Source organism: Streptomyces shenzhenensis (genome assembly GCF_003688995.1).
Lineage (GTDB): Bacteria > Actinomycetota > Actinomycetes > Streptomycetales > Streptomycetaceae > Streptomyces > Streptomyces shenzhenensis_A.
Genome location: NZ_PENI01000034.1, coordinates 57,672 through 110,399, shown reverse-complemented (window position 1 = coordinate 110,399; position 52,728 = coordinate 57,672). Strand labels below are relative to the sequence as shown.

General features: G+C 70.5%; 49 protein-coding genes and 6 pseudogenes (1 of these 55 cut by a window edge). 27 read left to right on the top strand and 28 right to left on the bottom strand.

Annotated features, from left to right (window positions below; all coding sequences use genetic code 11):
• A pseudogene (locus CTZ28_RS47865) lies at positions 1–330 on the top strand (hypothetical protein); the annotation flags it as partial.
• 18 nt (positions 331–348) lie between these two features.
• Here CTZ28_RS47865 and CTZ28_RS37055 read toward each other — a convergent pair.
• Entirely contained in the window at positions 349–771 is a 423-nt protein-coding gene (locus tag CTZ28_RS37055) for a pyridoxamine 5'-phosphate oxidase family protein (protein WP_121894131.1), read from the bottom strand.
• A 388-nt stretch (positions 772–1,159) separates the two neighbouring features.
• Between CTZ28_RS37055 and CTZ28_RS37050 the strand changes: the two genes are divergently transcribed.
• Together CTZ28_RS37050 and CTZ28_RS37045 are read left to right on the top strand one after the other, a co-directional pair.
• On the top strand, positions 1,160–2,371 hold the full coding sequence (locus CTZ28_RS37050; RefSeq protein WP_259471990.1) for an MFS transporter: 1,212 nt from the start codon (positions 1,160–1,162) through the stop codon (positions 2,369–2,371).
• A gap of 80 nt (positions 2,372–2,451) precedes the next feature.
• Entirely contained in the window at positions 2,452–2,943 is a 492-nt protein-coding gene (locus tag CTZ28_RS37045; protein WP_121894129.1) for a hemerythrin domain-containing protein, read from the top strand.
• Between the two features lie 140 nt (positions 2,944–3,083).
• Here the strand turns inward: CTZ28_RS37045 and CTZ28_RS37040 are convergent, their stop codons facing one another.
• Entirely contained in the window at positions 3,084–4,829 is a 1,746-nt protein-coding gene (locus tag CTZ28_RS37040; protein ID WP_121894142.1) for a GAF domain-containing sensor histidine kinase, read from the bottom strand.
• Between the two features lie 108 nt (positions 4,830–4,937).
• On the bottom strand, positions 4,938–5,516 hold the full coding sequence (locus tag CTZ28_RS37035; protein WP_121894128.1) for a helix-turn-helix domain-containing protein: 579 nt from the start codon (positions 5,514–5,516) through the stop codon (positions 4,938–4,940).
• Positions 5,517–5,649: 133 nt separating this feature from the next.
• Between CTZ28_RS37035 and CTZ28_RS47860 the strand changes: the two genes are divergently transcribed.
• Both CTZ28_RS47860 and CTZ28_RS47855 read left to right on the top strand, forming a co-directional pair.
• A complete protein-coding gene (locus CTZ28_RS47860) occupies positions 5,650–6,327 on the top strand; it encodes an SAM-dependent methyltransferase (protein ID WP_220795522.1) in 678 nt (225 codons plus the stop codon).
• Between the two features lie 42 nt (positions 6,328–6,369).
• Positions 6,370–6,879 carry a DinB family protein gene (locus CTZ28_RS47855; RefSeq protein ID WP_220795521.1) on the top strand — a complete coding sequence of 170 codons (510 nt, stop codon included), beginning with the start codon at positions 6,370–6,372 and terminating at the stop codon, positions 6,877–6,879.
• A gap of 64 nt (positions 6,880–6,943) precedes the next feature.
• On the opposite strand, the gene CTZ28_RS37025 is transcribed toward CTZ28_RS47855, so the two are convergent.
• The 9 genes from CTZ28_RS37025 to CTZ28_RS36985 all read right to left on the bottom strand — a co-directional run bounded on the left by CTZ28_RS37025 (position 6,944) and on the right by CTZ28_RS36985 (position 14,503).
• Positions 6,944–7,663: a cation efflux transmembrane domain-containing protein gene (locus tag CTZ28_RS37025; protein WP_121894127.1), complete on the bottom strand. Its 720-nt coding sequence runs from the start codon at positions 7,661–7,663 to the stop codon at positions 6,944–6,946.
• Positions 7,663–7,998, bottom strand: coding sequence for an ArsR/SmtB family transcription factor (locus CTZ28_RS37020; protein ID WP_121894126.1), 336 nt, complete (start codon positions 7,996–7,998; stop codon positions 7,663–7,665). The genes CTZ28_RS37025 and CTZ28_RS37020 overlap by 1 nt, the downstream gene beginning before the upstream one ends.
• Before the next feature lie 42 nt (positions 7,999–8,040).
• A complete protein-coding gene (locus tag CTZ28_RS37015) occupies positions 8,041–8,490 on the bottom strand; it encodes a hypothetical protein (RefSeq protein WP_121894125.1) in 450 nt (149 codons plus the stop codon).
• Between the two features lie 111 nt (positions 8,491–8,601).
• On the bottom strand, positions 8,602–9,300 hold the full coding sequence (locus CTZ28_RS48960; protein ID WP_398657511.1) for a GtrA family protein: 699 nt from the start codon (positions 9,298–9,300) through the stop codon (positions 8,602–8,604).
• Between the two features lie 33 nt (positions 9,301–9,333).
• Positions 9,334–10,818: an MFS transporter gene (locus CTZ28_RS37005; protein WP_121894124.1), complete on the bottom strand. Its 1,485-nt coding sequence runs from the start codon at positions 10,816–10,818 to the stop codon at positions 9,334–9,336.
• Positions 10,819–10,886: 68 nt separating this feature from the next.
• Complete coding sequence (locus CTZ28_RS37000; protein WP_121894123.1) at positions 10,887–12,107, bottom strand: sensor histidine kinase; 1,221 nt, start codon at positions 12,105–12,107, stop codon at positions 10,887–10,889.
• Positions 12,108–12,250: 143 nt separating this feature from the next.
• Positions 12,251–13,303, bottom strand: coding sequence for a zinc-dependent alcohol dehydrogenase (locus CTZ28_RS36995; protein ID WP_121894122.1), 1,053 nt, complete (start codon positions 13,301–13,303; stop codon positions 12,251–12,253).
• Positions 13,304–13,377: 74 nt separating this feature from the next.
• Positions 13,378–14,301 (bottom strand): SGNH/GDSL hydrolase family protein, encoded by a 924-nt coding sequence (locus CTZ28_RS36990; protein WP_121894121.1) that lies wholly within the window; start codon positions 14,299–14,301, stop codon positions 13,378–13,380.
• A 13-nt stretch (positions 14,302–14,314) separates the two neighbouring features.
• On the bottom strand, positions 14,315–14,503 hold the full coding sequence (locus CTZ28_RS36985; RefSeq protein ID WP_121894120.1) for a hypothetical protein: 189 nt from the start codon (positions 14,501–14,503) through the stop codon (positions 14,315–14,317).
• 226 nt (positions 14,504–14,729) lie between these two features.
• Between CTZ28_RS36985 and CTZ28_RS36980 the strand changes: the two genes are divergently transcribed.
• Positions 14,730–15,740, top strand: coding sequence for a questin oxidase family protein (locus tag CTZ28_RS36980; RefSeq protein ID WP_121894119.1), 1,011 nt, complete (start codon positions 14,730–14,732; stop codon positions 15,738–15,740).
• An 81-nt stretch (positions 15,741–15,821) separates the two neighbouring features.
• On the opposite strand, the gene CTZ28_RS36975 is transcribed toward CTZ28_RS36980, so the two are convergent.
• Both CTZ28_RS36975 and CTZ28_RS36970 read right to left on the bottom strand, forming a co-directional pair.
• Positions 15,822–16,451 carry an MBL fold metallo-hydrolase gene (locus CTZ28_RS36975; protein WP_121894118.1) on the bottom strand — a complete coding sequence of 210 codons (630 nt, stop codon included), beginning with the start codon at positions 16,449–16,451 and terminating at the stop codon, positions 15,822–15,824.
• The gene (locus tag CTZ28_RS36970) at positions 16,452–17,534 is read right to left on the bottom strand and encodes an S-(hydroxymethyl)mycothiol dehydrogenase (RefSeq protein ID WP_121894117.1); all 1,083 of its coding nucleotides are present in this window, start codon (positions 17,532–17,534) and stop codon (positions 16,452–16,454) included.
• 333 nt (positions 17,535–17,867) lie between these two features.
• Between CTZ28_RS36970 and CTZ28_RS36965 the strand changes: the two genes are divergently transcribed.
• Positions 17,868–19,172 carry a LuxR C-terminal-related transcriptional regulator gene (locus CTZ28_RS36965; RefSeq protein ID WP_121894116.1) on the top strand — a complete coding sequence of 435 codons (1,305 nt, stop codon included), beginning with the start codon at positions 17,868–17,870 and terminating at the stop codon, positions 19,170–19,172.
• A 577-nt stretch (positions 19,173–19,749) separates the two neighbouring features.
• On the opposite strand, the gene CTZ28_RS36955 is transcribed toward CTZ28_RS36965, so the two are convergent.
• The 8 genes and pseudogenes from CTZ28_RS36955 to CTZ28_RS36920 all read right to left on the bottom strand — a co-directional run bounded on the left by CTZ28_RS36955 (position 19,750) and on the right by CTZ28_RS36920 (position 27,306).
• Positions 19,750–20,448: a 2'-5' RNA ligase family protein gene (locus CTZ28_RS36955; protein ID WP_220795520.1), complete on the bottom strand. Its 699-nt coding sequence runs from the start codon at positions 20,446–20,448 to the stop codon at positions 19,750–19,752.
• The gene (locus CTZ28_RS36950) at positions 20,445–21,863 is read right to left on the bottom strand and encodes an extracellular solute-binding protein (RefSeq protein WP_121894115.1); all 1,419 of its coding nucleotides are present in this window, start codon (positions 21,861–21,863) and stop codon (positions 20,445–20,447) included. Before CTZ28_RS36950 ends, CTZ28_RS36955 begins: the two co-directional genes overlap by 4 nt.
• Before the next feature lie 50 nt (positions 21,864–21,913).
• Positions 21,914–22,735 carry a carbohydrate ABC transporter permease gene (locus tag CTZ28_RS36945; RefSeq protein ID WP_121894114.1) on the bottom strand — a complete coding sequence of 274 codons (822 nt, stop codon included), beginning with the start codon at positions 22,733–22,735 and terminating at the stop codon, positions 21,914–21,916.
• A complete protein-coding gene (locus tag CTZ28_RS36940; protein WP_183154776.1) occupies positions 22,732–23,571 on the bottom strand; it encodes a carbohydrate ABC transporter permease in 840 nt (279 codons plus the stop codon). The genes CTZ28_RS36945 and CTZ28_RS36940 overlap by 4 nt, the downstream gene beginning before the upstream one ends.
• Positions 23,572–23,719: 148 nt before the next feature.
• On the bottom strand, positions 23,720–24,733 hold the full coding sequence (locus CTZ28_RS36935; protein ID WP_121894112.1) for a LacI family DNA-binding transcriptional regulator: 1,014 nt from the start codon (positions 24,731–24,733) through the stop codon (positions 23,720–23,722).
• The gene (locus CTZ28_RS36930) at positions 24,726–25,349 is read right to left on the bottom strand and encodes an HAD-IA family hydrolase (protein WP_147481253.1); all 624 of its coding nucleotides are present in this window, start codon (positions 25,347–25,349) and stop codon (positions 24,726–24,728) included. Before CTZ28_RS36930 ends, CTZ28_RS36935 begins: the two co-directional genes overlap by 8 nt.
• 366 nt (positions 25,350–25,715) lie before the next feature.
• Positions 25,716–26,842: pseudogene (locus CTZ28_RS36925) on the bottom strand (IS110 family RNA-guided transposase).
• A gap of 272 nt (positions 26,843–27,114) precedes the next feature.
• Positions 27,115–27,306 carry a hypothetical protein gene (locus tag CTZ28_RS36920; protein WP_121894110.1) on the bottom strand — a complete coding sequence of 64 codons (192 nt, stop codon included), beginning with the start codon at positions 27,304–27,306 and terminating at the stop codon, positions 27,115–27,117.
• A 79-nt stretch (positions 27,307–27,385) separates the two neighbouring features.
• Between CTZ28_RS36920 and CTZ28_RS36915 the strand changes: the two are divergent.
• The 8 genes and pseudogenes from CTZ28_RS36915 to CTZ28_RS36885 form a co-directional block, all read left to right on the top strand.
• Positions 27,386–27,957, top strand: a pseudogene (locus CTZ28_RS36915) (transposase family protein); the annotation flags it as partial.
• A gap of 195 nt (positions 27,958–28,152) precedes the next feature.
• Positions 28,153–28,488, top strand: a pseudogene (locus CTZ28_RS48950) (tyrosine-type recombinase/integrase); the annotation flags it as partial.
• Complete coding sequence (locus tag CTZ28_RS47850; RefSeq protein ID WP_259471988.1) at positions 28,461–28,976, top strand: DUF6083 domain-containing protein; 516 nt, start codon at positions 28,461–28,463, stop codon at positions 28,974–28,976. The pseudogene CTZ28_RS48950 and the gene CTZ28_RS47850, both read left to right, overlap by 28 nt.
• A gap of 22 nt (positions 28,977–28,998) precedes the next feature.
• The gene (locus CTZ28_RS36900; RefSeq protein WP_121894109.1) at positions 28,999–29,604 is read left to right on the top strand and encodes a dihydrofolate reductase family protein; all 606 of its coding nucleotides are present in this window, start codon (positions 28,999–29,001) and stop codon (positions 29,602–29,604) included.
• A gap of 132 nt (positions 29,605–29,736) precedes the next feature.
• Positions 29,737–29,832, top strand: a complete 96-nt coding sequence (locus tag CTZ28_RS49390; protein WP_310887647.1) for a MerR family transcriptional regulator — start codon at positions 29,737–29,739, stop codon at positions 29,830–29,832.
• The gene (locus tag CTZ28_RS36895) at positions 29,829–30,116 is read left to right on the top strand and encodes a hypothetical protein (RefSeq protein ID WP_310887646.1); all 288 of its coding nucleotides are present in this window, start codon (positions 29,829–29,831) and stop codon (positions 30,114–30,116) included. The genes CTZ28_RS49390 and CTZ28_RS36895 overlap by 4 nt, the downstream gene beginning before the upstream one ends.
• 59 nt (positions 30,117–30,175) lie before the next feature.
• A complete protein-coding gene (locus CTZ28_RS36890; protein ID WP_121894108.1) occupies positions 30,176–31,108 on the top strand; it encodes an aldo/keto reductase in 933 nt (310 codons plus the stop codon).
• A 438-nt stretch (positions 31,109–31,546) separates the two neighbouring features.
• Positions 31,547–32,674 carry a lipid II:glycine glycyltransferase FemX gene (locus CTZ28_RS36885; RefSeq protein WP_121894107.1) on the top strand — a complete coding sequence of 376 codons (1,128 nt, stop codon included), beginning with the start codon at positions 31,547–31,549 and terminating at the stop codon, positions 32,672–32,674.
• Between the two features lie 137 nt (positions 32,675–32,811).
• On the opposite strand, the gene CTZ28_RS36880 is transcribed toward CTZ28_RS36885, so the two are convergent.
• Positions 32,812–33,417, bottom strand: coding sequence for an SMI1/KNR4 family protein (locus CTZ28_RS36880; protein ID WP_121894106.1), 606 nt, complete (start codon positions 33,415–33,417; stop codon positions 32,812–32,814).
• A 352-nt stretch (positions 33,418–33,769) separates the two neighbouring features.
• Between CTZ28_RS36880 and CTZ28_RS36870 the strand changes: the two genes are divergently transcribed.
• The 8 genes and pseudogenes from CTZ28_RS36870 (at position 33,770) to CTZ28_RS36835 (ending at position 41,712) form a co-directional block, all read left to right on the top strand.
• Positions 33,770–34,504, top strand: a complete 735-nt coding sequence (locus CTZ28_RS36870) for a translation initiation factor IF-2 (protein WP_121894104.1) — start codon at positions 33,770–33,772, stop codon at positions 34,502–34,504.
• A 58-nt stretch (positions 34,505–34,562) separates the two neighbouring features.
• A pseudogene (locus CTZ28_RS36865) lies at positions 34,563–35,236 on the top strand (transposase); the annotation flags it as partial.
• Between the two features lie 320 nt (positions 35,237–35,556).
• Entirely contained in the window at positions 35,557–36,594 is a 1,038-nt protein-coding gene (locus CTZ28_RS36860; RefSeq protein ID WP_183154774.1) for a LacI family DNA-binding transcriptional regulator, read from the top strand.
• A gap of 182 nt (positions 36,595–36,776) precedes the next feature.
• Complete coding sequence (locus tag CTZ28_RS36855) at positions 36,777–38,144, top strand: MFS transporter (protein ID WP_121894102.1); 1,368 nt, start codon at positions 36,777–36,779, stop codon at positions 38,142–38,144.
• Positions 38,141–38,926 (top strand): enoyl-CoA hydratase/isomerase family protein, encoded by a 786-nt coding sequence (locus tag CTZ28_RS36850; RefSeq protein WP_121894101.1) that lies wholly within the window; start codon positions 38,141–38,143, stop codon positions 38,924–38,926. Before CTZ28_RS36855 ends, CTZ28_RS36850 begins: the two co-directional genes overlap by 4 nt.
• Positions 38,923–39,705: an SDR family oxidoreductase gene (locus CTZ28_RS36845; RefSeq protein ID WP_121894100.1), complete on the top strand. Its 783-nt coding sequence runs from the start codon at positions 38,923–38,925 to the stop codon at positions 39,703–39,705. The genes CTZ28_RS36850 and CTZ28_RS36845 overlap by 4 nt, the downstream gene beginning before the upstream one ends.
• Positions 39,706–39,763: 58 nt before the next feature.
• Positions 39,764–41,395 (top strand): acyl CoA:acetate/3-ketoacid CoA transferase, encoded by a 1,632-nt coding sequence (locus tag CTZ28_RS36840; RefSeq protein ID WP_220795519.1) that lies wholly within the window; start codon positions 39,764–39,766, stop codon positions 41,393–41,395.
• Positions 41,392–41,712: a DUF993 family protein gene (locus CTZ28_RS36835; protein ID WP_183154773.1), complete on the top strand. Its 321-nt coding sequence runs from the start codon at positions 41,392–41,394 to the stop codon at positions 41,710–41,712. Before CTZ28_RS36840 ends, CTZ28_RS36835 begins: the two co-directional genes overlap by 4 nt.
• A 248-nt stretch (positions 41,713–41,960) precedes the next feature.
• On the opposite strand, the gene CTZ28_RS36825 is transcribed toward CTZ28_RS36835, so the two are convergent.
• The 5 genes from CTZ28_RS36825 to CTZ28_RS36805 form a co-directional block, all read right to left on the bottom strand.
• Positions 41,961–43,037, bottom strand: coding sequence for an alpha/beta hydrolase family protein (locus tag CTZ28_RS36825; RefSeq protein WP_147481252.1), 1,077 nt, complete (start codon positions 43,035–43,037; stop codon positions 41,961–41,963).
• Between the two features lie 29 nt (positions 43,038–43,066).
• Positions 43,067–44,869 (bottom strand): alpha/beta hydrolase, encoded by a 1,803-nt coding sequence (locus tag CTZ28_RS36820; protein WP_147481251.1) that lies wholly within the window; start codon positions 44,867–44,869, stop codon positions 43,067–43,069.
• A gap of 18 nt (positions 44,870–44,887) precedes the next feature.
• Entirely contained in the window at positions 44,888–45,259 is a 372-nt protein-coding gene (locus CTZ28_RS36815; RefSeq protein ID WP_121894096.1) for a hypothetical protein, read from the bottom strand.
• A gap of 64 nt (positions 45,260–45,323) precedes the next feature.
• A complete protein-coding gene (locus tag CTZ28_RS36810; RefSeq protein ID WP_398657518.1) occupies positions 45,324–45,809 on the bottom strand; it encodes a sigma-70 family RNA polymerase sigma factor in 486 nt (161 codons plus the stop codon).
• Positions 45,810–46,516: 707 nt separating this feature from the next.
• Positions 46,517–47,158, bottom strand: a complete 642-nt coding sequence (locus CTZ28_RS36805; protein WP_121894094.1) for a TetR/AcrR family transcriptional regulator — start codon at positions 47,156–47,158, stop codon at positions 46,517–46,519.
• Positions 47,159–47,298: 140 nt separating this feature from the next.
• Between CTZ28_RS36805 and CTZ28_RS36800 the strand changes: the two genes are divergently transcribed.
• From CTZ28_RS36800 to CTZ28_RS36765, 4 genes and pseudogenes are all read left to right on the top strand, one after another.
• A complete protein-coding gene (locus CTZ28_RS36800) occupies positions 47,299–48,261 on the top strand; it encodes a zinc-dependent alcohol dehydrogenase family protein (protein WP_121894093.1) in 963 nt (320 codons plus the stop codon).
• A gap of 119 nt (positions 48,262–48,380) precedes the next feature.
• Positions 48,381–49,372, top strand: a pseudogene (locus CTZ28_RS50040) (transposase).
• A 677-nt stretch (positions 49,373–50,049) separates the two neighbouring features.
• The gene (locus CTZ28_RS36780; protein ID WP_183154772.1) at positions 50,050–50,538 is read left to right on the top strand and encodes a GNAT family N-acetyltransferase; all 489 of its coding nucleotides are present in this window, start codon (positions 50,050–50,052) and stop codon (positions 50,536–50,538) included.
• A gap of 1,344 nt (positions 50,539–51,882) precedes the next feature.
• Positions 51,883–52,728 carry the 5' portion of a DEAD/DEAH box helicase gene (locus tag CTZ28_RS36765; protein WP_121894088.1) on the top strand. 570 nt of this gene lie beyond the right edge of the window, so 846 of the gene's 1,416 nt are visible here — the first part of the coding sequence; the start codon lies at positions 51,883–51,885; its stop codon lies off the right edge, out of view.

Sequence of the window (52,728 nt, the reverse complement as noted above, 5' to 3'; positions counted from 1 at the left end):
GTCGTGCAGCGCCGCCGCGAGGCCCGTGAAGCCGCCCGCGACTGGGCCGAGTTGGGCCACACCGGGCAAACAGCCGGGACGGTGCGTGCCCGGGCGGGTGTCGCCGTGCTGATCGGTTGCGGGCCGGCCGCCGCCGTGGTGGCTCTTGGTGTGGTCGTGGGGCCCGGGGGCGGAACGGGCCGGTGGGCGGTCGTCGTTCTGCCCGCCGCGGTGGTCGGGCTGTCTCTCGCCCTCGCCGTCGCCTACCTCCGGATGACCCGGAACACGAACCGCCGCCGGCCGCGGCCGAGTCGTTCAGGCCCGCGCGACGTCCGCGCGGCAGACACATGAGGCACGGCGGGCCACGCCTCACCGCGTGGCGCGCGTTCCCCTGAGCTCGCGTCCGGTGACCATCTCGGACTCGATCCGTACGAACACCGGGTCGCGCAGGGGCATCCAGGACGAGGGGCCGATCTGCGACAGACGCTCGTTCTCGACGGGGTCGGTCACCAGGGTGGCCCGTCCGGTGACGACGACGCTCCAGCCGGACCGGGTCGCCGCATCGAACTCGTCCGCCTCGAAAGCGACCACGACGCCGTCGATGGCACGTACGAGATCCGAGTCCGGCGAGGTGTGCAGGAGGACGGAGGCGTCCGTGTCCAGGGCGAAGTTGATGGGGAGGACCGCGGGCAGCGCCTGCCGCGTGTAGACCACGCGACCGACCGGCACCTTGGCGAGCAGGCGCAGGCACTCCTGCCGGTCGAGTGCGCGAAAGGCGTCGTTCTGGAACATCCGTCCATCGTCGCCGCGGTCGTCGTGCGGGGGTAGGGCCGACCGGCCCTACCCCCACAGCGCGCGGTACGGCCCATCGCGGCCGGTGTCCCGCAACGGACAGGCCGACAAGGCGGTTCACCGGGCCGGGACGCAGGGACTGCCGGGCCGAACTCGGGGGACCGTCCGCCCGTCGGCAGGGACCCATGGCCCATGCCTCCGGTGATCTTCGACGCGGACAGTGGTGCCGGGACGCCGTTCCGCGGGCGAGGGGCCCGCGGTGCGCATGCGGTCCCGGCGGCGCATTGCCACCGTGAACAGGAAAGGGACGGACAACATGGTCCAGTCGTTGAAGGCGAAGCGGGGCGGTCCCCCGTCGGGTGCACCGATAGCGGGCCGCGCCTGGCTGATGCTGGCCCTGGCCACGGCCGGCTTCGCCGTGAACTTCTGGGCGTGGGCGCTGCTCAGCCCGCTCGGCCCACGGTTCAAGGACAGCATCGACCTGTCGTCGTTCGAGCAGTCGCTGCTGGTGGCGGTGCCGGTCGTGGTCGGTTCCCTGGGCCGCATCCCGGTCGGCGCGCTGACCGACCGGTACGGCGGACGGGTGATGTTCCCGATCGTGTCGGCGGCCACCATCGTGCCGGTGCTCTACCTCGGCCTGGCCGGGCACTCCTCCCTCGCCGCCCTGCTGGTCGGCGGATTCTTCCTCGGCATCGGCGGCACCGCCTTCGCCGTCGGCGTGCCGCTCGTCAACGCCTGGTTCCCGCCCGAGCGGCGCGGACTCGCCATCGGCCTCTTCGGCGCCGGCATGGGCGGCACCGCCATCAGCGCCCTGACCACGGTGAAGCTGGTCGACGCGCACAGCATGTCCACCCCGTTCCTGATCACCGCCACGGTGCTGGCCGGGTACGCCCTGGCCGCCGCGCTGCTGCTGCGTGACGCGCCCGGCCGCACGGTGCCGACCGAACCGCTGACCCGCCGGCTGGCCACCACCGCCCGGCTGGGCATCACTTGGCAGGCGTCCGCGCTGTACGCGGTCGCGTTCGGCGGCTACGTCGCCTTCTCCGTCTACTTGCCCACCTACCTCAAGACCGGCTACGGCCTGTCCCAGACCGACGCCGCGAACCGCATGGCCGGGTTCGTGCTCCTGGCGGTGGCGATGCGCCCGGTCGGCGGCTGGCTGTCCGACCGGCTGGGCCCGGCGCGGGTGCTGGCCGGAACGATGGCCGTGGTCGTGGCCGGGGCCCTGGTGCAGTCGTTCACCCCGGACCTGGCGCCGGTGGGCACCATCGCCTTCCTGGCCATGGCCGCCGCGCTCGGCGCGGGCAGCGGGGCGACCTTCGCCCTGGTGGCCCTGCTCACCCCGGCCGACCAGGTCGGCTCGGTCACCGGGGTGGTCGGTGCCGCCGGCGGTCTGGGCGGCTTCCTGCCACCGCTGGTGATGGGCTCGCTGTACGGCGAGTACGGGACGTATGCGGCCGGGCTCGCCCTGCTCGCGGTCGTGGCCGCCGCCGCCCTTGCCTACACCCTCACCGGTGTCCGGACCGCGGCCGAGGACGGCGGGCGTGAGCAGAGCGGTGGCCGGCCGCGCGGACCCCGCCCCGCAGACACCGCCGCGTGAGGACGGGCGGACGACAACGACGGGCCGGGAAGCGCGGAACAAGCGGAACAAGCGGAACAAGGAGAGCAAGGAGAACACCGGTGTGCGAGTACTGCGGCTGCCAGGCCCTGGAGACGATCGACGAACTGACCCAGGAACATGACGAGGTGGTCCGGCTGATCAGCCACCTGCGTCCCGCCCGTCGGGTGGGCGGCGCGGCCGGGATGGCCGAGGTCGCCCGGGAGATCGCGAAGGTGCTCGGTCCGCACACCGAGGTCGAGGAGCGGGGCCTGTTCCCCGCCCTGGCCGGGGAATTCCCCGACCAGATCGCCGCCTTGGAGGCCGAGCACCGGCACATCGAGGCGGTGCTGGCCGAGGCCGCCGGCGGTGCGACGCCCTCGGACCCGGCCTGGCCCGACCGGCTGATGGCGGCGATGGCGACACTGCGCGACCACATCCTCAAGGAGCAGGACGGCGTCTTCCCGGCCGCACTCGCCCACCTCGGTGTCGAGGAGTGGCTGGCGGTCGAGGCCGCACGCGCCGAGGCGGGCAGCACCCTGTCCCGGCCGGCCGCCCGGCCCGGACCCGCCTGAACGAGCGACAAGGGCCCTGTGGCGCGGGCTGAGCGCTCCGCTGCGTCAGGAAACGTGGCGGTGGCGCCGTACGTCATCCCGCCCGTCCGCTCGCGCCGAACGGGCCGCAAGCCGGAACGCGCCCGGCGGGACGCGCCCGCTCATCGAGCGTCGGGCCGGGGGAGCGGCACCGTCCACTCGACGACGGTGCCGATGGGCTCGTTCGCGGCCAGGCGGAAGGTGCCGCCCAGTTCCTCGGCGCGCCGGCTCAGATTGTCCAGGCCGCTGCGGCGGACGACCGTCGGGTCGATGCCGCGGCCGTTGTCGGCCACCCGCAGGTGCAGCTCCGCGGCGGTGACCGAGACGCTGACGTCGACCGTGGTGGCGTGGGCGTGCCGGGCCGTGTTGGACAGGGCCTCGCCGAGCACGGCCAGCAGGTGCTCGGCATGCTCGGCGGGGACGTCGGTGTCCAGCAGGCCGGTCATGCGCAGGGCCGGGGTGCAGCCGAGGGCCTGGGCGGCCCGGTCGGTGGCCGTCACGAGCCTGCCGCGCAGACCGGCACCGCGACCGTCCTGGTCGTGCTCGCGCAGGCCGTAGATGGTGGAGCGGATGACCTTGATGGTGTCGTCCAGGTCGTCGACGACCCGCTGGATGCGCTCGCTCACCTGCGGCCGGTCCGCGACACGGCCCAACGTGGACTGCAGCGTCAGGGCGCCGGCGAACAGCCGCTGGATGACCAGGTCGTGCAGATCGCGGGCGATGCGGTCACGGTCGGTCAGGACGAGCATGTGCTCGGTGTCGCGCCGGTGCTCGGCGACCTCCAGAGCCAGGGCCGCCTGGTTCCCGTACCCGATCACCATGTCGATGACGGCGTCGGGGAAGAGCGGGCCGCCGGGCACGTTCGCCACCTGGAGGACACCACGCACGTGCTCGCGCGTCCCGAGCGGCACGAAGAACGCCGCACCCAGGTCCACCACCGAGGCGCTGCCGCCCTCGGCACGCGGATCCGAGCTGACCGCCTCGCTCATGATCGGCTCCCCGGACGCGAAGACCTTCGCGGCCAGCGAGGCGGCGGGCAGGACCAGCCCCCGCACATCGTCCGCGCGCGTCCCGGCGGCGGCCTCGACGACCAGCTCACCGCTGTCGCCCACCGGCACCGCCAGGGTGACCAGGTCGGCGCCCGCCATCTCCCGCACGGTGCGGGTGAACGACTCCAGCACCGCCGCGGGCTCCTCGCCGGACAGCAGGCTGCGGGTCAGCTCGTTGCTGGCCGCCAGCCAGCGCTGCCGACGACGTGCGTCGTCGTACAGGCGGGCATTGTCGATCGCCACACCGGCGGCCGCGGCCAGGGTCCGCAGCACCGCCTCGTCGTCGGCGTCGAACTGCGCGCCGCCCTTCTTGTTGGTCAGGTACAGATTGCCGAACACCCGGTCGCGCACCCGGATCGGGGTGCCAAGGAAGCCGGTCATCTGCGGATGGCCGGGCGGGAAGCCCACGGACGCCGGATGCTGCGACAGATCGGCCAGACGCAGTGGCTGCGGCTCGCGGATCAGCAGCCCCAGAATGCCCTCGCCGCGCGGATAGGGGCCGATCCGGGCGATGGTCTCCTCGTCTATGCCGACCGTGAGGAACTGCTTGATCGTGCCTTCCTCGCCCAGCACACCGAGCGCCCCGTAGGCGGCGTCGACCAGAGCGACCGCGGACTCCACGATGCGCTGGAGGACCACCTCGAGCTCCAGGTCGGAACCGATGGCCAGCACCGCGTCCAACAGCGTGTGCACCCGGTCCCGTGCCGCCCGCACCTGCGTCACCTGCTGCTGCAGACCCTCCAGCAGCTCGTCCAGCCGCAACTGCGGAAAGACCCCTGACGCCTCGGCGTCGCGAGACCCCTGCTCTCGACCTTCCACCACAGCCCCCCTTCACCGACGCGCCGACCTCACCAGGATGCCCGAGGCGGAGTCCCGGCTCGACAGCGCCCCCGAACGTCGAACACGATCGGGGCAGGGTGGAGCCGGTCAGTGCCCGGACGGTGCCATATGTACGCGCTCGCCCTGCGGGCCGAACAGGGCGAGCAGCTCCGTGGGCCGGCTGCCTGCGCTGCCGATCCAGTGCGGAACGCGGGTGTCGAACTCCGCGGCCTCGCCGGCGCCGAGCCGGAACTCCTGCTCGCCGAGCACGAACCTGACGTCTCCGTCGAGGACGTAGAACCACTCGTATCCCTCATGGGTCTGCAGGTGCGTCGTGGATGCCCGGCCGGCGGGCGGATAGATCACCTTGTAGGCCTGGACACCGCCGGCCCGCCGGGTCAGTGGCACCATCACCAGCCCGGACCGCCGCACCGGCCGCAGATGGATGCGCGGGTCGCCGGTGGGCGGCGCCGCGACGAGATCGTCGAGCGGGACGCCGTACGCCCGGGCCAGCGGCAGCAACTGCTCCAGCGTGGGGCGGAGCCTGCCGTTCTCGAGGCGGGACAGGGTGCTCGCGGTGAGGCCGGTCTCGTCCGCCAGCGCCGCCAGCGTGGCATTGCGCGCGCGGCGCAGGGCGCGCAGCCGCGGTCCGACTCCGGCCAGAACGTCTTCCGTGGGATGGTCCATGGCTCGATGATGCGGATCCGCAACTTTTCTTGCAAGCGCGAAACAGCCGCGCCGATGCTGTCGGTACCTGACCGGCGCCCGAGGCGTGGATCGACGCACGCCCGGCACACCGGCCGACGAAAGGACACCTCAGATGGATTCCACCCGACGCCGATCCGACACCGGCGCCGCGAGCGACCAGGGGACTGCGGGCGAGGACGCCGAGCTGTTCTGGGAGCGGCACCACCGCGGCCGGCGCACCGGGAGCGCACGCGTCAACCCGCTGCTCGCCGAGACCGCCGCACCGCTGCGCCCCGGCGCCGCCCTCGACCTGGGCTGCGGCGCCGGCGGCGACGCGCTCTGGCTCGCCCGGCACGGCTGGCACGTCACCGCCGTGGACATCTCCACCACCGCCGTCGAACGGGTCCGGGAACACGCCCGCGATCTCGGCGTCGCGGACCGGGTCGCCGCCGAACAGCACGACCTGGCCAGGAGCTTCCCGGCCGGCCGGTTCGACCTCGTCTCCGCCCAGTACTTCCACACCCCGTTCGCGCTGCCCCGCGGCCACGTGCTGCGCACCGCCGCACGGGCGCTGCGCCCCGGTGGTCTCCTGCTGATCGTCGACCACGGCTCCACCGCGCCCTGGTCATGGAACCAGGACCCCGACATCCACTACCCCACCCCCGACGAGATCGCCGCCGAACTCGATCTCGACCCCGCGCACTGGTCCGTCCTGCGCGCCGACATGCCCCGCCGCCGGGCCACCGGACCCGCCGGTGAGTCCGCCACCGTCATCGACAACGTCCTGCTCGTCCAGGCGACCGCCGGATGACCGGCCGAACCGCACGGCAGCACGCCGGAACGGAGTGACCCGATGTCAGAACACCGTGCGCAGCGAACCCGGACTCGGGCGAGGGACACCGGACCTCCGCGGACCGGCGCGGACGAGAAGGCCGTCCTGCGGGGCTTCCTCGACTATCTGCGGAACGCGGTCGCGGACAAGGTCACGGGCGCGCCGGAACCGGACGTCCGAACGGGCGGAGTGCCCTCGGGCACCAGCCTTCTCGGGCTGCTCAAGCATCTGGCGTGCGTCGAACGGTTCTACTTCCTCGGTGAGGACGTCGGCCACTGGCCCGCGACCATGCGGCCGTCCGCGACGGACACCGTCGACAGCGTGCTCGCCGACTACCGGAAGACCGTCGAGCGAGCGAACCAGGTCATCGACGCCTGCCCGGATCTGACCCTCACCGCCCCGCGCGCAGCGCGTCCGGGGCCGGCACCGTCGATGCGCTGGGTCCTGGTGCACATGATCGAGGAGACCGGCCGGCACGCCGGGCACGCCGACATACTCCGCGAGCAGATCGACGGATCCACCGGCCGCTGACACCGGCAGCCGACGCGCGGCACACCGCGGCGCCGCCCGGATGCCCCGCTCGCCCGGCCGGCCGTCAGGCGCAGCACGGACACCCCAGGTCGCAGCCGCGCCCAGCGCCCTCCCGGCCGACGGTGCTGACCACGCTCGGGCCGGGCGACGCACAACAGCCGTCACCCCGCCACGCCGCCCGGCCCTCCTTGACCGCGACAGCGGCGATCACCAGGGCGGCCAGGGGGTCGGCCCACGACCACCCGAGCGTGGCGTTGGCCAGGAGCCCGAGCAGCAGCACGGCGGACAAGTAGGTGCAGAGCAGGGTCTGTCGGGAGTCCGCGACCGCCGAGGCGGAGCCCAGCTCACGGCCGGCACGGCGCTGCGCCGCGGACAGGAACGGCATGACGGCCAGGGACACGGCCGCCAGCACGATGCCGGTGGTCGTGGGGCCGGCCTCTCCCCTGCCGGTGAGCGCGCGCATCGCGTCGACCGTGACATACCCGGCCAGGGCGAAGAAGGACACGGCGATGATCCTCAGCGTCTTCTTCTCCCGCGCCGCACGGACCGTGTGGTCCCGTGCGGAGAACTGCCAGGCGACCGCCGCGGCCGACGACACCTCCACCAGCGAATCCAGGCCGAAACCGATCAGCGCGGTCGAGGAGGCCGACGCCCCGGCGGCGAGCGCGACCACGGCCTCGATCACGTTGTAGGCGATCGTCGCCGTGACCAGCAGCCGTACGCGTCGCGTCAGCGTTTCCCGCCGGGCCGGGGCCGGTCGAGGAGGCACATCGGCGGCCGTCATCAGCAGCAGTCCTTGCCCGCCGCGTCCGGACAGGTGCGGTCCGCGGCAACGGCCACGACGGCGCTGCGCAGATCGTCCAGGGCGTGCCCCAACCGCTCGTCCGCCAGTTCGTACCGGGTGCGGCGGCCCACCGGCACGGCGACGACGAGGCCGCAGTCCCGCAGGCACGCCAGATGGTTCGACAGACGCGTACGGGAAATCCCCAGGGCGTCCGCCAGATCGGAGGGGTGTGCCGGTGCCTCGCGCAGCGCGAGCAGCAGACGGCAGCGGATGGGGTCGGCCAGCGCACGGCCGAAACGCGCGAGAGTGTCGATCTCCGACGCCACGGTAAGCATGCCAGGAGAGTACAGCACATCCTGAATTCAGGAAGCCATGAACTATTGCCTGCTCCCGACGGCACGGCCCCCTCTGGCAGCGGTCAGCACCACCCGGTCCGCCGTCACGTCGACCCCGAGCACCGGACGCCTCCCTCCTTCCGCCGACATCAACACCGCCTTGCCGAGCCGCCGCCCGATGGCAGAGAACAACCCACACAACACGTCCAGCCGCTCCTGCCCCTGCACCTCCCGCAAGTCCACGTCGAAGTCGATCGCGTCGTCCGACAGAAACCGAAAGACCGCCAGGACCTCGGGAACAGGCCAGACACGCAGACTCGGGCACTCGGCATCCGCAGCTCGGGACAGCACCCGCTCAGCCGGCGGTACCGCCATGGCGACATCGCCCTCGCGGTACTCACACCTCCAGCCGCTGCTTGCGGCCAGGTCGAGGACCGCCTGCCAGTCCTCGACCGAAGCATCCGCGACCCAGACATCCGGCAGCGTCCCCATCAAGTCAGGGCCGCATTTCCCCGGCGAAGCGCGGAACGAGGCTCCCGGGCCGGTGGGCGAGCGGTCTGCGAAGCCGGTCGGGTCAGGTGCGGGGCATGTGGGCCAGGCAGGTCAGCACCGCGTGGACCCGGCGGTGGCGTGTTCCGGCGGCACGCCGGCCGCATGGGGTTCGGATGCATGACGTCCCCGTGAGGGCCGTCCGGCGTACCCGCCCGCTGCTGCCGTGCTCCCTGCCGGCGAACGGGCGCGGAGCGTCTGTTCCCGGCCGATGTGCCGGACGATCGACCGTTCGGCGGCCCGGGGCTCCTGGCCCGGTGCCGGCCGGACGGCCTGCTTGCGGCCGGCGAAGACGAACAGGCGGAGCACCAGGAACCGCCCGATCCCGGCGAGCCCGGAGGCACTGAGGTAGACGACCTGTTCCCACGCCGCCCCGGGGGACGGCTGCAGGGTGTGCAGTACGAGCATGGCGCCCGAGGTCACCGCGTACGCGGCCGTGGCCGACCCGGCGGACTGCCCGTGCTGCCGCCACCCGGCCCGCCGGCCGGTCCCGAAGGTGAAGCGGGCGTGCAGCTCCGTGCACAGAAGGGTGGAGGCGACGGTGACCACCGCATTGGCCACCGCCCAGGGCACCGACAGGGCGAGCAGCGCCACCGCCGGGCCACAGGCGAGTCCGACACCCCCGCCGCACAGGACGAACCGGAGGAAGGAAGCGAGCGGACCAGGCGCAGCCGGCGTGCGGAAGGGCTCCGCCAGGTCCGTACGACGCGTCGCGTGCGCCGTTCCCGGCTTCGACGAGGATGCCGATGTCATGGTTTCCCCCGGGCGGAGAACTGTCGCCCCGCCTCAGACCGCGTCGCGCGCGGTCTGTGCCGCGGGCACCGGGGTCTCGGCAGCCGGTGCCGGCTGGACGGCGGCGCGCCTGCCGGGGATGAAGGTGGCGGCGAGGAAGGCCAGCAGGGCGGCCGCGGAGCCGATGGCCATGATGACCTTGAACGCGTTCTCCGAGGGCAGCGCGTGGCCACCGAAGTCGATGGTCATCTGGGCGAGGACGACGCCGGCGATGGCGCTGGCGAAGGACGTTCCCAGGGAGCGCATCAGGGTGTTGAGGCTGTTGGCCGCGCCGGTCTGGGAGTGGTCGACGGCGCCCATGATCAGGGCGGGCAGGGCCCCGTAGGTGAAGCCGACGCCGCCGCCGATGATGCAGGAGACCAGGACGAGGTGCCAGACCTCGGACATCAGCAGGATGTTCAGGGCGTAGCCGGAGGCCACGATCAGCGCGCCGATCATGAGGGTGACCTTGGGGCCCTTGGCCTTGGTGACGCCCGCCGACACGGCGGACATGGCCATCATGACCAGACCCTGCGGGGCGAGCACCAGTCCCACGGCCAGCATGGACCTGCCCAGGCCGTAGCCGGTCTGGGTGGGCAGCTGCAGGAGCTGCGGCAGGACCAGGGACATCGCGAACATCGAGAAGCCGAGCGCGACCGAGGCGAGGTTCGTGAACAGCACCTGACGGCGGGCGGTGGTGCGCAGGTCGACCAGCGGCTGCCGGGTGCGCAGCTCCCACCAGCCCCAGGTCAGCAGGATCACGACGGCGGCGGCGCCCAGGCCGAGGGTGGTGCCGGAGGTCCAGCCCCAGTCGCCGCCCTTGGAGACGGTCAGCAGCAGCGAGACCAGACCGGCGGACAGACCGAGCGAGCCGACCAGGTCGAAGCGGCCACCGGTGCGCACCTTGGACTCCGGTACGACGACGAGCACCAGGATCAGCGAGAGCGCGCCGAGGACGGCAGAGGTCCAGAACAGGAGGTGCCAGTCCCAGTTGTCGGCGATGAACGCGGCGGCGGGCAGGCCGAGCGCGCCACCGACGCCGAGCGACGCGCTCATCAACGCGGTGGCCCCGGCCAGCTTCTCGGCGGGCAGCGCGTCACGCATGATGCTGATGCCCAGCGGGACGACGGCAGCCGCCAGGCCCTGCAGGGTGCGGCCGATGATCATCGGGACGAGCGAATCGGCGAGCGCGCACACCACCGAACCGGCGACCAGCAGGACGATGCTGACCAGCAGCATCCGCCGCTTGCCGATCATGTCGCCGAGCCGGCCCACGACCGGGGTGGCGACGGAGGCGGCGAGCAGCGTGGCGGTGACCGCCCAGGCGGTGTTCGAGGCGGAGGCGTTCAGGAGCCGGGGGAGCTCCGGGACGATCGGGATGACCAGGGTCTGCATCAGCGAGACGACGATCCCGGCGAGGGCGAGCACCGCCACCACGGCGTTGGCCTTCGGCGGGGCTGACGTCCCCGTGTCGGCGGGTCGGGCAGAAGTGTGGGACATGGCGGGGGAGCCTCCGTCAGATTCGAGCTGGCTTGCTTGACTCACGCAAGCATAATAGATTGCCTGAGTCAAGTAATTACTGGTGGGTGGGCCGCCTCGGTGGCCGCGGCGGCGGTACGGGCCAGGGGCAGTTCCGCGACGACTTCGAACCCGCCCTGCGGCCGAGGGCCGGCGTACAGCCGGCCGCCCACGGAGCGGGCGCGCTCGCGCATACCGATGAGCCCGAAGCCGCCGCGCGAGGCGGGGGAGCAGGGCCGTCCGGCACTGCGGTTGGCGATGGTGATGACCAGCCGGTCGTCGGCATGGACGAGCCGGACCTCGGCGGAGCGGGTGGTGGCGTGCTTGGTGACGTTCGTGAGCGCTTCCTGCACGATGCGGTACGCGGTGAGATCCGCTCCGGTCGTGAGCGGCCGTGGCTCTCCCTCCTCGCTGACGGTGACCGTGAGGCCGGCGCCCCGGAAGGAGGCGATCAGCTCAGGGAGCCGGGCCAGGCCGGGAGCTGCCGGATCCGCCTCCCCCGCGTCATCCGGGCCGCGCAGCAGCCCGACGGTGGCTTTGAGCTCGCGCAACGCGGAGGAAGCCGGGCCTGTGAGTTCCGTGGCAAGGCGCCCGGCCTCCTCCGGCCGGGCCGGCAGGAAACGGGCGACCGCATCCGCCTGGACCTTGACCAGTACGAGGTGATGGGCGACGACGTCGTGCAGATCACGGGCGATGCGCAAGCGCTCCTCGGCGACCCGGCGCCGCGCCTCCTCGTCCCGGGTCCGCTCGGCGTGCTCGGCCCGGACCCGCACGGCTTCGAGACAGGCCCTGCGCAGCCGGGCCACGGTACCCAGCGACGTCGGCAACAACAGCCAGAAGGCCGGGCCGAGCAGGTTGAGGACCAGAGGCGCGTAGGCAGGCCCGGTGATCAACGTCGTACAGGTCAGCACCGCGATACCGGTGACCGCGAAGGTGTTCGCGGTCCGGCGGTCGGTGCGGACGGCCAGCGAGAACAGCGCGACCAGTACGGGCCCCAGCAGCAGGACCGTGACGAGGTACCCGAGCACGGCCGTGGCTGTGGCGCACCCGAGGGCCACGGCCGACGCCGTACGGGGGCGGGTGCGGCGCCACATCAGGGCGACGCACGAGATGGCGGAGAGCAGGACGACGGGCCACCACGGGACGGCGAGATCGTGTCCCGGGAGCGTGACCAGGCCCGCAGGACAGGAGCCGGCGAGGCAGCCGGCGGCGAGCGCCGCATCGACGGTGCGGGGGTGTGAGTACAGGTACCGCTGCAGGCTGTCGATCATGGGAGGTCTTCTGTCCGGTGGGTGATCGCGGGCGGGGCGCCCCTCGGGAGGCGCGACGGCGCGGCAGTACTTCCGTACGGGCCGAAGGGTTGCCCGGGATCCCGAGTCGCCCTCCGCCGTCCGTGCGCTGCTCGTCCGCTCGGCTACTCGGCTACGTCGTCGAAGGTGACGACGACCTTCTCGGCGGCCCCCGGGGTGAGGGCGAGCGCGTAGGCCCGCTCGACCTCCGTGAAGGGCACACGATGGCTGATCAGTTGGGCGAAGCGGCTCTGGTGCTCGACGAGGTCGGGGGTGACCTCGAAGATCTCCGTCGGGTAGCCCTGGGAGGGGACGAGGGTCAGCTCGCTGCGCAGCATGCCACCGAGATCGATGTCGGAGCCCTTCTTGTGGACGGCGACCATGACCAGCTTGGCGTGCCATTTGGCGTTGTCGACCACGGTGTTGAAGACGGCGGCGGCACCGGCGGCGTCGATGTAGATGTCGGTGCCCGGCCGGGGCTGGCCGAGCGCGTTGGCGGCCTCGCCGTGCAGCTCGGTCAGGCGTGCGGTGACGTCCTCCTCCGCAGAGTCGAGCACCGCGTCCGCGCCGACGGCCAGCGCCTTCTCCAGCCGGGAGGGAATGATGTCGACGACCACGACATGCTCGACTCCGCGCAGCTTCAGCCAGATCGCCGCGCCCAGACCGATGGGCCCGGCGCCGAGGACGACGACCTTGTCGGTCGGCTTCGCCTGCGAGCGGTTGACCGCGTGCCGCGCCACCGCCATCGGCTCGTTCAGCGAGGCGACATCGAAGGGGACGGTGTCGGGGAACACTGCGACGCTCGTGCCGACCTCGGCGTTCTCGATGAGCAGATATTCGCTCATGCCGCCGTAGCGGCCGCCGCAGCCGATGATCCCGGTGGGTGCGGCCTGCGGGTTGACGACGACCCGGTCGCCGGCCTTCAGGCCCGTGACGTCCGCGCCGACCTCGACGACCTCGCCGGCCGGTTCGTGGCCGAGGGGGATCGGGACCAGGTCGCCGCCCAGGTGGGCGCGGGCGGGCATGCCGCCCATGTGCAGGAAGGCCACGTCGGTACCGCAGACTCCGCAGGCACGGATGCGGACGAGAGCGTCCTTCGGGCCGGGCACCGGACGGTCGACATCCACCACGTCGACCTGGTTCGTACCGGCGGTCTGTACGGACTTCATCTGGCTCATGTGAGGGGGATCCTTTCTGAGGTTCTGCGCCGTTCTGAGGACCGGACACAGCGGCGCGGGGTATGTACGGGAAGTCATTTCTCCAGGGCCTTCGCGACGGTGTCCGCCATGCCGTGCTCCCCGCGCGCGTTGGGGTGGACGGGGGCCGCCGGAGCAGCGGGAGCCAACGGCTCGATCCAACGGATGTCCGCGGAGGCGCAGGCGCCGCGCCCCCGGGAGGGTGTGTAGGTGTCGACGTACTCCGCACCGCCGGCCTCGGCCCGGTTGCGCAACATGGTGTTGAGCTGGTGTTCCTTGTCCCGCAGGAAGGCCGTGTCGCCGGGGGCGAGGGACATGCCGCGCAGACATGTGCCCGCGTCGGACGGCAGGATCTCCGGGTAGCCGACGACGAACACCCGGGCCCGGGGCGCGCGTCGCCTGATGTCACTCAGCGCATCGGTGAGGTGTTCGCCCGCGGTGTCGATCCGTCGGCGCACCTCGTCGGTGCCGGCGGCGGAGAACCGCCGTGTGCAGGGGGCGTCTTCGGGCAGGTATGTGCCGCTGCCCAGGGCCTTGTAGAGAACTCCCGCGCCGACGCACCGCTTGATCATCGTGCTGAAGCCGATGTCGTTGCCGCCGATCCCGAGGGTGACCAGCCGGGTCCGGCCGGAAAGCACCGACAACTGGGGCGGATTGGTCCCGTCGCCGGTCGTCTGCGGCGCGGTGAGGTCGGCGACCGTGGCGCCGCTGCAACTGGCATCACGGAAATCGGCCGCCCCCAGGCCGAGCCGGTCGGCGACGAGGGCCGGATAGTTGTGGTCGGAGCGATCGCATCCGGCCGGGCTGCCCTTCTTCCCGGGGATCCCAGGGCCGGCCGTGTAGGAGTCGCCGAGGGCGGCATACGGGCCGCTCGGCAGACCCGGCCTCGGCTCGTCGTCATGGTGGGCGACGACGGCGGCGGCGATCAGCGCGCCGCAGGCGAGGGCCCCGGCAAGGCTGGTTCGGGCGTTCGGTCGCACGGGGCGCGCCGGGTCAGCCGTGCTGTCGCTGCGCCTGGCCGCGCAGCAGGGCGGCGCCTGCGCCGAGCGAGACGGCACCCATGCCCACGCCGGTCACGACGCCCTGAGTGCCGTCGACGGCGAAGGGAGCGGCCGTGGCCACGACGAGATTGAACAGGAACAGGAACCACAGGACCGGGCGGGAGGAGAGCAGCGTCTTCACGGGCGGTTTCCTTTCGGGGAAGGTACGGACTCCCCGGCGGGGCGTCGCTGAACTTGCGTAAGTCAACGATCCCGCCCGCGCTGCGCCGCCACGAGGGAGCGGCCTCCCGGAACCATGGTGTAGCCCGCTACACCCGCGGCGGACCCCCGTGCGACGACAGGACTAGGCCCGGTCCTAAGCCTTCAGCCCGTTACGCCGCCGCGGCGCCTCGCCTACCGTCCTCGCCATGGATACGACGGGCATTCTCGACGAGGCGCTGCAGCGATTGCACAGGTCAGGGCCGGAGCGGCTGGGGCGGCTCACCAATCACGCGCCGATGGCCGTCGAGGCTCTCGCCGCGCACGGTCAGGCCGACTCGGTGCACCGTTGGCTCGACCTGTACACAAGCAAGCTTGAGGAGTACCCGTCCGGTGTCGAGCCGGTCACGGCCTCCAACTGGCGCTCTGCGCTGGGCGACACACGTCGCGTCGCGGACTGGATCGGCTACTTCGGCCGCGAGCTCGCCGAGCGCAGCTGGCGGGACGTCCTCACCGAGTGGTGGCCCCGGCTCCTGCCCGGCATGTACGGCGGCTCGACCCACCCGGTGATCCGGGTCGGTCACGCCGTACGCACCCTTCTGGCCGACGACGGCACCGAGCCACGGCTGACCGAACTCGCCCACGGCCTCGGCTACTGGGCCGCCCGCTACCGCCCCGTCGCGGACCTCGCCCCGCTGCCCGGCGCCGACAGCGCGGCCGCCGCCCTCGACGCGGTGGTGCCCATTGCCGCACGGGACGGCGGTTTCCCCGCCCGGCTCGGCCGCGTCACGGGCCTGCCGGTGTGGGCGGCCACGGTCACCGACCCGCACATGGCACGACACCGCCTCACCGAACTGGTGCGGGCGGCCACACACCGCTACGCCACCCACGGCCATGGCGAGGAGACCATGCTGGTCCACGCGGCCACGGCCCCCAACGCCGTGCTGCGCACCCTCCCCGCGCTCCCTCCTGACCTGTGGGTACCGAGCCTGCGGGCCGCCTGGACGGCATCCGCTGCGGTGACCGCGATGTACGCACCCCACGCCCCGGTCACCTGCACACCACCGGGTACCTTCACCCCGGAGGAGGTCTTCGAACGGGCCCTGGCGCACGGCGACGAACACGTCATCAAACTGACGGACACAGCCCTCGACGTCGGCGACGAACAGGCACTGGCGGCGGCACTGCGCTCCATCGACCTGAGCGAACCACTGCACTAGCCGCGCCACTTGGAGATCCGCGAGTCGACAGTGGGCATGCGCACGGAGCCCGGAGTGAACGTGCCGATGTGCCGGAAGGGCTCAGTGGCCGCGGGCGATCCAGTCGTTCAGATGCGGGGCCTCGTCCGTGACGGTGGTGGACGGGCCGTGGCCCGTGAGCACGGTCGTGTCCGGGGGAAGGGTGAGCAGCCGGTCCCTGATGGAGCGGATGATCGTGGGGAAGTGGGAGAACGATCTGCCGGTGGCGCCTGGCCCGCCGGCGAAGAGGGTGTCACCGGTGAGGACGGTGCCGAGCTCCGGTGCGTACAGGCTGATCGCACCGGGTGTGTGGCCCGGGGTGTGCAGCACCTGGATCTCGGTGCCGGCGACGCCGAGGCGGCGCTGGTCGCACAGGTAGCCGTCCGGGGAGCGTTCCGGATGGGTCTGCGACCACAGGAGGCGGTCGTCGAGGTGGAGGAGTACCGGAGCGCCGGTGCGGTCGGCCAGCGCCGGGGCCGCGTTGATGTGGTCGTTGTGCGCGTGGGTGCACACCACTGCCGTCAGGCGCCGGTCCCCGAGGGCCGCGGTGATCGCGTCCGCGTCGTGGGCGGGGTCGACGACGAGGGCCTCGTCGTCGTTCCCGATGATCCAGACGTTGTTGTCGACGTCCCAGGAGCCGCCGTCGAGGGTGAACGACCCCGAGGTGACGACACGTTCGATGCGTACGCTCACTCAGAACACCACCACGGAACGCAGGACCTCGCCCGCGTGCATCTTCGTGAAGGCCTTCTCCACCTCGTCGACGGCGATGGTCTCCGTGACGAAGGAGTCCAGGTCGAGGCGTCCTTGCCGGTAGAGGTCGACGAGCATCGGGAAGTCCCGTGAGGGCAGACAGTCGCCGTACCAGGAGGACTTGAGGGCACCGCCGCGGCCGAAGACGTCCAGGAGCGGCAACTGCACCGTCATGCCGGGAGCGGGGACGCCCACCAGGACGACGGTGCCGGCCAGATCCCGGGCCTCGAAGGCCTGCCGGTACGTCTCGGGGCGCCCGACCGCGTCGATCACCACGTCCACCCCGAACCCGCCCGTGAGGGCGCGGATCTCGGCCACCGGGTCGCTGGTCCGGGAGTTGACCGTGTGGGTGGCCCCGAAGGTCCGGGCCAGTTCCAGTTTCCGGTCGTCGAGATCCACGGCGATGATGCGGGAGGCGCCCGCGAGGTGGGCGCCGGCGATCGCGGCGTCTCCGACGCCACCGCAGCCGATCACGGCGACGCTCTGGCCGCGCGTCACCGGAGCCGTGTTGAGCGCGGCGCCCAGGCCCGCCATGAGACCGCAGCCGAGCAGGCCGGCCGCCTCGGGGCGGACCTCGGGCACCTTGGTGCACTGCCCCGCGGCCACCAGGGTCTTCTCGGCGAAGGCGCCGATGCCCAGCGCCGGTGCCAGCGGGGTGCCGTCCGCCAGCCGCATCTTCTGTGTGGCGTTGTGGGTGTCGAAGCAGTACCACGGCTGGCCCCGCCGACAGGCCCGGCAACGGCCGCACACGGCACGCCAGTTCAGGATGACGAAGTCCCCGGGCGCGACGTCACTGACGTCCTCGCCGACCGCTTCGACGACGCCGGCCGCCTCGTGGCCGAGCAGGAAGGGGAAGTCGTCGCCGATGGCGCCCTGCCGGTAGTGCAGGTCCGTGTGGCAGACACCGCAGGCCAGTACCTTCACCAGCGCCTCTCCCGGTCCCGGGTCGGGCACGAGAACGGTCTCCACGGAGACGGGCGCGTCTTTGCGGCGTGCGACGACACCCCGGACTTCCTGGGTCATGACTGTGTTTCCCTCGTACTCGTTGATGGAAGCGGACGTGACCGGTCGAGCACCGGCACGTCCGACGGGCGGAAACGGCGCCCGGCAGCGAGGCCAGACGGCCGGAGGCCGGGACATCCCGTCCGTGGGTGTCCCGCGGCGGCACCCTTCGGCGGGGTCCTCGACGCCGCCGGTCCGACGGTGCCCTCAGCGCACCGACGGCCTCGGCACGGGGAAGTCGCCCCCGGGGGAAGCTCCGCGCCACCATCTTGCTGCCCTGTCGGGTAGGCCGCACCCAACCTTCCGAGCCTTCTGCCTACCGGTTCGGGTAGGTCCGTGCGGTAGCTTTCCCGCATGACGACCCCACCGACCCATGCCGATGCGGCACTCGTGGCCGAACGGGTGGGCGCCGTGGCGACCGCCCCCCTGCACACGGTGGCCGCACGGCTTCGCGAGGTGATCGAGGAGGCGCTGCCGCACCGGGCCCTGGCGGTGTTCACGCAGGACTGCACCGGGCGACCGCAGAAGAAGGCCGGCGATCCGTCGATCACCGAGCGGATCACGATCGCCGAACTGGACGCGATACGCCGGCGTACGGCCGGGGGCGAGCGGCCCGCTTCCGCCCTGATCGCGGGTGAGGAACACCTCGTGCTCGTGTTCGGCGCGCAGACCGGGGCCATTCTCGTGCTCTGCGAGCCCGGCCGCCCGGCATACCCGGGCGCCGAGGCCTATGTACGCGCGGTCTGGGAGACCGCCGCGACGCGCATCCGGCAGCAGGTCGCGGAGGCCCGCCCCGACTATCTGCGCGAGTCCCGCGCCGCATCGAGCGAACGACTCCGGGTCACCGCGGAACTGACGGCCCGTCATGAAACGGACCTGGAGACCCTGCTCGCCACTCTGCGCAGCCGGGAGCTGGACGACACGCGGGCCAGAGTGCTGGCGACCGACACGGCAGCCGGCGCCCTGGTCCGTGTCAGGGCTGGCAGCGACCTCGTGGCCTCGCTGGCCGAAGAGGCCGTCTCCCAGGCATTCCAGCGGCTGAAGGACGACCTGCGACCCCTCAGCCGCTACGGCACGGTCCAGGTGCAGTTCATCGAGCCGCCCCCGGACGGCCGAGCCCTGCCGGGAGAGGTCGCCCACGCCGCCCGTGCCATCGTGCGCAGCGCCGTCCTTCTCATGCGGGACCAGGAAGAACTGACCCGCATCAGGATCCAGTGGAACTGCGACGGGGCGAACCTGCTGATCTCCGTCCGCGACGACGGACCCGGCCTCCTGGACTCGGGGCGCCCCGCAGTCGGCCTGCTGACCGCCCGCGCGACCGCGCTCGGCGGACACCTCGGCATCGAGGCCGTCGAGACCTGGGGCTCGGAGATCGACGTGCGCATTCCGCTCGACCCGCCCGACACCTCGGACACGGTCATGCGCATGTGGGATCTCGCCCCCCGCGAGACCGAGGTGCTGAGACTGCTCGTCGCCGGACGGCGCAACCGCCAGATCGCCTCGGAACTCGGCATCAGCGAGAACACCGTGAAGTTCCACACCAGCCAGGTCTACCGCAAACTGGGTGTCACCTCCCGGGCCGCTGCCGCCGCACTGGCCGCGGACGCCGGACTCGGCTTCACAGACAGCCGCCCCACCCACATCACGCCCCGCCCGTGAAGCCACGGGACGGGTGCGCCGGGCCGCAGTGCCCACCGGGGACGGGACGCGCCCCTTCCCACGACGCGGGTCACCACCAGCCCGGCATGATCGCCTCGCGCCAGCGGGAGCAGGCCGCTCCGCTCACGGACGGTGGCGGGGCTCCTCTCGTAGGCGCCGGGCTGCCAGCGGTCGTCGTTGCCGCGCATGTTGTCGGAAGGGTAGTCGGCGGCAGGCTTGACGGCGCCGGTGAGGAAGCCCCGGCCCAGCGGCGATGCTTGCGGCCCGGACAGGACGCTGCCCGGCTCCGTATCCAGCTCCACCACGTCCGCACCAAGCGGATCGACCGGAGGTAGCTCTCGCCACACGAGCCGCGCACCACCCCGCGCCGCCGTCCGGGCAGCCGGTTCGGGTAGATCCGGGTCGCCTTGTCGAACGTGCTGTCCACCACGAGGTGGTGCTGAGGTGCGGAGTGCGGCGCGACGGACTCAGGTCTGCGCCGCTCCGGCCCGGTCCCTCCCTCACCCTCTCCGGCGAGAGAGGGACCGTCGGCGGTCGGTGCGCGGCTGACGGGGCACCGGGCGGTCCCCGGAGCCGCTCAGTGCCGCAGGCGCCAGGTGTGGACGTGTTCCCAGGCGAGCGTCTGCCACCAGCGGCCCGTCCAGTCCTCGCTGCTGGTGCGGTAGAGGGTGACGGTGTCGCCCGGGAAGCTGTCCGAGAAGGGCACGGGGAGTCCGAGGACATACTCTTCGACCTCGGCGAACAGATCCGGGCGCACATACATGTCGTGCGAGAGCAGCGACAGATGGGCCCGGAAGGCGTCGGCGTCGAACGGGTTTCCCGCCGGATTGGGCGCCGGTGCCTCCAGCGGAGTGACGGCCGCGTCGATCCGGGCGGCGAGGTCCACGAACGCCGTGTTAGGGGTGACGCCGTCGGCGAGGTGATGGACGTCGTAGACCAGTCCCACCCCCTGGTGGCGGACGCCCGCGTTGTGGACGGTGAAGGCGGGAACGCCGGTCACCGCCCGGCTCACGGCGTCGATGAGCTCCTCGACCGGGCCCGGGACGTGCCGGCTGCCCACCAGCGTCGCGTGCGGCGGGAACGCGCCCGCCGAGACGAGCCCGTACTGTGCCCGCAGTTGGCTGGTCACCGCGGTGACGGCGGCACAGGTGACGGGGTCGGGGCGCAGGTAGACGCCGTAGCGGTACGGGTCTCCGGGAGCCTGTGCGAAGCGCTCGTTCGACTCCATGACCGTGGTCGTGGGCGTGGTCGTCGTAGGGATGTCCGTGTCGGTCACTGGCCGGCCTGCTCGCGGTAGTCCTCGATCTTCGCCGTCGCCGCTTCCTGCGCCGCCTTCATGGCGCTGTCGATCGGCTTCTTGCCGCTGAACGCCTGCTGCATCTGCGGCACGACCGCGTCACGCACGCCCTGCATGGCGCCGGTGAGACAGCCGGAGGTGGCCGTCGTGGCCGGGGTGTCGGCGAACTGCTTGCTGAGGACGGCGTAGGGCTCGTTCTGGGCGAGGAACGACTTCCACGTGGCCGAGTTGTCCACGTCGGTGTTGATGGGGGCGTATCCCGACGCCTTGGAGAAACGCTCCTGTGCTGCGGCGGAGGCGAGGTGACTGATCAACTTCCAGCCCGCGACCTGCTCGGCCGCGCTGTGCCCGGTCCGGTCCACCCACATCGCGGCGCCACCGATCGCGGCACCCGCCGTGGACGGCGAGCCGGACAGGGGGTAGGGCAGCGCGCTGTAGCCCTTCATGCCGGCCTCGGTGAGGCCGCCGATCGCGCCGCTGGAGTTGAGCATCATGGCGGTCTTGCCCGCGGTGAACGCCGACAGGGCGGCGTTGCCGTCGGCGCCGGTGTCGAGGCCGACGCCGTCGGTGTAGAGCTTCGCCATGGTGCCGAACGCGGCGCGCTGCGGCTCGCTGGTCAGCGACAGCGCCGTGGCTCCGCCGGCCTTCCGGCCGTTGTCCGGGGTGCAGTAGGGAACCCCGGCCGCGGCGGTGAGCTGCTCGAACCACCAGCCGTCGATGGGCTGGTCGATGCCCTTCACGTCCGGCAGCGCGGCGTGGATCTTCCGTGCCGCCGCGGCCACGCCCGCGAGCGTGCCGAGGGTCGAGCGGTCGACCTTCGCCCGGTCCAGCATCTCGTCGTTGACGTACAGCAGGGGCATCGACGTGTTCAGCGGTACGGCGAGGAGCTTGCCGTCGGCCGTGTAGTAGTTGCGTGCCGCGGGGCGGAGCTTGTCCAGGTCGATATCCTCCGGGTTGGCGGCGGCCAGGTCCTGGGCGGCGACCGTCTGCCCGGCGTCGCGCAGGTAACCGCTGGTGATGTCGCTGGAGATCATGACGCTCGGTGTGTCGCCGCTGCGGACCGCTGAGGTGTACTTGGCGATGGTGTCGGCGTAGTTGCCCTGGAACGACGCCTTCACGACGATCTTTCCGGCGTTGGCCTTGTTGAACGTGTCGATCTCGTTCTGCAGCGCCTGAGCGGCCGTGCCGCCGAGGCCGTGCCACAGCGTCACGGTCACCGGCTGCTCCGCGTCGGCCAGCGCCGACGGTCCGGGCACCGCGTCGGTGGCCTGCCCGCCGTCGGCGGAGCCTCCGCAGGCGGTGAGGGCCAGAGCGAGGGCGGTCGTCAGACAGCCGGCCGCGACGCGTGCGCGCAGTCCGGATCGGGACGTGAGGGATGAAGCGAACGCAGACATGGCGGATCGTCTCTCTTCTCGTTTGTGTACGGATGGGCTGTGGGGGGTGGCTAGGTGGTGACCCGCGAGGCCAGCCCGCGGACCAGGAACCGCTGGCCGAACAGCACGAGCAGCAGGGTCGGCAGGAGGACCAGGAGGGTGCCGGCGTAGATCACGGCGGGTGCGGTGACCTGGTCCACTACGAGTTGGGCGAGACCGACCTGGATGGTGCGCCGCTGGGGGGAGTCGGTGATGAGCAGCGGCCAGAAATAGCCGTTCCACGCCGACAGGGCGCACCACATCGCGGCCGTCACCAACTGGGGCCGCGCCATGGGCAGTACGACGTACAGCAGCGCGCGCAGGTCGCCGCAGCCGTCCATGCGGGCGGCCTCCCAGGTCTCGCGCGGCAGCGCGAGGAACGCCTGGCGGAGCAGGAAGACCGCGTACCCGGCGGCGAGATACGGGATGACGATCCCGAGCACGGTGTCGCGCAGCCCGAGCCCGCTGACGAGCTCGAAGTTGGGGATGACCAGGCTCTCCCCGGGGAATGCCAGGGTGGCCAGCACCAGGGCGAAGACGGCGCCGCGGCCGCGCCAGCGGGGGAAGACGAGCGCGTAGGCGGCGAGCGCGGCCGTGGTCAGCTGGGCGGCGGACTGCAGGGCGGTGACGGCGACGCTGACCAGGTACTGCTGGGCAAGGGGCGCCGAGCCCAGCGCGGCGCGCACATTGGCCAGGGTGAGCCGGTCCGGCACGGGGACGAGCCGGCCGGCGGCCACGTCGGTCGGGGGCAGCACAGCGGTGACGACGGTGACGTACACGGGGAACGTGACGGCCACGATCACGCCGCCCAGCCACAGCCAGCGCAGCACGGAGGCCGCTCGACGGCGTGTCATGCCCACCTCCTCAGCACCCCGAACTGGATCGCGGTGACGAGCAGGACCAGGAGCAGCAGGACCATGGCCAGCGCCGAGGCCGAGCCGACGTGCGGGAGCGCCTCGCCGAATGCGCGCTGGTACAGCTCGTGGACCAGCGTCGAGGTCGCTCCGGCCGGGCCGCCCCGGGTGAGGACCTGGACCTGGGTGAACACCTGCAGTCCGCTGATGGTCTGGGTGACCAGGAGGAACACCAGGCTCGGCCGGAGCATGGGGATGATTACCGAGCGGGCCAGCCGCAGTCCCGACGCGCCGTCGAGCGCCGCCGCCTCGATGACCTGCTGGTCGAGCTGGGTCACCGCGGCCAGCAGGACCAGGAAGGCGAACCCGAACTCGTACCAGGCGGTGGCGAGGGAGACGGCGAAAACGGCCCATACCGGGGAGCGCAGCCATTCCGGTCCGGTGATGCCGATGTGCTGCAGCACCTCGTTGAGGGTGCCGACCGCCGGGGCGAACAGGCCCGCGAACACGGCCGCCGAAGCCGCCGCCGAGTAGGCGAACGGCAGGGACAGCAGCACCGATGCCACGGCCCGCGGCCGGCGCGCGGCCCGGCGCAGCGGCAGCACCGCGGCGAGCGCGCCGCCCACGGAGAGCAGCACGCTGAGCCCGGCGATCGCCGCCGTGGTGAGCAGGGCCCGGCGCAGGTCGGGGTCGGTGAACACGTCGGCGTACTGGTCGAGGCCGACGAAGCGGCTGGGGTCGCCCAGCAGATCGTTGCCGTACAGGCTCAGGACGACACTGCGGACGGCCGGCCAGTACGCGAAGACGAGCAGAAGGCCGAGGCACGGCAGGACCATCACAGGACCGGCCAGTCCGCGAGGGATCCAGGCCGGGCGGCGTGCTGCGCCTCGACGGAGTGGAACGTTCCCAATCATGTGTGGAACGTTCCCATCACGGGTTCGGCGAGCGCAGCGGCCCCCAGGTGAACAATCCGCGAAAAGCGGGTCAGCCGGCAGGCGGGGCTGTTGTCCGGCCGATCACCAGCGTGCCGGGCAGTGCCTGGTGGTGGTCGGGCGGCTGCTCGCCGTCGAGCAGGCGCACGAGGGCGTCCACGGCCCGGCTGCCGATCAGGTCGATCGGCTGGCGCCAGTGCGTCAGCCCGATCAGGGGCGTCGTCAGGTCTCCGATGCCGTCGTAGCCGGTCACCGACAGCCGCTCGGGTACGGCCACATCCCGCAGGCGGAGCTGTTCCAGCAGGGCGATGGCGTGCCGGTCGCTGGGGGTCATCACGGCGGTGATCTCGGGGTGGCGCAGCACTTCGGTCGCCCACGCGCCCGCCGTCTCCCTGTGCGGCCCCGGAATCTCGAGCACGCGCGCACCGTGCTCGCGCAGATGCCGGGTCATGGCTGCCGTCCGCGGCCCCAGCGTCACGGAGCTGCTGGCCGCCACCGTGATCACCGCGATCTCGCGGTGCCCGAGGCCGAGCAGATGACCCGCGAGCGCGGTGCCTCCCTCGTCCTCGTCGCAGTAGACGCTGGTGATGCTCGGGTGGGTCTCGGGGCGCCCCGCCACGACGGTCGGCAACCGGGCGGCGAACGGGACGATCTGCTCGCTGGGGAGCAGCCCGCTGCACACGATCAGCGCCTCCACCCGCAGCATCGCGAGGGTCTCCAGCGCCCGGTACTCGTCGCTCACCTCGAACCCGCCGGAGCCCGTCGCGGTGACCACCCGATAGCCGTGGAACGCCGCCCGCTCCTGCAACGCGGTGAGCAGATGACCGTAGAAGGGCGTCGCCGCATCCCGGACGAAAGCCCCCACGGTGTAGGTGCGGTGGGCGACCATGGCCCGGGCAACGGCGTTGACGACATAGCCCAGTTCCTCCGCCGCCCGCAGCACCCGCCGCCGGGTTTCCTCCCCCACGCTGCCGCGCCCCGAGACGACCCGGGACACCACCGACTTGGACACGCCGGCCAGCCGGGCCACATCGATGATCGTCGGATTGCGCGGCCGGTCAGTCATCGAGCACTCCTTCCCGGGCGAGCACGGCCGTGGCCGTCTCGGCTCCCGTCCACACGTGGGCGCGCCAGCCGTGGGCGCGGGCCGCCGCGACGTTCTCCCGCCGGTCGTCGAAGAACACGACGTCCGAGGGGGCGCGGCCGAACCGTTCGTCGGCGCCCCGGAAGACGAGCGGGTCGGGTTTCATCAGCCCCAGATCGGACGAGAAGACCAGGGTCTCGAAGAGGCCGCTCCATGACGCCCGACGGACCGCCTTCGCCAGCGGGCCCGGCGCGTTGGACAGGACCCCCAACGGTATTCCACGGTCCGTCAACCGGCTGAGCAGTTCGGCGGCTTCGGGCCCGAGGGCCGACCAGCACTCGGTGTCGATACGGTCGAGCCGGTCGACCCATGCCTCGTCCAGTGTGCGCCCCAGTTCCCCTGCGATCCGCTGCCAGTACTCATCGGGACGGGCGCCCAGGTCGTAGGTGTCGCGGTGGGCCCAGTACGGGCCTGCGAGGTCGGATTCGGGTACGCCGAGAGCCGCGGCCAGCGCGCCCAGGGCGCGGCCCGAAGGGGCCAGCACGCCGCCGAGATCCCATACGACCATGGCTGACATTTCACTTTGGGAACGTTCCACAAACGTGATGATAGCGGCACTTCGTGACGGTGAACGCCTTCGAAGGCGCTCATGCCCCGGCGGATCCGCGGGGTGTTTCCTCGGCGGGGGGTCGGAGCGCGTGAAGTGGCTCTTGGCCGGTACGGTGGAGGCGGGGGTCGCCTGGGTCGGTGGCGTGGCGCTGTGGCGAGCCGGTGCCAGTGCCCATGTCTCCCGTCGCCGGGGCGAGAGCGGTCGGTGTGATGTGTGCGTCGGCTGCTGCGGCGAGGGGCGGAACGTGTGCGTCGGTTTCTGCGGCGGGTGGCGGAGCCGGAGCCGGGCCGACACCGGACTCGACGTGGCGGGGGGGGGCTTCTATCTGTTCGGTCAGGGTCTGTGGGCTTGGTGTCAGGCTGTTTGTTCGTGCCCGGGTTGGTAGAGGGTGTGGTGTTTGAGTATGGCGTGCAGGACGTCGACGCGGCGGCGGGTGAGGCAGATGAGCGCGGCGTTGTGGCGCTTCTTTTCTGCCCGCTTCCTGTCGTGGTAGGCCCGTGATTCGGGGATGCTCAGGGAGGCGAACGACGCCAGGAACAGGGCCCGTTTGAGTGTCTTGTTGCCGCCGCGGGGTGGTCCTTCGCCCCGGATGGAGGTCCCGGAACGACGCGTGGTGGGGGTCAAGCCCGCGTAGGAGGCCAGGTGGGCGGCGGTGGGGAACTCGCTGGCGTCGCCGACCTCGGCCAGGATGCGGGCGCCGGTCCTGACCGCGACCCCGGGCATGGAGGTCAGGACCTTCGCGAGAGGGTGGGCCTCCAGCAGCGCAGCGACGCGGCTCTCCAGGACTTCCCGGCGCTTGAGCATGACGGAGAGGGATTCGGCCAGGCCGGAGATGATCTCCCCTGCCGAGCCGGTGCCGGGGACCTGCACTGTCTGCTCGGTCAGGGCGGTGGTGATCCGGTCGGCCAGGGTGTGGGCGCTGCGCATGTGCGGTGCGGCCTGGAGCATGGTCTGCGCGATCTGTTCGGTGCCGGCCTGGGCCAGCTGGGCTGGGGAGGCGAAGGTCTGCAGCAGGGCCAGGACGGCTGGGTGCCGCAGGCGGGGCCCGAGGACGCGTTCGAGGGCGGGGTGGATGGAGGTGAGCAGTCCGCGCATCCGGTTGGAGGTGCGGGTGGCGTCCTGGGCGAGATCGTCGTCATGGCCCAGGACCAGGGTCAGTTCGGCCCGTACGCTCTCGTCGGCCTCGATGGCGTGCAGCAGGTGGGGCATGGTGCGGGCGGCATCGGCGATGACGTAGGCATCGCGGGCGTCGGTCTTGCCCGTGCCGGGGTGCCGATGGAGGCCGGCTGATCGACCACGACCAGGACCTTCCCCTTGCGTCCCAGGCGGGCGAACAGCTCCCGCAGCTGCGGTTCACCGTTGGGCAGCGGTTTGTCGAAGGCCGTGCGGCCATCACGCAGCAGGGCCGTGCCGTGATGCTCGGACTTGCCGACGTCCAGGACGCAGAAGACATCGATAGACGTGAAGTCGTTGCTGGTCACCGGGCTTTCCCTCCCCTCCCGGCACAGCGGGTGGCCTGCCGGGCACCGGAGATCGGCAGCCACATTACGCAGCCCTGCCCGTGGGCGGACACGCTTCCATCAGTGATCAATCGGTGCCGCCGGGACCGGTGACAGCACCCCCCGGATCGTCAAGGACAGGGGCAAAGAGTCATGCCGGCCCCGAAGGCCACGAACCCGAACCGGGCTCTACGACGAAGGTAATGGGCGTTGCCCGGTGCCGGAGCCCACTACGACCGGCGACGGGCCGGGTCTCACCCGCGGCCGGACTTGATCCACGGCCATTTGACGGCGCAGACCACGACGGGCATGACGAGCATGGCCAGCAGCCACAAACCCACGCTCGCTGGAGAGTAGATGTAGTAGCGCCAGTGCTCTGGGAGGGGCGACGGCGCGAGCAGGATTGCGATCAGCGCGGTCCATGTGACCAGTACTGCTGCTGCCACCTCTGTCGGCCCCCTCGGCGGCTGCTCGTCTCTTTGGATCGAATGATAGGGCGGTCGAGATGATCTTGTTGCGGCTGGTGTGATCACGGCGTCGGAGCCGTCCTGGATACCCCCGTTCACCGGGCTCAGCCTGCGCACTTTCGGGAAGCCGGTGACGGTTCTGCGGCGCGAGGGTGCGGACGCTGTCCGCAGGGGCCGGCCGTGGAGCCTTCCGCTGGAGGACCTGGCTCTGCTGGTCGCGGCGTACTGGCGCACGAACCTGACCATGCGACAGCTTGCCCCACTGTTCGGGGTGTCCAAGCCGGCGGTCGACCGGATCATCGGCCACCTCGGGCCGATGCTCGCCCTCTCCAGCCCCGCAAGCGGGCCCGCTTGGTCGTCGTCAGCGGGCCTCGCGCCGGGAACCGTGACGACTGCAAGGCGTGGGAGGAATCCGGTGCCAAGGCCGCCGTCGGCAAGACCCTCGCGATCGCCGACGGCGGCTGTCCGGGCACCGGACTCGTGATCCCACACCGCCGGGAGCGCGGCCAGAGTGAACTCCCGGACTGGAAAGAGGAACACAACAACTCCCATAAGCAGGTCCGAGCCTGCGTCGAGCACGTGTTCGCCCGCGTGAAGACGTGGAAGATCCTCCGCGACTGCCGCTTCAAGATAGCTCGCTACGCTCAAGGGCGGATCGAAGATCATCTACGGGACAAACATGCAGTGGCCGCACGCCGTGCCGAACACACGCAACGGGATCAACGAGGCGTTGACAGCCGTGACGGTGGCTCTGCTCCCCGGTCGTACGGGACGCCGGCTGATGAGCTGCTCAGGCAGCCTCGGAAACCGTACGGCCTAAGCGGCGAACGCGTCCGGCCCGTACCGATCCCGCCTCAGCTCGTCGCGATCCTCCGGGACCACCTGGTCACGTTCGGCGCTGCGAAAGGCATGCGGTTGTTCACGAACGAGCGTGGGGGAGCGGTCGGCTCGTCCACGTACAACCGCGTCTGGCAGGAGGCTCGGACGCTGGCGCTTCCGCCGGCCGCGGTCGCCTCACCGCTCGCCGCCCGGCCGTACGACCTCCGCCACGCGGTGCTGTCAACGTCTCTCAATGCCGGAGTGGACCCGATTGAGGTCGTAACACGGGCGGGCAACAGCGTTGAGGTACTGCTGTGCCGCTGGACAACTGCCCCAGGCGGCCCGTCTGGTTCGCGCTCTACGCATCGCCGTCAGGCTGTCGACCCTTTCCGTATGGGGTTTTCCGAGAACGACCGCGTCGGTTACGAAGCGGGCAGTTATGTTGCCCGTTCTGCGGGCTGCCACAGGATCGGGGGGCGACGCTGGATCAGGACTGGGTCCTGTTGGAGCCGGACATGGCCTCACTGGCTCACACCGTGCCGGTTGAACACCGCTGGATCGTGCTGTCCGATGGGAGGGTGACCGTGTACGGGGTATGTCCGCCGGATCAGTTCCAACGCTGCCGAATCGAGCACCGGCTGGCTTGCTCGGAACAGCGGCTGCCGGACCTTTGGCCTCGGCTGACGTCGCTACGGGGCGAGAACGCGCGGCGGGTGGAGCGGCAGTCGGATCCGGAGCCACCTGAGCCTCCGGAGGATAGGGCTCCGGCCTTCCGAGGCAGTGCGGCTCCGCCGATGAGTTTGTGGCTCCCGGCCGGTCCAAGCTCGTGACACCCTGGGAAAGGACACTGCCATGTCGGAGCTTCTCGTCGATTTCATCACCTCCCTCGACGGCCACGCGTCGGGAGAGGGGTGGCCCGGGTTCTGGGGCCTCGAGGGCCCTGAGTACCTCGCATGGCTCGGCGAGCAGCCCGCGGCCACCTACCTGATGGGAGCGAACACCTACCGCCTGATGTCGGGCTTCGCCGCAGGTGAGGTCCCGAATGGCCAAGACGAGTTCAGGCCCGAGGAAGAGGCGTCCGTCGACGAGCTCACGCAAGCGTCCAAGGTGGTGTTCTCCTCCTCACTCGAGGAGCCATTGACGTGGGCGAACTCCACGCTCGTCCGCGACGACGCCGTCGAGGCGGTCCGCGCCATGAAGTCGAGTGGCTCGGGGCTCCTCAGCACGATCGGCAGCCTCAGCCTGTGCCGGTCCCTGCTACGAGCCGGACTCGTCGACCGCTTCCGGGTCGTGATGTTCCCGGTGATCACCGGGGCCACGGGCGAAGAACGCATCTACGACGGCTATCCGGACGTTGCCCTGGAGATGATCGAGCACCGCACCTTCGACGGCCGCATCCAGTTGGTCGAGTACAAGCCCCGCGTGCTCGAGCACCCGCCGCTCGGCGTCCCTGCGTGACGTTGCCCGTCTGCCGGTCTGGACAGCCGCCAGGCCGGCGCCAGGGCGAGCACCTCGACGCCGTCGAGGTCGATGGACTCCGGTCGGCAGGCGGTCGCATAAGCCTTACATGCCGGGGCCAGTGTCCGTGCGCTGCGCTACTACGAGGAGCAAGGGCTCGTCGTCGCCGACCGCAGCCCCGGGGCCCAGCGGCAGTACCCCGAGTCGGCCGTCGAGCGGGTGAAGTGATTCAGCTGCTTTATGCGGCCGGGTCGACCAGCAAGGGGATCCTGCACCTTCGGCCCTTCATAGACACCCTCCTTGCGACAACGGAGATGCCACAACGACTCGCCGATGAACGTGACCGCATCCAGATCCGCATCGACGACATGGTGCGGACCCGCGACCGCCTTGATGAGCTGATCGCGCTTGCCGCCGATTCCGCGGCGTCCTTCGCCGGGGTGGATGTCCCACGGACCGTACGCCGACGGGTGTCGGTCCAGGCTTACCCCAAACGGAGGCACCTCCGGTAGTGCTACGGTGAGCTAAACGGAGGCCCTCCGCTTAACCCCCCTCATGAGAACAGGACCCCATGACAGCACAGAGCAATTCACCGGGAGAGCCGTCGTACGCGGACACCGCGTGCCCCGACGGCGCCGGACTGATGGCCGGACGTACCGTCGCCCGCGTCGGCTACGGCGCGATGCAACTGCGGGACCTGCGAGACGACCGCGACGCTGCCGTCGCGCTCCTGCGCCGCGCTGTGGAACTCGGCGTCAATCACGTGGACACCGCCCAGATCTACGGCGCCGGCTTCGTCAACGAGCTCATCAGCGAGGCGATCGGTCCCGATGACGGTGTCACGGTCGTCAGCAAGGTCGGTGCCGACCCCGACCCGGGCGGTCCCCACCCGATACGCATCGCGCAGCGGCCCGAAGAACTCGTCGCCAGTGTCGACGCCAACCTCGCCGGCCTCGGCCTCGACCAGATCCCGGTCGTCAACCTGCGCCGTCCCGGCACCCATTCCCCGGTGCCCGTCGAGGAGAACCAGATCGTCGACCTCGACGACCAGCTCGCGGTGATGATCGCACTGCGCGAAGAAGGCAAGATCGGCGCGATCGGGCTGAGCGGCGTGACCCTGGACGAACTGCGCCGCGCGCTCCCGGCGGGCATCGCTTGTGTGCAGAACGCCTACAGCCTCGTCTCCCGCGGCGACGAGGACATGCTGCACCTGTGCACCAGGGCGGGCATCGCCTGGGTTCCCTACTTCCCGCTCGGCGGTGCCCTGCCCGGCCACCCCAAGGTGACGGACGACCCGGCCGTGCTTGCCGCCGCTGAAGCTCTCGGCTGCACCCCGGCGCAGGTCGGCCTCGCCTGGCTGCTCCACCACGCACCGAACGTACTGCTCATCCCCGGCACCACCAGCCCAGGCCACCTCGAGGAGAACCTCGCGGCCGGCACACTCACCTTCGACGCAGCCACCCTCGCCATGCTCGACACCATCCCTTCTCACACACCCGCCTAACTGGTACTCCAGCCGGTGCATCGGTCGGCGGGGCCGGGAGCCGAGGGTGAACGGTGCTACGACGGGGCCGCCGCCTGCCCTGCGGCGGGGAGTCCGACGGCAACGGGCGCGTAGGCGAGGAAGCAGACACGTGTGCCGGGGCGGACGGACCGAGGCGTGTCGCCCGAGGGCGAGACGGGATGGCGCGGGCTGCCGGAAGGCGGAATTCGGTTGTCCGTCGGCGGCCGTTCGCCTGTACTGCCGGTCCGGTACACCGAGCCCGCATGGGATACGGAGAGCGGGCGGGGCGTCGTCCTGATCGCGACTGTGACGGACCTGCGGGGCGTCACCCCAAGAACGGCGGCAAGCAGGTGTGGGCACGGTTCACTGCTGTGAACTCCTGCCCCGTCCGGTGATCCCGGGCTCAGGGTGGCCGCCCCGAGCAGGAGCGCCTTACCCATGACCAGCCTGTACGTGCGGGAGATCACGCGCGAGGAACATCTGGCCCACCTGCGGCTGTCACCCGACGCAAGCCATCTCCAGATCCCCGAGTGGGGCGACGTGAAGCCCGACTGGCTGCCGGAGAGCGTCGGCTGGTTCGAGGGCGAGGCGATGGTCGCGGCGGCACTCGTCCTGTACCGGCCGCTGCCCGGAACACGGCGCTACCTCGCGTATCTTCCCGACGGACCCGCGATCGACTGGCGGACCCCTCGTCCGGAGAGATGGCTGGATCCGCTAGTGGCCCATCTGGAGCGGATCGGGGCGTTCTCCGTACGGATCGGACCGCCGCTGGTCGTACGCCACTGGGATGCGGCCACCGTGGCGGCGGGCATCGCCGCCCCCGAGATACGTCATCTGCGCGAACTGCCTGCGGCCGGCATCGACGGATTCGCGCTCGACGCCGCAGAGCGGCTGCGGCGGCTCGGATGGCGGCCGTGCGAGGAGGCCGGCGGCCGCGGTTTCGGCCTCGGCCAGCCGCGCTACGGCTGCCATATCCCGTTGGCGGGGCGCTCGGTGGACGACCTTCGCGACGCCCTCGCACCCCACTGGGAACAGTCCTTGAACACGGCGGAGACGGCAGGCGTCCGTATCTCGTGGGGCTCGGCCTCCGACCTGCCCGAGTTCCACAGCCTGTACACCCTGACCGCTGCCCATGACGGCTTCAAGGCCCGCCCGTTGGACTACTTCCAGCGCATGTGGAAGGCCCTGAACGCGGAGGACGACGACCGGCTCCGCCTCTACCTCGCCCAGCACGACGGCGAGACGATCTCCGCGGCTCTCATGATCAACGTCGGCTCCCGAGCCTGGCACTCGTACGCCGCATCCGGCCGCCGTGGCCGCCAACTGCGGCCCAGCAGCCTGCTGTTGTGGCGCATGCTGTGTGACGCACAGGCGGGGGGCGCCGAGACGTACGACCTGCGCTCCATCACCCCCGCCCTCACCGAGGACCGCCTGCTCGGCCGACTCCGCTTCAAGACGGGGACCGGCGGCCGGGCGGTGGAGTACTTCGGCGAGTGGGAACGACCGATAGGCAGCCAGGGCAAGGTCCTGCAGCGGGCGTTGGGTGTCTATCTGGCGCGCAGATGACCAAGGCGGCAGCGATGACCGTTGACGGCAGCACCGACGCACGGAGCCCCGCCAGCCCCTTGAGTCCGCCGGCAACCGCCCCAACAAGCCGAAATCGCTGGCCAGTCGAACTGACGAGCCATCACGAAACATCGAGGTCAGTCCCAGACCACCCGCCCGTCTTGGACGGACGGGCGGCGTCCACGCGTGAGCACACCGTCTCCACGGCCGTGTTCCAGCATGTCGGCCACGCCACCCAGCAATTCTTCCAGCGACGAGGCGTACCTCTTCGGGTAGTCGGTCTCGCGGTACGCCAGCACCGGGACGCTCCCGTTTAGTTGCCCGGCGTCCAGGATCAGCCCGTAGTGGGCGTCGGTCTCGGCCAGGACAGGAATCCACGACGGCATCCACCACTCCTCGTCGCCGATGTCGTCGGCTATGCGGAGATCATTCCCATGCTGGTTGATGATGCTCTGGCAGTCCAGGAACACCTCACCTCCGGGAAAGATCCGGGAGTCCACATGCGGGACGAGGCGAAACCCACCGGGGACAGCCGTCGTGGAATCCTTCGCGGTACTGCCATTGTTCTGACGCAGCCATGTCTCCAGGGACTGCGGGAGCCGAAATCCCAGGTGATCACTGAGGCGTTGAATGTCGGCGTCCGTGGCTGGGGGATTGAGCGCCTGAGCGCTGGCGGGGGCGTGCTCCTCCAGCCACCGGACAATCCTGGTCCACGACGACCTGACACCATCCGCATGAGGCATGGAGCCTCCCTCCCGGCTCGGATCGGCACGCTACCGTAGCCCCGGTGCTCCAACGCGCCACGGCTGCGCGAATATTCACCGGTGGACGGCACAGGGAGCACCGCGAGGGCCGCGCCACAGCGGCCGCCCGGCCATGCGCGGGTTGCGGTCAGGACCCCCAGCTGGGTAAACGCATCGCGTTGATCGGCTACGCCCGAGCCGTGGTCGACGGCGACTGGGCGCACGTATCCGGAACGACGGGCTTCGACTACCGCACGTTGGCTGATCGCCGTACCGGCTGGGTACGATCGCCTGCGCCGGTCTGAGTACGCGAGCGGTTGTCCGCCGTGTGCTGCGCCGGAAGGATGGGTGCATGCGCCGACTGCTGCTGCTCGCCCCGCTGTTGCTGTTCACTGCCGGCTGTGGGGTGGTGCAGTCCTCCGAGGGCAAGGCGACGGACGCCGCACGGGAGGTGGCCAGGAAGGCGGGCGAGCGGCTCTACGGCCAGCGTCCGCGCACGGCGGAGGAGGTCGGGCGTTCCGCTTCCGGTATCGACGGGGTGGAGGTACTGCGGGTGACGGGTACCTCGACACACGACGGGGACGGCGTCGACGTGATCGTCCGCACGTCCGGCTCGGCGTACAACAACTGGTTCGACAGCGAGGAAGTCGTCGTACGGCGCTGTTTCGCGGTGCGGGTGTCGCCCAGGTCGGAGTGGCGTGAGGATCCCCGTGACGTGGACTGCCCGGACGGCCTTCCGCTGACCTTCGCCCCGCCGCCCGAACCGCCCCCGCTGCCGTACGAGGAGCTCCACGCGCAACTTCCCCGGGTGCCGGAGGGCGGCCGGGTGGACGAGGCCGAGGTGCGCCGCACGCTCGCCGCTCTGGACCTGGATCCGGCGATCCGTACCGAGGTGAAGGCGGCCGGCGGCCGGGTCGGCGTTCTTCTGTCGGTGAAGGGCAACGGCTTCGACGCGCAGGACTGCCTTCTTGCCCGCGTGAGCCCCGGCGCCACCGAGGTGTGGACGCCGCCCCGGATCCAGCGGATGCCCGGAGAAGGCGGCTGCACCGTCGACAACGCCCTGGACCCGGCACCGCCACCGCACTGAACGAGGCGCCTGACTTCGCCACGCGAAAGGCCCCCTGGGGCGTCGCGGACAACATGCTGCGCTGGGTGCGGACTGCCTCGCGGACGTGGCGAGGCTGCGGTGTGAGCCGTCCGTGTTCGGACCGGTGGCTTCCGACCCAACAGTCTCGCGCCTGATCGACACCCTCGCCGGCCCTGCGAGAGAGCCCTGCAGGCCGTCCGTTCCGCGAGGGCCGAAGTCCGCAGCCGGGTCTGGTCGTCGGCGGGCAAGAACGCCCCGGACGCTGACGGACAGGTCACGGTCGACCCCGACGGCTAGGTCCGCGACGGGGCATGGGGCGCCGAGTTGACAGGCAAGCTGCTGGACGCCTGGCCCAGCGGCATGCGGCTGATCATCCGCAAGGAACGACCACATCCCGGCGCCCAGTTGAGAATCACGAACGCGGACGGCATGCGGATCACCTGCTTCGCCACCGGCACCACCGGCCGGCCGATCGCCGAACTCGAGCTTCTCCACCGGCTACGAGCCCGGGCGGGGGACCGGATCCGGGCCGCCCGCGCGACCGGCCTGCGCAACCTTCCCCCGCACCGCACCGCGCAGAACAAGGTCTGGCTGGAGATCGTCCAGATCGCACTCGACCTGCCGGCCTGGACGTCCATGCTCGCCCTGACCGGCAAGGCCCGCCACTGGCCCTGGACCCACGAGATCACGGACGCTCTCGAATGGCTCGCACTCCTTCCCGACCGGGGCTGACCAGCCAACTTCCCGTCCCGACGACAGCACCACCCGACCCCGGGCAGTGGAACCCGGCGCCCGCCCGACGCGAAAGTCGAGCCACCGGCCTGCTCACCACCCGGCGATATGCCCGACGCACGCGCCATCGAGGCCCCACGTCGCAGCGTGACATCAGCAAGATCCGGAGCGCCGTCCAGGGCGGGCGAGGAGGGCAGGGCCCCTCACGTCGCAACACTGCGGAAACTTTAGGAAACACATTGACCGACTGAAAGCAGCCAAACAGACTGCTGCCCATGGAAAACCGGTTTCCGACGACGGCTCGCGCGACGATCGCCGACGTGGCGGCGTACGCGGGCGTCGCGAAATCGACGGTCTCGAAGTACCTCAGTGACGGCAACTATTACGTCTCCCCCGCAACACGGGAGAAGATCAGGGCCGCGATCGAGCACCTCGACTACCAGCCGAGCGCGTTCGCGCAGGGGCTCTCCAAACGCCGGACCAACACGATCGGCGTGATGGTGGCGAGCATCGCCAATCCCTTCTATCCAGAGCTCGTCGCCGGCGTCGAAAAGGTCATCGAGGCCGCCGGTTACACCATGCTGCTCGGTAGCTCTGGGCAGAGCCGGCAGAAGGAAGCCGACCTCGTCGACGCGCTGATCAAACAACGCGTGGAGGGGGTCGTGGTGACCTCGGCCACCATGCACGACCGTGAGGTCGCGCGCCTGGTCGAGGCCGGGGTCGACGTCGTGGTCGCCAGTCGTGAGCTGCAGGGCGAGCTGATCGCCGACACGGTGGTGGTCGACAACCGCCGGGGCGGCTATCTCGCGGCGCAGCACCTTCGTGACCACGGCCACACCACAGCCACCCTGGTGACAGGACCGCTGGACGTCGTGGCGTTCCAGCACCGCGCCGAGGGCTTCCGGGCCGTATACGGCGAGGGTAAGGGCACCGTCCTCATGCTCTCCAACAGCGACATGACCACGGCGGTAGATCCCGTCGCCGACCTGCTCGCCGGCCCGGAGCGGCCCAGCGCCGTCCTTGCCGCCAGTGACACGATCGCGCTCGGTGTCATGACGGCAGCCACCACTCAGCACCTGGGCATCCCCCGCGATCTTGCGGTCATCGGCTTCGACAACATCTGGGTCAGCCAGGTACCCAACGTCGGTCTCGCCACGATCGAAGGCCACGCCCACCGCGTCGGCACAGTCGCCGCCGAACGCCTCGTCGACCGCATCACCAGCCGCCGAGCGGCCCCTTTCGGGCCACCGCCGCCGCCAGAACGGGTCGTCATCAACGCCGACCTCGTGCGCCGCGCCTCGTGCGGCTGCTCCTCAGCTCACACCGTGACAACGAGGCGAGGACCTTCCTCCAACTGACGGACACATCCCCGGTCCGTCCGGTCCAAGCACCCCGAAACGACCCGCGCCACCCTCGTGGGTCTCCCTGACGTGCGCCCATCCGTCGCGAACAGCAGCACAAAGGCCACGCCCGTCGCAATAAGAACGGCCTCCGATGGAGACGCCAGTTCTTCGCTGCACCTACCACGAACGGATTCACCATGGCCTCATCGAGCGCCGAGCACATCGCAGGGCACCCGGAACCCGCTCAGCCGCCAGGGACGGTGGTCGAACCAAAACAGCTGCGGCGAGCGGTCATCGCGGCAGGCGTCGGGTCGGCATTGGAGTACTACGACTTCTACATCTACGGCCTGGCCTCGGCTGTCATTTTCGGTCCGTTGTTCTTTTCCGGTCTCGGCAGCGACAGCGCCGCTCTGCTGGGCGCGTTGGGCACCTACGCCGTCGGGTTCTGCGCGCGGCCGGTGGGTGGTGTCATCTTCGGCGCGGTCGGTGACCGTTACGGCCGCAAGGCTGTCCTGATGTCGACCGTCACGCTGATGGGTGTGGCGAGCTTCCTGGTCGGCTGTCTGCCCACCTACGACTCGATCGGTGTCGCGGCCCCGATCCTGCTCGTCTGTCTGCGTGTCATGCAGGGTCTGGGCGCCGGGGCGGAGCAGGCGAGCGCGATCACCCTCGTCTCGGAGTTCGCGCCACCCGAACGACGAGGAATGTTCGCCTCACTGCCGTACATCGGCATTCAGGCCGGCACGCTGCTCGGCGCCGGTGTCTTCGCCATCCTCGGCGCGACCAACGAGGACCTGCTGCTGGATTGGCTCTGGCGCCTTCCGTTCCTGGCCAGCGCCGTCCTCATCGTGGTGGCCGTGGTCATCCGGCTGCACATGCAGGAGAGCCCCGCGTTCAAGGCGATGGAGTCCGAGAGCGAACTGGTCAAGAACCCGATACGCGAGGTGCTGCGCGAGTCGCGGCCGAACGTGCTGCGCGCGATCGGGCTCCGCATGGCGGAGAACGGCAACTCGTCGGTGTACCTGACTCTGGTGGTCGCCTTCGTCGCCGGCATCGAGGCGTACGACGGCAACGGCGCCCTGGGCAGCGAGGCGGTCGCCATCGGTGCTGCCATCGCCGCGGTCACCGTCGTGCTCTTCGGTCGGCTCAGTGACCGGATCGGGCGTGTGCGGATGTACCGGGTCGGCACCATCATCCAGCTTGTCTTCGCCCTGCCCGGGTTCTACCTGATCAGCCTGGGCCACGCCTGGCTGGTCCTGGCCGTGGTCGGTTTCGGATTCGGTGTCGCTGTGCAGGCCGTCACCGGGCCGCACTGCGCCCTGCTGCCGGAACTGTTCGGAGCCTCGCGCCGGCTCACCGGTGTGGCGATGTCCCGCGAGATCTCCGCCGTCCTGGCAGGTGGTTTCGCCCCGCTTCTCGGTGCCGTCCTGCTGTCCGCGACCGACTGGGCCTGGTGGTCCATCGGCGCCTACTCGGCGCTGTTCGCCCTGATCTCCCTGCTCACCACCTTCGTGACCCCCGAGACCCGGGGACGCGACCTGCTCAATACGGAGGACGCGCGATGAACGTCAGGACCGAAGTCACCGAACACGGAGTCGCCCACGTACTCCTGTGCCGTACGCGCAAGCGCAACGCACTCGACCGCGCCACGATCGAGCAGCTGCGTGACGCCGTCGCCGGACTGGCGACCCGTTCCGACGTACGGGTGGTCGTGGTCCGCGGTCAGGACGGGGTGTTCTGTGCGGGGGCCGACATCGGGGACTGGGCGGCACCGTCCCCGCAGGAGGCCGCAGTGCTCTCCCAGCTCGGACAGGACACGTTCGACGCCCTCGCTGACCTGCCCGTGCCCACGGTTGCTGTGATCGAGGGCTGCGCCCTGGGCGGTGGTCTTGAACTGGCCCTCGCCTGCGATCTGCGGATCAGCACCAGCGACGCCGTCCTCGGCCTGCCCGAGCTGGGTCTGGGCAACTTGCCCTCGTGGGGCGGAACAGCGCGCCTCGTCGACGTTGCGGGGCTCGGCGTCACGCGTCATCTGCTCCTGTCCGGTGAACTGGTCGACGGTGCCCGGGCGGCGGCGCTGTTGGTGGTGACCTCGGCACACCCGCAGGATGGTCTGGACGCCGCGGTCGAAGCCACGGTGTCCCGGCTCCTGGCGGCGGAACCGCATGCCCTCGCCCTGTCCAAGCGCGTCCTGCGCGAGCTGCGCTCGGAGTCCTCGCTGGAAGCAGCGCTGGCGGCCTACACCGCCGGCCTGGAGTCCTCCCGCGCCCGCAAGCAGGCGTTCCTCGAAAGCCGCCGCACCAGCCGGGCCGCCCGCGCCGCCGCGTCGACGGCAGAGGCGTCATGAAGGGCGCCGACGGCACGGCAGGCATCTCCTGCTTCGACCTCACCGGGCGAGTCGCGCTGGTCACCGGCGGTGCCGGCGGCCTGGGGCAGGAGATGGTGAGGGCGCTGGCCGCCGCGGGCGCCTCGGTCGCAGTCCACCATCTGGGCCAGGCACACGAAGCCGCAGCTGTGGTGCAGCGTGTGCGCGCCGACGGCAGCATGGCGGTGGCCGTGGAAGGCGACGTCACCGACTGGGACGCCGCAGCGGCATTCGTCACCGAAGCCGAGGACGCGCTCGGCCCGATCGATGTACTGGTGAACAACGCGGGCTGCATGGCCCCGGCCCGGATCGTCGACATGACGCTCGAAGAGTGGCGGCGCACCATCAGCGTCGACCTCGACGGTGTCTTCGTCGTCTCACGTCACGTACTGACCGGCATGCTCCGGCGCGGGCACGGCGCGATCGTCAACGTCTCCTCCCAGCTGGCGTTCAAGGGCGCCGAGGACTACGCCAGTTACTGCGCGGCCAAGGCCGGAGTGCTCGGCCTCACCCGGGCCATGGCACGCGAGGTCGGGCCTGCCGTCCGGGTCAACGCGATCGCGCCCGGCCCGATAACCACCCCGATGACCGCGGCGTCCTTCGACGACGAGCTGACCCGGGCCCGCACCGCCGGGCTGGTGGCCGGCCGAATGGGCGAGGCACACGAGATCGCACCAGCCGTCGTCTACCTCGCCGGCGACGCCGCCTCATTCGTGCACGGCCAGACCCTCCACCTCAACGGAGGCGGAGTGATGGCGTAACTCCTCGCCAAGCCCTGCGCCGAACCTCTGACAATCCGCGACCCGCGAAGGAAGAAGCATGACCATCCCCACCCACCCGGACCCCGCGCCCAGGGCCTCGCGCCGGATGCGCGGCGGACCACGCTTCCTTGCGGCCCGCGAGGCCGTCAGCCTCATCCGTCCCGGCGACACAGTCGCCATCGGCGGGTCAGGAGGCGGCCTCCTCGAACCCGACCTGCTGCTCCGGACCCTCGGCGAGGCATACGGCCAAGGCGCCGGCCCCGGCGGCCTCACCCTCGTGCACACCACCGGGATCGGCGACCGCGAAGGCGGTGGTATGGACCACCTGGCCAGGCCGGGTCTGGCCCGCCGGATCATCGCCGGCAACTGGGGCATGGCACCCGAGATGAGCCGCATGGTCACCGACAACCAGTTCGAGGCTTACAACTTCCCGCAAGGCGTGATGAGCCAGCTGTTCCGCGAGATCGCGGGCGGCCGTCCCGGCCTGGTCACCCATGTCGGCCTCGGCACCTTCTGCGACCCCCGGCTCGAAGGCGGCCGGCTCAACGACATCACCACCCAGGACCTCGTCGAGGTGATCACGCTGGGCGGCCGCGAGTGGCTGTTCTACCCCGCCTTCGGCCTCGACGTCTGCCTGATCCGGGGCACCGCGGCCGACGAGAACGGCAACCTGTCCCTGGACGAGGAGGGCGCCAATCTCGAAATGCTCTCCATCGCGCAGGCCACCCGCAACTCCGGCGGCCTCGTCATCGCACAGGTCAAACGAGTCGCCGCCGCCGGCTCGATCCCGCCACGCTCGGTCGCCGTGCCGGGCATCTGCGTCGACGTGGTGGTGGTCAACCCCGCCCAGCGGCAGCTGGTCACCCACGACTACAACCCCGCGTTCTCGGGCCAGCACAAGCAGGCACTGAGCCACCTCGAACCCTTCCCTCTCGACCAGCGCAAGGTCGTCGCGCGACGGGCGGTGGCCGAGATCCGTGACGACGACGTCGTCAACCTCGGCGTCGGGATCGCCGACGGAGTCGCCTCGGTCGCCGCCGAGGAAGGCTGGTCCGACCTGTTCGCGCTGACCATCGAGCAGGGACTCGTCGGCGGTGTACCGGCACGCGGAGTCATCTTCGGCGTGGCCACCAACCCGACGGCCATCCTCGACCAGCCCTACCAGTTCGACTTCTATGACGGCGGCGGCCTGGACATCACCTTCCTCGGATTCGCCCAGATCGACGGCCTCGGCAACGTCAACGTCTCCAAGTTCGACCAGCGCGTCGTCGGCACCGGCGGTTTCGTCAACATCTCGCAGAACGCCTCGACCGTGGTGTTCTGCGGGACCTTCACCGCAGGCGGCCTGCACGCCGTACCGCACGACGGACGACTCGACCTCACCACGGAAGGAAAGCACCGCAAGTTCGTCGACAAGGTCGAGCAGGTCACCTTCAGCGCGGAGCAGGCCCGACTGCGTGGCCAGAAAGTGCTCTACGTCACCGAACGAGCCGTCTTCCAGCTCGGGGAGCGCGGCCTGGTGCTGACAGAGGTCGCCCCCGGTATCGACGTCCAGACCGACGTACTCGACCGGATCCCCGGCCCGATCGAGGTCGCGACCCCGCTGGCCGAGATGGACGCCGCCCTGTTCACCGACGCCCCGCTGGGCACCGCATGGCGCCCGGCCCACAACCAAGGACACCCTGCATGACGGTCTCTTTCCCCCGCCCGCTCCCTGCTCCTGAGCCGGACGGCACCCTCGCCGCCCAGCGCGGTAACGGCCTCGACCGGCCCCTCGCCCAGGGTCTGATCCGCCGTTCAGCCACCGAAGCCGCCTCGGTCGGCGGACGCATCGTGTGCGGGGCGATGACCGACCAGCTCGAACCGGACCGCACCTGGACGAAGGCCGACCTGGCACGTGCCTACCTCGAGCAGGTGGAGTGGATCCAGGACAGCGGCGCCGTCCTCGGCCAGATCGACGGCCCAGTGTTCCATGGAGACACTGCGCGTCCGGTTCCTGGCGAGTGAGTACGGCACCAGGCCGGTTCACGGGGGTCGGATCCACTCGCTCGGGCTGGACGAGAACGGGGCGCCGGTCATCGTCGAGCTTCACGGCAATCGCGCCGAACTCCGCGGAGACGGCCTGTACGCCCCGCGAAGCCGGAGTCGGCCACCACGACCGTGCGTGCTCCCTCGGCGGTGAACCGCTCCAGGAGCACGCGGCCGATGCCCCGGCCTCCTCCGGCGAGGACAATGTGCTTGCCAGTACACGTGAATCAGCTTGCCGGCTGATGGGCGGTGACCCGGACGCCCGAGAATCCGTTGACGACGACATCTCCGGCAGATTTGTCGCCGAGCATGTGGAACCGGAAGAAAGAAACGATGTAGCGGCTCGCGGCGCTCTGCTGCTGGAGCTGACTCCAGGTGTTCTCCGGGGTGCAGCTGGTGTCGTTGTCGTACGCCCACTCGGAGTTGAAGAAGTTGTGGTTCGCGCCGGCGAGGTCGACCTCATAGAAGGGGACCTTGTTCCGTCCAGCTGCGTTCTTCGCGAAGGTGCGGCGGTTCATGGCCACACCCCCGTCGCAGTCGCCGGCCAGCACCGCGAACGGGATCTGTGTGATGAGGTAGTTGAGGTGCTCGGGCGAGTCCGGGTCGGACACGTGGTAGTCGGCAGGCGCGAGCGGGACTGCTGCCCGCAAGCGGACGCCGCGGGGAAGGTCGGCCGCGTGGATGTCGGCGGCCTGCCAGACCACGCCTCTGCCGCCGCGGGAATGCCCCATCAGCCCGACGTTGGTCAGGTCCAGCTTGCCGCGCAGTGCCCGCAGTGGCGCGGCCAGCGGCCCCTTGCCGTCGTTCGCGTCGCGGAGCATCTCCAAGTGCTTGTTCACCAGCGCGGCGCGCGCCATGTCGGCGGACGTTCCCAACTCACCCGCGTTGATGCCGTTCACGCCTACGGAAACGGCGACGAATCCCTGTTCCGCGAGTGCTTTCGCGAGGTAGTCGTACCCGGTGTAGCTCCGCGTCGGTGGCGTTCCCTCCGGGCAGGGCCACCCCATGGTCTCACCGGCGCACGTGTACCAGAGACCGTGCGCGAGCATCACCACCGGGCGTGGCCCGCGCAAGGATTGCGGATGGTGCACGACAGCCGTCAACTCGATCTTGGCCTCCCTCTCCCTCTCCTCGTCGAGGAATCCCGGAACGGTGAAGGCGGTCTCTCCCAGTGTGTACTCGATCCGGGAGGTGTCGTTGTGCGCGGCGGCCGCTGCCGGTGGCGCCGGGACGGTGATCAGGGCGGTCAGCACCACCAGAATCGTCGCGGTGAGCACCAGGATCTTCATCCTGCCGAGTTTCATGTGAGTGTCTCCCATCAGAGGTGTTGGCGTCACTTGTCCGTTGAAGGGCAAGACAGCCCGTTGCGTGGCACGTCGAGCGACAACAGGTAGGTGTCGCTGACCTGCCGGGTGCAGTCACTGCGGTCGTATACGCCGTGCCCGGACCCCTCGTAGGTCACGAGCACGGCTGCCTGGCCTTGCTGGCGCTGCACGGAGGTCGCGTTCTCGTGCGAGGTCGAGGGGTCGTGCCTGCTGTTGATGAGCAGGGTTGGCACCTGCGTGCGCATGGTGCCCGGCCGTTGCGGAGTATGGGTCTCCGGACCGCCGAGGCAAGCCGTCATCGCAGCGTTGCCGCGATTCGACCCGACGGTGCGCGGGGAGACCTGCTTCTCCCACCGCGTCAGCGCCGCGTACTCGGCGTAGGTGCGTACGCGGAAGCTCAGATCGGCACAGGAGATGGTCGTGAACGCGGTGGCGAACAGCGAGGTGTCATGTGCATCATCCGAATGAGTGGCCGACGGGGTGGCGATGCCACCATCGCGCAGCGACAGCACCCACGAGCTGAAGTCGTCCCAGTCCGGAGCGTAGGCCGATGAGGTCAGGGTGGCGCTGAGGTCGTACGTGGTGATCCGGTTGGCCGGGTCGTCCGGGGCGACGAGCTCACCGCGGTCCGCCCTGGCCATCAGGTCGTCCCACAGGTCACCGATGTCCAGCCCGTGCAACGGTGAGGACGGGGTGCGGCCGTTCCACAGATTCCACTGCTCGAACGAGTCTGCCGCGGCTCGGGCGGACGACGCCACGTACTCGCGGGCGTTCAGGCCCCGGTCCACCACGGAATCCAGAAGCATCGCGCGCACGTTGTCGCCGTGGTGTTCGGCGTAGCGCTGGCCGATGACCGTGCCGTAGGACAGCCCGTAGTAGCTGATCTTTCGTTCTCCCAGCGCCTGGCGCAGCGCGTCGACATCGCGCACGACGTCGTCGGTGGAGACGTGGTCCACGATCGGCCCGGAGTGCCGGGCGCAGTCCTCGTGCAGCCGCCGGTTGTGCTCGCGCAGCCTCTCGAACCCCGCCTGGTCGGTGGGGTGTGTTGTAGGTCCGCCGAACTGGAGTTCGGTCGAGCAGCGCACCGGTTGGCTGAGCCCGGCGCCACGCGGGTCAAAACCGACGATGTCGAACCGCGCCAGCACCTCGGGGCTGAAGTACCACCGCGCACCGAACGTGAAGTTGACACCGGAATCGCCAGGGCCGCCCGGATTCACCACCAGCACGCCGATGCGACGGCCGGGATCGGTCGCGCGGTGGCGGGCCAAGGCCATCTGGAAAGTGTCGGAATCAGGTCGATCGGGGTCGATCGGCCTGGTCAGAGTGGCGCATTCGAACTCGGGGCGGTCAGCGCACGGTGTCCACGCGATGGGACCGGGCGTTCCGACAGCTGGGGCTGCGGTTGTTCCCACGAGCAGTACACCCGCCACAGCGGCGAGTATTCGACGCAACATTGGACCTCCTTGGTGGTGTTCGCGTCGGGCGCACCCGGTCACGGTGTGACAAGTGCTTCGGTGGGGGGCGAGCGTGGGCGCGTGCGCCGCCGGCTCGAAGCCGACGAGCACACCGATCACGAGCGCCGCTCCCACACCGAGGCCGAGAACCTCAAGCGGAATGTCCGCGGGCCGGCTGCGGGCGAGTGCGTAGCCAACGGTGCCGAGCGCGCCCAGCAGGGCGCCGGACACACCGCCGAGCGGACACACCGCCGTGGATTCGGTCAGGAACTGAGCGCGCACCTGTCTCCTGGTGCTGCCCGGCGCACGACGCGGGCCGATCCCACCCACGACCCACGCCAGCCCCGCGACCTGCAACTTCGGCTTGAAAACCGCTCAAGGTTCGGTCGTGGTGGCGGCGGAGGGCAGGTCGAGTGTTCCCCCAGTGGCGGCCTCCTCGGGCACCTCGATGACGGGGGAAGACGGGGACGGAGGCATGGACGGGCTCGGCGAGTGCGAGGGGACGTCGGCGGGAAGGCCCGGGCTGTCTGAATTGCTTTCCGCGACGGCGAGCAGTGCGCAGGCAGCAGCCGCGGCCAGGCCGAACAACACGATGATGGTCCGGCGCAGGGGCAGGAAAGAACGCCCGGGCATCGAGGGAAGGGCGGCGGGCCGCAAGTGTTTCAACTCAGCGCTCGTGGCCCGGGCTTCCAGGGCGTCGCGCAGTCGTTGTTCGATCGCGTCGTAGTGGAGCCGGCTGCGGCTCATCGCCAGATCTCCGCAAGCCACCGGCAACGGGAAGGACGGGAGCGCGTCTGAAAGGGGTGCTCGGTCATCGAGGTATCTCCAGTTGTCTGCTGAGAGCGTCCAGGGCCCGGCTGGCAGTTGACTTGACCGTCCCGCGGGAGATGCCGAGGGTGTCGGCGATCTGGGCTTCGGTGAGGTCCGACCAGTAGCGCAGGACCAAGACCTCGCGCTGCCGGCGGGTGAGAAGCTGCAATGCGTTGATCACTTCTTGATGGGTCTCGGCAAGGAGCACGCTCTTGTCGGCGGACGGGACATGGCGTTCACGCTCTGGAATGTAGGCGCGTGCCGTACAGCGTCGGCGCAGAACCGAGCGAGCTGCGTTGACCACGCTGGTTCGCAAGTACGCCTCGGGGTCGTCCAGGTCCGCGAGCCGACGGCCGTGGCGGCGCAGGAGCGCGGCGAAGGCGTCCTGCACCACGTCCTCCGCCGTGGGAAGGTCGTCCACCAGCTGGCCTGGGCTCGGCGCATCAGATCCACTCCGCTGCGGACCAGGGAGTGCAGCGGCCGGCACATGCTCTGCCACCAGGCGGCCGGTGTTGCGGCGGCTGGGATTGTCACTGTTCTCACATGTCTCCTGGACGTCGCAGTACCGGTCCGTCCACCCGGGATCCGCGGGCGTACGGACTGTGCTGCCGGGCCTGAGCCGTGCAGCGTGCGTTCACGTGACTCGCCGGACGACCTGGAGACGATCAGCGGGCCGAGGCACTGAAGAGCCTCACCCTTCCCGAGCCGCGGGCTGCACCGGCTCGGCAGGCTTCGCCTCTGCTACGGACGCGGCGTGGGCCGTGAAGGCTCCACCGAGGGCCACCGCGGCGCCCACAACCGAGACACCCAGAGCGGCGCGAACCCGGCCCGGACGGAGGCTGCGGACAACTGCGTGACGTACAGACATTCTCGGTCCTCGAATCATCGGTTTCGATCTGCCGGCCGACCGTCCGTCATGGGCGACTTCCCTTGCGGTGGCCCTGTGCCGGAGGCGCATCCACCCCGACAGACGTCCCAAGGCCCCCGGGATTGCAGGTCGGGCGAGACAGATACCGGGAAGATTCAGTGATCTGCGTCACTGAGAGGGGATCCTGACGGTGGTTCGTTGACGGCGGGTCTGTGCCGCGACAGGAAGCGGTCAACGCCCGCCACCTGGAACTGCTGCTGGCCGAACCGGCCACCGCCCCGCACCCGTGCGGGGACCTGTGGTCGACAACTCGGGCGACCGCAGGATCACGACGTTCGGGGGGTGTCCTGTTCGGTCGGGGTGAGGCGTGCGGGGGGAGGTAGGGGTGTGTTGTGGGGGCAGTTGGTGAGTGCCTGGATGACGAAGGCCGCGAAGCGTCGGGAGGCTGCTACTTGTGCGGCGGGGGATGCCGTTTGGATGCCCTTGTTGGCCAGGAGCATGAGGATGAGGTCGTCCGGTACGACGTCGGGGCGCAGGTGTCCCGTCAGCTTGGCCCTGTGTGCCAGGTCGGCGATGACCTTGAGCATGTGGTCGCGGCCTGCGGTCACGGTGGTGGCCCGGGGGTAGGCCGACAGGAAGGCCTCGGTGAAGCCTCGGTCGCGTGCGTGCAGTTCGCAGATGTTCTCGATGACCTGGCGCAGGCCGTGCCATGGATCGGGGTCGGTACTCGCCCGGTCGATGATGTCCTGGCACGCCCGCAGTTGATCGGCGAAGGCCGCGGTGACCAGCGACTCCTTGGTCGGGAAGTGCCGGTACAGGGTGGCCGGCCCGACGTGGGCGCGTCGCGCGATCTCCCGCATCGGAACCGTCAGGCCTTCCGTCGAGAACAGCGCCTGGGCGGTATCGAGGAGCCGGTCGCGGTTGTCCCGTGCGTCGGACCGCAGGGAGTGAGGCACATTCCGGGTCACGCTCTCACTTTAGGCTGAACGGACGGGGGCGTCCGGTAGCGTCCGGGACAGAACCGGCCAGGTCACATCCCGGCGCGCGATGTGTGCCGGTTCGAGGCGCTCATGCGTCCGCAACTTCGAGCACGTGGAGGTACGCACCCGTGAAGGCCGTAGCGATCAGGACCTACGGAGGTCCCGAAGGACTGGTTCTCGTCGACCTGCCGGCACCCCGCCCCGCCGGGGGAGAGGTGCTGATCGCGGTCGAGGCGGTGGGGGTCGCCGGCGCGGACGCCTTGATCCGCAGCGGGGCTCTGGCCGCCTACGGCTTCGAGGAGGGATTCGTCCCGGGCAGTGAGGTGGCGGGCAGGGTCACGGCCGCCGGAAAGGGGGTCGACGCGTCCTGGATCGGCCGCCGGGTGTGGGCCTTCACCGGCACGGGAGGCGGCTATGTGGAGCAGACATGTGTGCCGCTCGAACAGGTTCTGCCGCTGCCCCCAAAGCTGTCACCGGTCGATTCGGTCACTGTCGGCAGCTCGGGAGCCGTAGCCCACTTCGGCCTGGCACACGCCCACTTCGCCCCGGGAGAGGCAGTGCTGGTGCGCGGGGCGGCGGGCAGCATCGGTGTCATGGCGGTGCAACTGGCGGCCCGCAAGGGCGCCTCCGCGGTGGCGGTGACCACATCGTCGGCCGAGCGCGGAGAGCGCCTGCGCCGGCTGGGCGCGACGCATGTACTGGACCGTGCCGGCGACGGTGGCCCCGACGCCCCGGCGGGCTACGACGTGATCCTCGACATGGTGGCCGGTGACGCTCTGCCGTCGTTCTTCGACCGGCTCAACCCGAACGGGCGCATGGTGGCCGTCGGAGCCGTGGGAGGGCAGCCGCCCGCGGACTTCGGAACGACGCTGATGGCGCAGTTCCAGAAGTCGATGTCGTTCGCCACCTTCAGCGCAGCCACGGTCAGCACCGCGGATCTGCAGGCCGTACGCCGCGACCAGTTCACGGCCGCGGCGCGGGGCGACCTCACGGTGGTGGTACACGACGTGCTCTCACTGGACCAAGCCACCCTGGCACACCGGAAGATGGACGCCGGCGAAGTATTCGGCCGCATCGTCCTCACACCCTGACCAGCCGCAGTCGCAGTCGCAGCCGCAGCCGCCGGGAGCATTCTGATCGTTCGCGATCCGGGGCGAGCTGACGGCTCAGCCCCAGTGACGGTTGTCGTGGGCCGCGTTGTGTAGGGGGAATGAGGTATCCCGATGGCGGTGGATTGACAGCCGGGGAACGGGCTCGGCGTGAGCAGGTCCGGCTCGCTGCCGCTGACCTGATCGAGGCCGGGGCCGGTGACCGGGAGGTGGCCCGCTGGTTCAGGGTGACCCGGGTGTCGGCGAACCGGTGGCGGCGTGCGTTGGCTTCGGTCGGTCGGCGGGCCCTGATCTCCAAAGGCCCCGGCGGCGCCCGCCGCCAGCTCGACTCGGGACAACTCCGTGTACTGGCAGCAGTGTTGGATGCCGGGCCGGCCGCCTCCGGCTGGAGTGACCAGTGCTGGACACTGGCCCGGATCGCCGAGGTCGGGCGCCGCCGGTTCGCCGTCGAGTACACCCTGGCCGGGGCTGGACCTGCTGCTGCACCGCATCGGCTGGAGCGCGCAGGTCCCCTCCCGGAAGGCCACCGAGCGGGACGAGGTGAAGAGCAGTGGCCCATCATAAAAAGAGGGCGGCGGACCGCACCTGGGGCCGCCGGGGCCGCACCCCGGTGGTGCGGGTCACCGCAGCGGGCACCAAACGCGTCTCGATGGCCGCGCTGATCTGCACCAAGCCCGGCCGACGGCCCCGGCTGATCCACCGCATCCACCTCGACCGTGGTTCCGCCAAAGGCCGCCACAAGGGCTTCACCGAGACCGACTACGCCCGTCTGCCGGACGCCGCACACCAACAGCTCGGCGGCCCCATCGTGCTGGTCCGGGACAACTTGAACACACACGTCAGCCGCACCATGCGCGAGCTGATCGCCGCCCGATCATGGCTGACCGTCTACCAGCTGCCGCCGTACGCTCCCGAGTTCAACCCCGTCGAGGGCGTGTGGTCGCACCTGAAGAGATCGCCGGCCAACCTCACCGAGCACAACCTCGACCAGCTCACCGCACTGGTGAAGACGCGGCTGAAGCAGATGCAGTACCGCCCCCGCCTCATCAAGGGCCTCATGGCCAAGACCGGACTCGATCTCCAACCGCCGTAACCTCAACCATTAAAGATCTCTAGAAGAAGCCCAGCTTCTTCGGGGAGTACGAGACCAAAAGGTTCTTCGTCTGTTGGTGGTACAGCGCAAGCAGCTCGCTGACCTGCGAATATGGCAGCCGTGGGGACCTTGCAGGGACTGCTGGCCCGGGAATGGTCCGGATCTTGACTCGGAGTTCGTCGTGGCCGCCGGTGACCTGTCGGCCCACGCGGACGCCGGTCACCTGGCCTCCGCGGCCGGGAGCGCATCTGCTCGATGTCGGTCGGGCGCGGCGGTCGGTGGCGAGCAGCAGCCGTTCCTCCTGGGCGGACTCTTCGTCGCAGTGCAGGGGCTTGTGCGGGGATGCGGGGCAGGGATCCGGAGCGGGTCGGGAAGGACGCGGCGATGGCGTCCACGACGGAGGCGAGAGCGTCGTCCTCGGCCAGTGTGGTAAGCACGGGGTGCGGGAGGCGTCCCGTACCGTGTGCATCAGGTGCGCGGCGGCCTCGCGCAGGCGGCGTCGGGCGTGTTCGGCCACGATGATCCGCGCGTACGTGGGTGTGTGCCGGGGCGATTCGGCGGCAGTGGCGTGGCCGAGCGGGGCCTGGGCGAGGGGTTCCGGGGAGCGGTGCAGGAACGCCTGCACGAGCAGCCGACCCGCCGCACGAAGGCACTTCCCGGTGCGAAATACTCTCCCGATGAGTTCACGCACTTCCCCGATCAGCCAGCCGGTCACGATACGGAGGGCCGTCGCGCGGGATGCCAAACGGCTCACGCGGCTCGTGCGCGGCTCAGGCGCCTACGAGGGTAAGTACGCAGCCGCAGTCGCGGGCTACCGGGTCGGTCCTGATTACATCGAGGCCCACCGCGCCTTTGTGGCCGTCAGCGCCGACGAGCATGGAGGCCGGGTCCTCGGGTTCTACTCGCTCGTCCTTGCTCCACCGGAGCTCGACCTGCTGTTCGTCGCCGATGAAGCGCAAGGGCGGGGTATTGGGCGATTGCTCGTGGCGCACATGCGGTCCGAGGCCCGTGCTGCCGGGATCGACCGAGTCACGGTCGTGTCGCATCTTCCCGCCGAGGACTTCTATCACCGCGTCGGTGCGGTGCGGACCGGGACCGCGCTCGCGAACCCGCCCGCCGTGCCGTGGGACCGTCCCGAATTCGAGTTTCGCATTCCTTCGGAATGACGCGGTGTGCCGGTCGGCGGGGCACCGGCTTCACTGCATGGTGGCCGGCTTGCAGGAGCCGCTGGACGCCGCGCGCTCCGTATGTGTCGTCTCCTCTGCCCGGCGCCGTGATCGCCTGCGCCAGCGGTCTGCCCCTCAAGGCCCGGACCTTCCAGGCCAGGGCCTGGGCATGGCTTCCATGGTCGGGTCGGGGCTGGCGGGTGCGTTGGTCATGGATGTTCCTCGTCGTCTTTCTCAGGCGGAGCGGCCGGGCTTGATGGGTATGGCCAGGGTGGTGAGAGCGTCGCGGTCGGCGGAGCGGATCGTGACGGGCTGGCTATTTCCCCTCAGGTCGAGCATCACGTCGGGGCCGGATCGTGGTGCTCACGGCGGGATAGAGCGTGGTCAGCTCGAAGCAGATCTGGAGGGCCTGCCCCGTCGCGGTAGCCGGGAGGGGATGTCGGGGTGTTCGTCATCTGCTGACACGACGTCACTCCCTGGGCGGCAACGTGCAGCGCGATGCGCTCGCCGGGGTTTCTTCGCGGCAGTCGCACCAGCCCGCTGCGGCGGATCTCGGCGACCGCCGGCCCGCATCTCATCGCCGTTGACTGTGCCGGCCCACGTCTGCCTCGGTGGATCAGTCGGCACCAGGGTTCGGGTGGAGAGCCGGTATCGGTCAGTCGCGGTCAGGACCTGCTCGACCGCATCCGCCGGCACGGGACCCTTCAGCGCCGTGATCGGAAGACCCGTGCACGTTCCCGAGCGCGGACTTGATGACAGCAGCCTTCTGCTGTGCTGCCGCCGCGTCTCCCACGACCTTCGGCACATGATCATCGAGCAGCCGGGATACCTCGGCAGCCCCGGAACCCAGTACCGCCTCGACACCAGCGCGGGGCATGGCAATCTCACGGAACTGGCGCAGCACGGTCGCCCGCGCCACCTGGTCAGCGCTGTAGTAGCGGTAGCCCGAGATCGGCTTCCGCAGGTCGTAGCCTTGATCGCCGCGTCCGGGTCAGTAAATGGTCAGCATCGGGCCGGACGGCGTCCGGCTTGTTGACCTGCACCCGCAGCAGGGGCCTGCTGCCCCGCCCGGCGCCCCGCTCGTAAGGCTCGATGCGTGGCTCGACAGCTCGCCCGTGGGGTGGGGCCGTTCTTCAAGGGGAACGGTTGTTCCAGGCCAACCCCCTGCCAGCACCCGTACACAGGGGCGATCGGTAGCAGCGGCGCGAGGTTATGCCATGTGTTAGTCTCACGTGTTTGCGTGGTCGTCGCGGTGGGCGATTCTGCCTGTTCCGTTCGGCTTGTGCGTGGGCTGTTCAAACCTGCCGGGCCTTCCTCGGTACGTTCCCTTGCGGAAGGCTGTTCATGAAGCATCCCAATGACTCCGGCATCGCTCACGGCAGTCCCGCCCAGCCCGGGGCAACGACCCCGGCGCTGCTCCCGGCCGTCACCTTCGCCGGTCTGGAACTGCCGGCGGAGGTGCTGCGGACACTGAGCGAACTCGGGGTGCGCGAACCCTTTCCGATCCAGGCCGCCACACTGCCCGATGCCCTGGAGGGGCGCGACATCCTGGGACGCGGGCGCACCGGATCAGGCAAGACGCTCGCCTTCGGCCTGCCGCTGCTGACACGTACAGCCGGGCGGCGCGCCGAACCGAAGCAGCCCCTCGCTCTGATCCTTGTGCCCACCCGGGAGCTGGCCCAACAGGTCACCCAGGCGCTGGCGCCGTACGCCGAGGCACTGCGGCTGCGGATCGCCACGGTCGTCGGCGGAACGTCGATCGGCCGGCAGGTCACCGCGCTGCGCCAGGGAGCCGAGGTGGTCGTCGCCACCCCCGGACGCCTGCACGACCTGATCGAGCGCAACGCCTGCCGCCTGGGACGGGTGGGAATCACCGTGCTGGACGAGGCCGACCAGATGTGCGACTTGGGATTCCTGCCGCAGGTTGCCGACGTGCTCGACCAGGTGCACCCCGACGGTCAGCGGATGCTCTTCTCGGCCACTCTCGATCGCGACGTCGATCAACTGGTCCGCCGCTACCTCCACGACCCCGTCGTCCACTCGGTCGACCCGACCGCGGGCACGGTCACGACGATGGAGCACCACGTTCTGGTCGTCCACGGCCCTGACCGCTACGCCGTCACCACGGAAATCGCCGCCCGCGACGGCCGCGTACTGCTGTTCCTCGACACCAAGCACGCCGTCGACCAG

What these genes read in the sequence shown, in the direction of transcription:
- CTZ28_RS37055 (WP_121894131.1), bottom strand. Translation starts at nt 771, where the DNA reads ATGTTCCAGAACGACGCCTTTCGCGCACTCGACCGGCAGGAGTGCCTG.
- CTZ28_RS37050 (WP_259471990.1), top strand. Translation starts at nt 1,160, where the DNA reads ATGCTGGCCCTGGCCACGGCCGGCTTCGCCGTGAACTTCTGGGCGTGG.
- CTZ28_RS37035 (WP_121894128.1), bottom strand. Translation starts at nt 5,516, where the DNA reads ATGGACCATCCCACGGAAGACGTTCTGGCCGGAGTCGGACCGCGGCTG.
- CTZ28_RS47860 (WP_220795522.1), top strand. Translation starts at nt 5,650, where the DNA reads ATGGATTCCACCCGACGCCGATCCGACACCGGCGCCGCGAGCGACCAG.
- CTZ28_RS47855 (WP_220795521.1), top strand. Translation starts at nt 6,370, where the DNA reads ATGTCAGAACACCGTGCGCAGCGAACCCGGACTCGGGCGAGGGACACC.
- CTZ28_RS37025 (WP_121894127.1), bottom strand. Translation starts at nt 7,663, where the DNA reads ATGACGGCCGCCGATGTGCCTCCTCGACCGGCCCCGGCCCGGCGGGAA.
- CTZ28_RS37020 (WP_121894126.1), bottom strand. Translation starts at nt 7,998, where the DNA reads ATGCTTACCGTGGCGTCGGAGATCGACACTCTCGCGCGTTTCGGCCGT.
- CTZ28_RS37015 (WP_121894125.1), bottom strand. Translation starts at nt 8,490, where the DNA reads ATGGGGACGCTGCCGGATGTCTGGGTCGCGGATGCTTCGGTCGAGGAC.
- CTZ28_RS48960 (WP_398657511.1), bottom strand. Translation starts at nt 9,300, where the DNA reads ATGACATCGGCATCCTCGTCGAAGCCGGGAACGGCGCACGCGACGCGT.
- CTZ28_RS37005 (WP_121894124.1), bottom strand. Translation starts at nt 10,818, where the DNA reads ATGTCCCACACTTCTGCCCGACCCGCCGACACGGGGACGTCAGCCCCG.
- CTZ28_RS37000 (WP_121894123.1), bottom strand. Translation starts at nt 12,107, where the DNA reads ATGATCGACAGCCTGCAGCGGTACCTGTACTCACACCCCCGCACCGTC.
- CTZ28_RS36995 (WP_121894122.1), bottom strand. Translation starts at nt 13,303, where the DNA reads ATGAGCCAGATGAAGTCCGTACAGACCGCCGGTACGAACCAGGTCGAC.
- CTZ28_RS36980 (WP_121894119.1), top strand. Translation starts at nt 14,730, where the DNA reads ATGGATACGACGGGCATTCTCGACGAGGCGCTGCAGCGATTGCACAGG.
- CTZ28_RS36970 (WP_121894117.1), bottom strand. Translation starts at nt 17,534, where the DNA reads ATGACCCAGGAAGTCCGGGGTGTCGTCGCACGCCGCAAAGACGCGCCC.
- CTZ28_RS36965 (WP_121894116.1), top strand. Translation starts at nt 17,868, where the DNA reads ATGACGACCCCACCGACCCATGCCGATGCGGCACTCGTGGCCGAACGG.
- CTZ28_RS36950 (WP_121894115.1), bottom strand. Translation starts at nt 21,863, where the DNA reads ATGTCTGCGTTCGCTTCATCCCTCACGTCCCGATCCGGACTGCGCGCA.
- CTZ28_RS36945 (WP_121894114.1), bottom strand. Translation starts at nt 22,735, where the DNA reads ATGACACGCCGTCGAGCGGCCTCCGTGCTGCGCTGGCTGTGGCTGGGC.
- CTZ28_RS36940 (WP_183154776.1), bottom strand. Translation starts at nt 23,571, where the DNA reads ATGGTCCTGCCGTGCCTCGGCCTTCTGCTCGTCTTCGCGTACTGGCCG.
- CTZ28_RS36935 (WP_121894112.1), bottom strand. Translation starts at nt 24,733, where the DNA reads ATGACTGACCGGCCGCGCAATCCGACGATCATCGATGTGGCCCGGCTG.
- CTZ28_RS36900 (WP_121894109.1), top strand. Translation starts at nt 28,999, where the DNA reads ATGTCGGAGCTTCTCGTCGATTTCATCACCTCCCTCGACGGCCACGCG.
- CTZ28_RS36890 (WP_121894108.1), top strand. Translation starts at nt 30,176, where the DNA reads ATGACAGCACAGAGCAATTCACCGGGAGAGCCGTCGTACGCGGACACC.
- CTZ28_RS36885 (WP_121894107.1), top strand. Translation starts at nt 31,547, where the DNA reads ATGACCAGCCTGTACGTGCGGGAGATCACGCGCGAGGAACATCTGGCC.
- CTZ28_RS36880 (WP_121894106.1), bottom strand. Translation starts at nt 33,417, where the DNA reads ATGCCTCATGCGGATGGTGTCAGGTCGTCGTGGACCAGGATTGTCCGG.
- CTZ28_RS36870 (WP_121894104.1), top strand. Translation starts at nt 33,770, where the DNA reads ATGCGCCGACTGCTGCTGCTCGCCCCGCTGTTGCTGTTCACTGCCGGC.
- CTZ28_RS36855 (WP_121894102.1), top strand. Translation starts at nt 36,777, where the DNA reads ATGGCCTCATCGAGCGCCGAGCACATCGCAGGGCACCCGGAACCCGCT.
- CTZ28_RS36850 (WP_121894101.1), top strand. Translation starts at nt 38,141, where the DNA reads ATGAACGTCAGGACCGAAGTCACCGAACACGGAGTCGCCCACGTACTC.
- CTZ28_RS36845 (WP_121894100.1), top strand. Translation starts at nt 38,923, where the DNA reads ATGAAGGGCGCCGACGGCACGGCAGGCATCTCCTGCTTCGACCTCACC.
- CTZ28_RS36840 (WP_220795519.1), top strand. Translation starts at nt 39,764, where the DNA reads ATGACCATCCCCACCCACCCGGACCCCGCGCCCAGGGCCTCGCGCCGG.
- CTZ28_RS36835 (WP_183154773.1), top strand. Translation starts at nt 41,392, where the DNA reads ATGACGGTCTCTTTCCCCCGCCCGCTCCCTGCTCCTGAGCCGGACGGC.
- CTZ28_RS36825 (WP_147481252.1), bottom strand. Translation starts at nt 43,037, where the DNA reads ATGAAACTCGGCAGGATGAAGATCCTGGTGCTCACCGCGACGATTCTG.
- CTZ28_RS36815 (WP_121894096.1), bottom strand. Translation starts at nt 45,259, where the DNA reads ATGAGCCGCAGCCGGCTCCACTACGACGCGATCGAACAACGACTGCGC.
- CTZ28_RS36780 (WP_183154772.1), top strand. Translation starts at nt 50,050, where the DNA reads ATGAGTTCACGCACTTCCCCGATCAGCCAGCCGGTCACGATACGGAGG.